54 protein-coding genes (2 of these 54 cut by a window edge) are annotated in these 55,131 nt (G+C 65.9%); 28 read left to right on the top strand and 26 right to left on the bottom strand.

The window, feature by feature from the left end:
• A protein-coding gene (locus tag P2G62_RS02950) for an acetyl-CoA C-acyltransferase (RefSeq protein ID WP_275733376.1) crosses the window boundary here: on the bottom strand, positions 1–761 show its 5' portion. 418 nt of this gene lie to the left of the window's left edge; the window shows 761 of its 1,179 coding nt (coding positions 1–761); it begins with the start codon at positions 759–761; its stop codon lies off the left edge, out of view.
• Between the two features lie 93 nt (positions 762–854).
• On the opposite strand from P2G62_RS02950, the gene P2G62_RS02945 reads away from it, so the two are divergent.
• The gene (locus tag P2G62_RS02945; protein ID WP_275733375.1) at positions 855–1,202 is read left to right on the top strand and encodes an STAS domain-containing protein; all 348 of its coding nucleotides are present in this window, start codon (positions 855–857) and stop codon (positions 1,200–1,202) included.
• The gene (locus tag P2G62_RS02940; RefSeq protein WP_275733374.1) at positions 1,192–1,689 is read left to right on the top strand and encodes an ATP-binding protein; all 498 of its coding nucleotides are present in this window, start codon (positions 1,192–1,194) and stop codon (positions 1,687–1,689) included. The genes P2G62_RS02945 and P2G62_RS02940 overlap by 11 nt, the downstream gene beginning before the upstream one ends.
• 33 nt (positions 1,690–1,722) lie before the next feature.
• Here P2G62_RS02940 and hspQ read toward each other — a convergent pair whose 3' ends face one another.
• Positions 1,723–2,049: a heat shock protein HspQ gene (gene hspQ, locus P2G62_RS02935; protein WP_275733373.1), complete on the bottom strand. Its 327-nt coding sequence runs from the start codon at positions 2,047–2,049 to the stop codon at positions 1,723–1,725.
• Positions 2,050–2,235: 186 nt separating this feature from the next.
• On the opposite strand from hspQ, the gene P2G62_RS02930 reads away from it, so the two are divergent.
• Entirely contained in the window at positions 2,236–2,814 is a 579-nt protein-coding gene (locus P2G62_RS02930; protein WP_275733372.1) for a lytic transglycosylase, read from the top strand.
• Between the two features lie 3 nt (positions 2,815–2,817).
• Here the strand turns inward: P2G62_RS02930 and P2G62_RS02925 are convergent, their stop codons facing one another.
• The 4 genes from P2G62_RS02925 to P2G62_RS02910 form a co-directional block, all read right to left on the bottom strand.
• On the bottom strand, positions 2,818–3,423 hold the full coding sequence (locus P2G62_RS02925) for an outer membrane lipoprotein carrier protein LolA (RefSeq protein WP_275733371.1): 606 nt from the start codon (positions 3,421–3,423) through the stop codon (positions 2,818–2,820).
• Positions 3,424–3,510: 87 nt separating this feature from the next.
• Positions 3,511–6,654, bottom strand: a complete 3,144-nt coding sequence (locus P2G62_RS02920; RefSeq protein WP_275733370.1) for a DNA translocase FtsK 4TM domain-containing protein — start codon at positions 6,652–6,654, stop codon at positions 3,511–3,513.
• A gap of 13 nt (positions 6,655–6,667) precedes the next feature.
• Positions 6,668–7,846, bottom strand: coding sequence for an aminotransferase class I/II-fold pyridoxal phosphate-dependent enzyme (locus tag P2G62_RS02915; protein ID WP_275733369.1), 1,179 nt, complete (start codon positions 7,844–7,846; stop codon positions 6,668–6,670).
• A gap of 120 nt (positions 7,847–7,966) precedes the next feature.
• On the bottom strand, positions 7,967–9,283 hold the full coding sequence (locus tag P2G62_RS02910) for an amidase family protein (RefSeq protein WP_275733368.1): 1,317 nt from the start codon (positions 9,281–9,283) through the stop codon (positions 7,967–7,969).
• Positions 9,284–9,366: 83 nt separating this feature from the next.
• Between P2G62_RS02910 and P2G62_RS02905 the strand changes: the two genes are divergently transcribed.
• The gene (locus P2G62_RS02905; protein WP_275733367.1) at positions 9,367–10,593 is read left to right on the top strand and encodes an FAD-dependent monooxygenase; all 1,227 of its coding nucleotides are present in this window, start codon (positions 9,367–9,369) and stop codon (positions 10,591–10,593) included.
• On the opposite strand, the gene P2G62_RS02900 is transcribed toward P2G62_RS02905, so the two are convergent.
• The 5 genes from P2G62_RS02900 to P2G62_RS02880 form a co-directional block, all read right to left on the bottom strand.
• Positions 10,590–10,787: a Trm112 family protein gene (locus P2G62_RS02900; RefSeq protein WP_275733366.1), complete on the bottom strand. Its 198-nt coding sequence runs from the start codon at positions 10,785–10,787 to the stop codon at positions 10,590–10,592. The genes P2G62_RS02905 and P2G62_RS02900 overlap by 4 nt on opposite strands.
• Complete coding sequence (locus P2G62_RS02895; protein WP_275733365.1) at positions 10,784–11,425, bottom strand: LON peptidase substrate-binding domain-containing protein; 642 nt, start codon at positions 11,423–11,425, stop codon at positions 10,784–10,786. Before P2G62_RS02895 ends, P2G62_RS02900 begins: the two co-directional genes overlap by 4 nt.
• A 26-nt stretch (positions 11,426–11,451) precedes the next feature.
• Positions 11,452–12,363 carry a thioredoxin gene (trxA, locus tag P2G62_RS02890; protein ID WP_275733364.1) on the bottom strand — a complete coding sequence of 304 codons (912 nt, stop codon included), beginning with the start codon at positions 12,361–12,363 and terminating at the stop codon, positions 11,452–11,454.
• A gap of 75 nt (positions 12,364–12,438) precedes the next feature.
• Complete coding sequence (locus tag P2G62_RS02885; protein WP_275733363.1) at positions 12,439–13,227, bottom strand: exodeoxyribonuclease III; 789 nt, start codon at positions 13,225–13,227, stop codon at positions 12,439–12,441.
• A 171-nt stretch (positions 13,228–13,398) separates the two neighbouring features.
• Positions 13,399–14,835: an aldehyde dehydrogenase family protein gene (locus tag P2G62_RS02880; protein ID WP_275733362.1), complete on the bottom strand. Its 1,437-nt coding sequence runs from the start codon at positions 14,833–14,835 to the stop codon at positions 13,399–13,401.
• Positions 14,836–14,989: 154 nt separating this feature from the next.
• On the opposite strand from P2G62_RS02880, the gene P2G62_RS02875 reads away from it, so the two are divergent.
• On the top strand, positions 14,990–15,643 hold the full coding sequence (locus tag P2G62_RS02875) for a peroxiredoxin (RefSeq protein ID WP_275733361.1): 654 nt from the start codon (positions 14,990–14,992) through the stop codon (positions 15,641–15,643).
• A 132-nt stretch (positions 15,644–15,775) separates the two neighbouring features.
• On the opposite strand, the gene pnp is transcribed toward P2G62_RS02875, so the two are convergent.
• Positions 15,776–17,923: a polyribonucleotide nucleotidyltransferase gene (gene pnp / locus P2G62_RS02870; protein WP_275733360.1), complete on the bottom strand. Its 2,148-nt coding sequence runs from the start codon at positions 17,921–17,923 to the stop codon at positions 15,776–15,778.
• A gap of 287 nt (positions 17,924–18,210) precedes the next feature.
• Here pnp and P2G62_RS02865 point away from each other — a divergent pair, with 287 nt between their 5' ends.
• Positions 18,211–19,473, top strand: a complete 1,263-nt coding sequence (locus tag P2G62_RS02865) for an MgtC/SapB family protein (RefSeq protein WP_275733359.1) — start codon at positions 18,211–18,213, stop codon at positions 19,471–19,473.
• Between the two features lie 79 nt (positions 19,474–19,552).
• Here P2G62_RS02865 and rpsO read toward each other — a convergent pair whose 3' ends face one another.
• The 6 genes from rpsO to rbfA form a co-directional block, all read right to left on the bottom strand.
• Positions 19,553–19,822 (bottom strand): 30S ribosomal protein S15, encoded by a 270-nt coding sequence (rpsO, locus tag P2G62_RS02860; protein ID WP_275733358.1) that lies wholly within the window; start codon positions 19,820–19,822, stop codon positions 19,553–19,555.
• Between the two features lie 179 nt (positions 19,823–20,001).
• Entirely contained in the window at positions 20,002–21,054 is a 1,053-nt protein-coding gene (locus P2G62_RS02855) for a calcium-binding protein (protein WP_275733357.1), read from the bottom strand.
• Between the two features lie 105 nt (positions 21,055–21,159).
• Positions 21,160–21,687: a DUF1643 domain-containing protein gene (locus P2G62_RS02850; protein ID WP_275733356.1), complete on the bottom strand. Its 528-nt coding sequence runs from the start codon at positions 21,685–21,687 to the stop codon at positions 21,160–21,162.
• A 133-nt stretch (positions 21,688–21,820) separates the two neighbouring features.
• A complete protein-coding gene (gene truB / locus P2G62_RS02845; protein WP_275733355.1) occupies positions 21,821–22,723 on the bottom strand; it encodes a tRNA pseudouridine(55) synthase TruB in 903 nt (300 codons plus the stop codon).
• Positions 22,724–22,772: 49 nt separating this feature from the next.
• Positions 22,773–23,507, bottom strand: a complete 735-nt coding sequence (locus P2G62_RS02840; RefSeq protein WP_275733354.1) for a phosphodiester glycosidase family protein — start codon at positions 23,505–23,507, stop codon at positions 22,773–22,775.
• The gene (rbfA, locus tag P2G62_RS02835; RefSeq protein ID WP_275733353.1) at positions 23,482–23,916 is read right to left on the bottom strand and encodes a 30S ribosome-binding factor RbfA; all 435 of its coding nucleotides are present in this window, start codon (positions 23,914–23,916) and stop codon (positions 23,482–23,484) included. The genes P2G62_RS02840 and rbfA overlap by 26 nt, the downstream gene beginning before the upstream one ends.
• Positions 23,917–24,013: 97 nt before the next feature.
• Here rbfA and dapB point away from each other — a divergent pair, with 97 nt between their 5' ends.
• Complete coding sequence (gene dapB, locus P2G62_RS02830) at positions 24,014–24,823, top strand: 4-hydroxy-tetrahydrodipicolinate reductase (protein ID WP_275733352.1); 810 nt, start codon at positions 24,014–24,016, stop codon at positions 24,821–24,823.
• 83 nt (positions 24,824–24,906) lie between these two features.
• Here the strand turns inward: dapB and P2G62_RS02825 are convergent, their stop codons facing one another.
• Positions 24,907–25,098, bottom strand: coding sequence for a DUF1674 domain-containing protein (locus P2G62_RS02825; RefSeq protein WP_275733351.1), 192 nt, complete (start codon positions 25,096–25,098; stop codon positions 24,907–24,909).
• A gap of 76 nt (positions 25,099–25,174) precedes the next feature.
• Between P2G62_RS02825 and P2G62_RS02820 the strand changes: the two genes are divergently transcribed.
• The 10 genes from P2G62_RS02820 to P2G62_RS02775 all read left to right on the top strand — a co-directional run bounded on the left by P2G62_RS02820 (position 25,175) and on the right by P2G62_RS02775 (position 37,308).
• Positions 25,175–26,446, top strand: coding sequence for a transcription antitermination factor NusB (locus tag P2G62_RS02820; protein WP_275733350.1), 1,272 nt, complete (start codon positions 25,175–25,177; stop codon positions 26,444–26,446).
• Between the two features lie 122 nt (positions 26,447–26,568).
• Positions 26,569–28,323, top strand: coding sequence for a heparinase II/III family protein (locus tag P2G62_RS02815; protein ID WP_275733648.1), 1,755 nt, complete (start codon positions 26,569–26,571; stop codon positions 28,321–28,323).
• 17 nt (positions 28,324–28,340) lie between these two features.
• Positions 28,341–29,927: a bifunctional phosphoribosylaminoimidazolecarboxamide formyltransferase/IMP cyclohydrolase gene (gene purH, locus P2G62_RS02810; RefSeq protein WP_275733349.1), complete on the top strand. Its 1,587-nt coding sequence runs from the start codon at positions 28,341–28,343 to the stop codon at positions 29,925–29,927.
• A 75-nt stretch (positions 29,928–30,002) separates the two neighbouring features.
• A complete protein-coding gene (gene lspA / locus P2G62_RS02805; protein ID WP_275733348.1) occupies positions 30,003–30,482 on the top strand; it encodes a signal peptidase II in 480 nt (159 codons plus the stop codon).
• 70 nt (positions 30,483–30,552) lie between these two features.
• Entirely contained in the window at positions 30,553–31,104 is a 552-nt protein-coding gene (locus P2G62_RS02800; protein WP_275733347.1) for a DUF3035 domain-containing protein, read from the top strand.
• Between the two features lie 72 nt (positions 31,105–31,176).
• The gene (locus P2G62_RS02795; protein ID WP_275733346.1) at positions 31,177–32,514 is read left to right on the top strand and encodes a pitrilysin family protein; all 1,338 of its coding nucleotides are present in this window, start codon (positions 31,177–31,179) and stop codon (positions 32,512–32,514) included.
• Positions 32,511–33,824: a pitrilysin family protein gene (locus tag P2G62_RS02790; protein ID WP_275733345.1), complete on the top strand. Its 1,314-nt coding sequence runs from the start codon at positions 32,511–32,513 to the stop codon at positions 33,822–33,824. The genes P2G62_RS02795 and P2G62_RS02790 overlap by 4 nt, the downstream gene beginning before the upstream one ends.
• Before the next feature lie 52 nt (positions 33,825–33,876).
• Positions 33,877–35,739: a DNA mismatch repair endonuclease MutL gene (gene mutL, locus P2G62_RS02785; RefSeq protein ID WP_275733344.1), complete on the top strand. Its 1,863-nt coding sequence runs from the start codon at positions 33,877–33,879 to the stop codon at positions 35,737–35,739.
• Positions 35,736–36,902 (top strand): DNA recombination protein RmuC, encoded by a 1,167-nt coding sequence (gene rmuC, locus P2G62_RS02780; protein WP_275733343.1) that lies wholly within the window; start codon positions 35,736–35,738, stop codon positions 36,900–36,902. The genes mutL and rmuC overlap by 4 nt, the downstream gene beginning before the upstream one ends.
• A 61-nt stretch (positions 36,903–36,963) precedes the next feature.
• The gene (locus tag P2G62_RS02775) at positions 36,964–37,308 is read left to right on the top strand and encodes a DUF3775 domain-containing protein (RefSeq protein WP_275733342.1); all 345 of its coding nucleotides are present in this window, start codon (positions 36,964–36,966) and stop codon (positions 37,306–37,308) included.
• 114 nt (positions 37,309–37,422) lie between these two features.
• On the opposite strand, the gene P2G62_RS02770 is transcribed toward P2G62_RS02775, so the two are convergent.
• Complete coding sequence (locus tag P2G62_RS02770; RefSeq protein ID WP_275733341.1) at positions 37,423–38,109, bottom strand: response regulator transcription factor; 687 nt, start codon at positions 38,107–38,109, stop codon at positions 37,423–37,425.
• A gap of 136 nt (positions 38,110–38,245) precedes the next feature.
• On the opposite strand from P2G62_RS02770, the gene ribA reads away from it, so the two are divergent.
• Positions 38,246–39,325 carry a GTP cyclohydrolase II gene (ribA, locus tag P2G62_RS02765; protein WP_275733340.1) on the top strand — a complete coding sequence of 360 codons (1,080 nt, stop codon included), beginning with the start codon at positions 38,246–38,248 and terminating at the stop codon, positions 39,323–39,325.
• Positions 39,325–39,879, top strand: a complete 555-nt coding sequence (locus P2G62_RS02760; protein ID WP_275733339.1) for a L,D-transpeptidase family protein — start codon at positions 39,325–39,327, stop codon at positions 39,877–39,879. The genes ribA and P2G62_RS02760 overlap by 1 nt, the downstream gene beginning before the upstream one ends.
• 10 nt (positions 39,880–39,889) lie before the next feature.
• Here the strand turns inward: P2G62_RS02760 and P2G62_RS02755 are convergent, their stop codons facing one another.
• Both P2G62_RS02755 and P2G62_RS02750 read right to left on the bottom strand, forming a co-directional pair.
• On the bottom strand, positions 39,890–40,549 hold the full coding sequence (locus P2G62_RS02755; RefSeq protein WP_275733338.1) for a YggS family pyridoxal phosphate-dependent enzyme: 660 nt from the start codon (positions 40,547–40,549) through the stop codon (positions 39,890–39,892).
• A gap of 110 nt (positions 40,550–40,659) precedes the next feature.
• Positions 40,660–41,544: a porin gene (locus P2G62_RS02750; protein ID WP_275733337.1), complete on the bottom strand. Its 885-nt coding sequence runs from the start codon at positions 41,542–41,544 to the stop codon at positions 40,660–40,662.
• 314 nt (positions 41,545–41,858) lie between these two features.
• On the opposite strand from P2G62_RS02750, the gene P2G62_RS02745 reads away from it, so the two are divergent.
• From P2G62_RS02745 to P2G62_RS02720, 6 genes are all read left to right on the top strand, one after another.
• On the top strand, positions 41,859–42,359 hold the full coding sequence (locus tag P2G62_RS02745) for a DUF3576 domain-containing protein (RefSeq protein WP_275733336.1): 501 nt from the start codon (positions 41,859–41,861) through the stop codon (positions 42,357–42,359).
• 160 nt (positions 42,360–42,519) lie between these two features.
• Positions 42,520–45,087, top strand: coding sequence for a leucine--tRNA ligase (gene leuS, locus P2G62_RS02740; protein ID WP_275733335.1), 2,568 nt, complete (start codon positions 42,520–42,522; stop codon positions 45,085–45,087).
• Positions 45,074–45,568 carry an LPS assembly lipoprotein LptE gene (gene lptE, locus P2G62_RS02735; protein WP_275733334.1) on the top strand — a complete coding sequence of 165 codons (495 nt, stop codon included), beginning with the start codon at positions 45,074–45,076 and terminating at the stop codon, positions 45,566–45,568. The genes leuS and lptE overlap by 14 nt, the downstream gene beginning before the upstream one ends.
• Positions 45,565–46,587 carry a DNA polymerase III subunit delta gene (locus tag P2G62_RS02730; protein ID WP_275733333.1) on the top strand — a complete coding sequence of 341 codons (1,023 nt, stop codon included), beginning with the start codon at positions 45,565–45,567 and terminating at the stop codon, positions 46,585–46,587. The genes lptE and P2G62_RS02730 overlap by 4 nt, the downstream gene beginning before the upstream one ends.
• Before the next feature lie 67 nt (positions 46,588–46,654).
• Positions 46,655–47,968, top strand: a complete 1,314-nt coding sequence (locus P2G62_RS02725; protein ID WP_275733332.1) for a mechanosensitive ion channel domain-containing protein — start codon at positions 46,655–46,657, stop codon at positions 47,966–47,968.
• On the top strand, positions 47,965–49,149 hold the full coding sequence (locus P2G62_RS02720) for a TIGR03862 family flavoprotein (RefSeq protein ID WP_275733331.1): 1,185 nt from the start codon (positions 47,965–47,967) through the stop codon (positions 49,147–49,149). The genes P2G62_RS02725 and P2G62_RS02720 overlap by 4 nt, the downstream gene beginning before the upstream one ends.
• On the opposite strand, the gene P2G62_RS02715 is transcribed toward P2G62_RS02720, so the two are convergent.
• Positions 49,128–49,715 (bottom strand): glutathione S-transferase family protein, encoded by a 588-nt coding sequence (locus P2G62_RS02715; protein ID WP_275733330.1) that lies wholly within the window; start codon positions 49,713–49,715, stop codon positions 49,128–49,130. The two genes, P2G62_RS02720 and P2G62_RS02715, sit on opposite strands and share 22 nt — an antisense overlap.
• Before the next feature lie 133 nt (positions 49,716–49,848).
• Between P2G62_RS02715 and P2G62_RS02710 the strand changes: the two genes are divergently transcribed.
• On the top strand, positions 49,849–51,084 hold the full coding sequence (locus P2G62_RS02710; RefSeq protein WP_275733329.1) for an MFS transporter: 1,236 nt from the start codon (positions 49,849–49,851) through the stop codon (positions 51,082–51,084).
• 16 nt (positions 51,085–51,100) lie between these two features.
• Here P2G62_RS02710 and P2G62_RS02705 read toward each other — a convergent pair whose 3' ends face one another.
• From P2G62_RS02705 to P2G62_RS02695, 3 genes are all read right to left on the bottom strand, one after another.
• The gene (locus tag P2G62_RS02705) at positions 51,101–51,760 is read right to left on the bottom strand and encodes a phosphatase PAP2 family protein (protein ID WP_275733327.1); all 660 of its coding nucleotides are present in this window, start codon (positions 51,758–51,760) and stop codon (positions 51,101–51,103) included.
• A 78-nt stretch (positions 51,761–51,838) separates the two neighbouring features.
• Positions 51,839–52,687 (bottom strand): SDR family oxidoreductase, encoded by an 849-nt coding sequence (locus P2G62_RS02700; protein WP_275733326.1) that lies wholly within the window; start codon positions 52,685–52,687, stop codon positions 51,839–51,841.
• Entirely contained in the window at positions 52,684–52,977 is a 294-nt protein-coding gene (locus tag P2G62_RS02695) for a SelT/SelW/SelH family protein (RefSeq protein WP_275733647.1), read from the bottom strand. Before P2G62_RS02695 ends, P2G62_RS02700 begins: the two co-directional genes overlap by 4 nt.
• 75 nt (positions 52,978–53,052) lie before the next feature.
• On the opposite strand from P2G62_RS02695, the gene P2G62_RS02690 reads away from it, so the two are divergent.
• Together P2G62_RS02690 and P2G62_RS02685 are read left to right on the top strand one after the other, a co-directional pair.
• Positions 53,053–54,855, top strand: a complete 1,803-nt coding sequence (locus P2G62_RS02690) for an adenine deaminase (protein WP_275733325.1) — start codon at positions 53,053–53,055, stop codon at positions 54,853–54,855.
• Positions 54,852–55,131: the start of an AMP nucleosidase gene (locus tag P2G62_RS02685; protein ID WP_275733324.1), read on the top strand. 1,196 nt of this gene lie beyond the right edge of the window; only the first 280 of its 1,476 coding nucleotides appear in the window; the start codon lies at positions 54,852–54,854; its stop codon lies off the right edge, out of view. Before P2G62_RS02690 ends, P2G62_RS02685 begins: the two co-directional genes overlap by 4 nt.

Genomic DNA, 55,131 nt, shown 5'->3' with positions numbered 1-55,131 from the left:
GCCGCCCCGTCCGAGATCGACGAGGAATTCGCCGCCGTCACCGTGCCCCCCGCGCGGAAGGCGGGTTTCAGGGTCGGGATCTTTTCGGGGCGGGCCAGACCCGGCTGTTCGTCCTGTGCGACCTCGGTCGCACCGCTGCGCGTGGCCACGCTGACCGGGCAGATTTCGGCATCGAACCCGCCCGAGGATTGCGCCGCCAGCGCGCGTTCCAGCGAGGCCAGCGCATAGGCATCCTGCGCCTCACGCGTAAACCCGAAGGCCGTGGCACAATCCTCGGCGAAAGTGCCCATCAGACGGCCCTTGTCATAGGCGTCCTCCAGCCCGTCGAGGAACATGTGGTCAAGCGCCTGCGCATGGCCCAGCCGCGCGCCCGAGCGCATTTTCGGCAGCAGATAGGGCGCGTTGGTCATGCTCTCCATGCCGCCTGCCACCATCAGCCCCGTGCCCCCGGCGGCGATTTGATCATAGCCCACCATCGCCGCCTTCATCCCGGACCCGCACATCTTGTTCAGCGTCGTTGCGGGCACGGACTGCGGCAGACCGGCGGCAAACCCCGCCTGGCGCGCCGGAGCCTGCCCCTGCCCCGCCGGCAGAACGCAGCCCATCAACAGTTCTTCGACACGGTCGGGCGCGACACCCGCGCGCGACAGCGCCGCAGCAATCGCGGCCCCGCCCAGTTCACCCGCAGTCACCGGGGCAAAGGCCCCCTGCATGCCACCCATCGGCGTGCGCGCCGCCCCCACGATCACAACGTCAGCCATTCTTTCCTCCCTCAGAAATCTTACCCACGGATACCGAATGGTAAGCATTGCCGTCTAGCCTGCGGTCAGACGAACTGACGCCGGAGGGCCAGAATGAACCTTTATGCCGAATCTGTCGAAGGCGTTCTTCTTGTGCGCGTGGACGAGGAACGGCTGGATGCCGCCATCGCGATTCGCTTCAAGGACCGGATGCGCGAGGTGACAGCCCAACCCGCGACCCGCGTCGTGCTGGACATGTCGCAGGTGGAATTTCTGGACAGTTCCGGCCTGGGGGCGGTGGTCGCGGTGATGAAGGCGCTCGCACCGCGGCGCAAGCTGGAACTGGCCGGGCTGACCCCGAATGTGGCCAAGGTCTTTCACCTGACACGGATGGATTCGGTATTTCGGATTCACGCCGCCATCAGCGATGTGACCGAAGAGGGGATTCGCAATGCTGGCTGACCGCGCCGCGCGCCCGGCTGCGCGACAGGCCGGCGCCCCGGACCGGCCAGAGGCCCGGATCTTCCATCACAGTTTCGCGGCCGACGCCCTGTCGGTCCGCGCCGCCCTGCGCGCGGCCCTGGCGCGCTTCATGCGGCAGATGACGCGCGACGAGGCCGGCACGCTGGAACTGGTTCTGGCCGAGGTGCTGAACAACATCGTCGAACATGGTTATGGCGACAACGGCCATGGCACGATCACCCTGTCGATGGTGCGTGACCGCCGCGGGCTGAGTTGCTCTGTCAGCGATGACGGCGTTGAACTGCCTGCCGATTGCCTGCTGCATGCGGACACCGTGCAGGACCTGCGCCCGCAACCTGACCATCTGCCCGAAGGCGGGTTTGGCTGGTTTCTGATCCGCGATCTGGCCGAAGATCTGGGCTATCACCGCAGCAACGGTCGCAACCTGCTTGCTTTCCGGTTGCCATTGAAACCGCTTGAGCCCTGACCAGAGAGGCGGCACCTACACCGCGCGCAACGATCAGTTCAACTGGAACTGCAACGGATAACGGCCGTCTTCGAAATCACCGAACAGGTCCTGCAGATCCGGGTGCTCGACCGGCTCGCCGGAGTAGTCCGCAACAAGATTCTGCTCGGACACATAAGCCACATAATAGCTGTTATCGTTTTCGGCCAGCAGGTGATAGAAAGGCTGATCCTTCGAAGGGCGGCTTTCTTCGGGGATCGCGTCATACCATTCCTGGGTATTCGAGAACATCGCATCGACATCGAAAACCACGCCCCGAAACGGATGCTTCCGGTGGCGGACGACTTGGCCCAGGGAGTATTTCGCGCGGGTAGTATGCATGGCAGCCCTCATACTGGCTAACTACTGCTTAAGCACTGCCGATGTCCACAATTCAGCCACATTTTCACGGAAACAGTCTGTGGACTCTGTCCCGACAGTTCTGCGCCGCCCTGCGGCTTTGTGATTTCCTCCGAGGCGAAATTTGCGTAAAATACCGCAAAACAAAGCCGGACGGGCAGAGCAGTAATGAACAAATTCTTGAAACTGGCCATCGTGCTGATGGTCGCGGCCTGCGGTGGCGGCAACTCGCAAGCGCCGCGCAACCTTGACAACGCCTGCGCCCTGGCGCGTGAAAAGCCGCAATACTATTCGGCGATGAAACGCACCCAACAGCGCTGGGGCATTCCGGTGCATGTGCAGATGGCGACGATTCATCAGGAATCGAAGTTCATCGGCGACGCGCGCACCCCGTTCCGCTTCGCACTGGGCGTGATCCCGCTGGGGCGGCAAAGCTCGGCCTATGGCTACAGCCAGGCGCTCGATGCAACCTGGGATGACTACCGCGAGGCAACCGGCCGGCGCGGCGCCAAGCGCGACCGGATTCAGGACGCGACCGATTTCATGGGCTGGTATATGGCGGGCTCCAGCGAGAAACTGGGCATTTCCAAATCTGACGCGCGCAACCAGTATCTGGCCTATCACGAGGGCCGCACAGGTTTCGCCAATGGCAGCCACAATTCGCAGACATGGCTTCTGGCGGTGGCCGACAAGGTCGACGCCCGCGCACAGCTTTATCGCGCGCAGCTGTCCAGCTGCCGTCGCTGAGGGCTAGTCCGCAGGCTTGCGCCGGGAGATTTCCGAGGGGATCGAGAACATCGACGACCCCAGATCGACGCCTTTCGTCAGATCACCGAGAATCACGGTGGTCTGCGACCCGCTGTCATCGGTAATCACCCATTGCCGCAACTCGGTCGGCGCGGCGGTGAAAACCAGCTTGATCGAACCATATTCGGGATGCTCGGGGTCCTGCGCAATGACGCTGGTCGTCTTGGCATCCGCCGTGTGGCCGACAACCATCTTCGCCCGGCTCAGGTCGACATTCGCAGCCAGAATCAGGTTCAGCGGCGTCTTCGAAAGCGGATATTGCTCGGGGCCCGAGTTCGATTTCGGGTCGAAAATCGCCACTTGACCGCCGCCCGCCATCACCAGCGTCTTGTCGGAACTGTATTCGAACCGCGCCCGGCCGGGGCGTTTGATGAAAACCGTGCCGGTCGAAATCGAACCGTCGGCATTGACCTGCGTGAACTCGGCCTGCGCAGTCTGCAGGCTGTTGAGATACCGCGAAATTTCGCCCAGCGAGATTTTCTCGGCAAAAGCCGGGACCGCAAGAGCGAGCGACAGAACGGGCGCGAGGGCGAAGCGAAGCATTTTCATGGTTCCAATCTAATCTTTCGCGCTCAAAGCGAAAGCCCCGCCGGGGTCACATCCGACGGGGCTTTCATCACGGTTTCGCGCGAAACCTTACTGTTCGGGCACCAGAATTTCGCGTTTGCCAACATGGTTGGCTGCCGAAACGATGCCCTGATCTTCCATCTGCTCGACCAGACGCGCAGCCTTGTTGTAGCCGATCCCCAGTTTGCGCTGGATATACGAGGTCGAGCATTTGCGATCCTTGATCACGATCGCGACCGCCGTGTCGTAAAGCGCATTCTCGGCATCGTCGCCGCCGCCCAGACCCAGCACCGCGTCGATATCGCTTTCGCGGTCTTCGTCCACGCCCTCGACCACGCCCGACATGTAGGACGGCGGCCCGAAGGATTTCAGATGGTTCACGATTTCCTCGACCTCTTCGTCGCTGACGAAGGGGCCATGGATGCGGGTGATGCGGCTGCCGGTGCCCATATAGAGCATGTCGCCCATGCCGAGCAGTTGTTCGGCGCCCATTTCCCCCAGGATCGTGCGGCTGTCGATCTTGGACGTGACCTGGAACGAGATCCGGGTCGGGAAGTTGGCCTTGATCGTGCCGGTGATGACATCGACCGAGGGCCGCTGCGTCGCCATGATCAGGTGGATACCCGAGGCCCGCGCCATCTGTGCCAGACGCTGGATGCAGGCTTCGATTTCCTTGCCGGCGACCATCATCAGGTCGGCCATCTCGTCGACGATCACCACGATATAGGGGATCGGCGCGGGCTGGAATTCATCGGTTTCAAAGATCGGCTCGCCGGTTTCCTCGTCGAACCCGGTCTGCACGGTGCGTTTGAACATCTCGCCCTTGGCCATCGCCTCGCGCACGCGGCCGTTGTAGCCCTCGATGTTGCGCACGCCCATCTTGGACATCTTGCGATAGCGTTCTTCCATCTCGCCCACGACCCATTTCAGCGCGACGACCGCCTTTTTCGGGTCGGTCACCACCGGGGACAGCAGGTGCGGGATGCCGTCATAGACGCTGAGTTCCAGCATCTTCGGGTCGATCATGATCAGCCGGCATTCCTCGGGCGAAAGTTTATACAGCAGCGACAGGATCATCGTGTTGATCGCCACCGACTTGCCCGAGCCCGTGGTCCCCGCGATCAGCAGGTGGGGCATCTTGGCCAGGTTGGCGATGATCGGCTCGCCGCCGATATCCTTGCCCAACGCCAGCGGCAGACGCATGTTGCTGTCGCCGAAATCGCGCGCCGAAAGGATCTCGCGCAGGACCACCTTTTCACGATGCGCATTGGGCAGTTCGATCCCGATGACGGACCGGCCCGGCACGGTAGACACCCGCGCCGACAGCGCCGACATAGACCGCGCGATATCGTCGGCCAGGCCGATCACGCGGCTGGCCTTCAGGCCCGGCGCCGGTTCCAGTTCATACATCGTGACCACCGGCCCTGGACGGACCGAAACGATCTCGCCCTTCACGCCGTAGTCATCCAGCACGTTTTCCAGCATCCGCGCGTTTTCTTCCAGTGCCTCGTCCGACAGGCTGTGACGCTGGATCGTGCCGGGGTTGGTCAGCAGGCTCAGCGGCGGCGCCTCATAGGCCGGATGTTCGGGCGCCTCGAACCGCAGCGCGGGCTGCGCCTCGGCCATCGCCTGTTTCGACGGCGCCACGGGTTTCTTGGCGGGCATGACCACGCGGCGCTCGGGCGTCGGCGCGGTCGGGATCACCTGCCGGTTCAGTTCGGCACGCGGATTGGCGATCAGGGGCGCGGGCATCGGCGGGATTTCATCGTCCAGCGCCGCAAAGGCGTTGGTGTCGAAATCATCCTCGGACGCCCATTCCTCTTGCGCCCAGTCCTGCTCGGTCCGGGGATCGGTAAGATCTTCACCATAAGCGGGGTCGGCGGCATAGCCATAGGCAACCGCATCATCCTCGGGTGCGAAGGCCTGCGCCGACTCGGGCGCCGGTGCAGGCGCGCGCAGCGTCGGCTGCGGGGTCTGCACCATGCCGGGCATGTAGCGCGGTTTGGCCTGCAGCGGCGGTTCGGTGCGCAGCATGGGCGCGGCGGCGGACTTCGTGCCGCGCGCCAGACGCGAGGCGACAGCGGCCAGAACCGACGCGGGGGCCGTGACAACGGGTTCCTCGGCGCGCGGTGCGGCGCGCAACGGAGCGGCCATAACCGGAGCGGCCATAACCGGGGCGGCAACGGTAGGCTCGGCATGAAGCGGCGCACTCGCGCGGGTTTTCACCGCCTGCGCGATGCGCGCCTTGATCCGGTCTTCGGACGGGGTCTGCGCCTCGCCATGGCTCCAGTCATAGCTGGTTTCGAACAGTTCGGGTTCCAGTTCCTCGGGCGCGCGCATGGCCTCGGCGTCCATAGGACGGCGAATGCGCGACAAGAGCGAGGGGCGCTCTGCCGTCATCGGCTGCGCGTAGGGGTCGGCATAGCGCGGCGCGTAATCGGCCTGCGCCGCGGCGGCCTGCTGCGCCTCCCAGGTCGCCAGATCGGCGGCCCGCTCGGCGGCCAGGGCACGGCGTTGGCGCGCACGTTCGGCGGCATCCTGCGCGGCGCGGACCGAAGCCACGGCGCCCTTGCCCAGCAGCGTCATCAGCATGGCATAGACCGCGACCGAGCCCAGCATGAGGAAGCGGAAAATCGCGCGCAACTCGCTGCGTTCGAACCCCAGAACGAAGGCAGCCATCGCCAGCGCCAAGGCGGCGAACACCACCGACATCAGTTTGAGCCCGACCGAGCCCGAGACCGGCGACATGCCCAGGATCGACCCTGCGATCATATCGCCGAAATGGCCGCCCAGACCGAAGGCCTGTCCCCATTCCGCCCCCGGCACCAGCAGCGCGGCATAGACCGACGCCAGCGCCACCGCGATCGGCAGGAACATCGCCCGCGCCATCGCGCGTTCTTCGCCGCGATGCGTGATGAAGCGCACACCCCAGGCCAGCAGCCCGGCCGGCAGCAGCCACGCCCCGTGCCCCACGATGACAAACAGCGGCGAGGCCAGCCCCGCGCCGATCCGGCCAAGCCAGTTCTGCACCGGCTCATCCGAGACGGCCATCCAGCTCGGGTCTTCGGGGGAATAGCTGCCCAGCATCATCACCGCCAGAACGCCCAGAAACACCAGCGCCCCGCCCAGCAATTCCTTGCCGCGACGCTCCAGAATGGCCTGCGTGTTCTGGTCCAGAAGCGGGTCGCGCTGCCTCACCTGATAGGATGCCATCTTACCACCGTCCTCATTTATAGAGACAGTCGCGGAGCAAGATCAGCCCGCGCTGCGTTTCTTCTTTTGGGGCGACCAGGGCCACCCGGATATATCCCTTGCCGGGGTTTTCCCCGTTCACATCGCGCGACAGATAGGCGCCGGGCAGAACCCGCACCCCGGTTTCGCGCCACAGTTTCAGCGCCGCCGCCTCGCCATCCTCGACCGGAAGCCACAGGAAAAAGCCAGCATCGGGCAGGCGGAAACTGTTCACACCTGCGAAAACTTCTTCGGCAATCGCGTATTTCTCGGCGTAAAGGCGGCGGTTCTCGACCACATGCGCCTCGTCGGCCCAGGCCCGTTCGGACACGCGCTGGATCGGCAGCGGCAGCGGCGCCCCCGCATAGGCGCGCAACTGGCGAATCCGGCGGACGCATTCGCGCCCGCCCGCACAGAACCCGGACCGCAACCCCGGCAGGTTGGAGCGTTTGGACAACGAATGGAACACCACCACACGTTCGGGGTCGTGGCCTTCGTCATTGGCCACTTCCAGCGCGCCGGGCGGCGGCGCGGTGCGCCACAGTTCGGAATAGCATTCGTCGGCAAAGATGATGAAATCGTGCTTCTCGGCCAGCGTCAGCAGCGCCGACAGATAGCCGCGCGAGGCCACCGCCCCCTGCGGATTGGCGGGCGAGCACAGATAGGCAATCGCGGCGCGATCCAGAACTTCGGGCGGCAGGCTCGCATAATCGGGCAGAAATCCGGTCTCTTCGGCCGCGGGCACGAAAACGGCCTCGGCGCCCACCGTCGCGGCGGCCACGGCATAGACCTGATAGAACGGGTTCGGGATCAGGATAACCGGCTTTTGCCCGTTCTTCGCCTCGGGGCACAGCGCGATCGCGGCGTTGAACAGCCCTTCGCGGGTGCCGTTCAGCGCCATGATCCGGTCGGGCGCCACATCGGCGCGGTAGCGCATCTTCAGCCAGGCCGAAATCGCCGCCAGCAGCTCGGGCGTGCCGTCATTGGCCGGGTATTTGCCGAATTCGGCCAAGCTTTGCGCCAGAACCGGCCCGACGAAATCGGGCATCGCATGGCGCGGCTCGCCAATGGTCATGGCAATGGCCTCGCCGCCCGGAGCGTGCGAATCCAGAAGCCCCCGCAACCGCGGGAACGCATATTCGGGCAGGTTCGAGAACCGCTCGGGAAATGCCATAACTTGCCTCATGTCTCGGGATCATTGCGCCCCGTTTGACAGACAGGTTACCCAAGCGCGACGCGCACGTCCAGAAAAAGCGATGAATCCCCGGCGCTTGCCCACAGGAATTGTGGCATTTCAGTCAAGCGCCGTCTCCGCCGCCTGTCCCAGCCGCAACAGACACTCCTCGGCACCCGGCGCGGCCATCAGGCTGATCCCGGTCATCGGCAGGCCGGTGGGCAGGGTCAGCACGCACAACCCGAAGATGTTGCCGATCCGGGTATTGCGCAGCGCCAACAGGTTTTCGGCGGCGAAATAGGCCGGGTCAGACAGCAGCCGCGCGGCATCGGGCGGCAGGATCGGCGCGGTCGGCACCAGCACCGCATCATAGCCCGCGACCGCCGCCAGATACTGCGCCCGATACTGATCGAGCGCGGCCCAGGCGGCGACATAATCGGCAGCCAGAACCCCGGCCCCGGTGCGGAAGCGTTCCAGAATGACCGGATACATCTTGTCCGGCGCTGCCTCGATCACGTCTTTCCACAGGCCATAGGCCTCGGGCGCGAACAGGACCCCCGACAGATCCATCGCGGGGGCGATCATGGGCAGGCTGCGGCGTTCGATCCGCGCACCCGCGCGGGCAAGCCGGTCCACCGCGGCCTCGAACCCCTGCACGGGTTCCGCGCGGGCGCCGTCAAGGGGCAGGCCCTCCAGCACCAGCAATCGCATGCCAGCCAGGGTGCTCTCGCGCAGATCGGGGGCCTTGCCCCCTTCGATCGCAGCCAGCACCAGGGCACAATCCTCGACCGTGCGCGCCAGCGGGCCGATCGTGTCGAACTTGGCGCACAGCGGCACGACACCCTTGGTCGAGACCCGACCATGCGTGGTCTTCAGGCCCACCAGATCGTTCCAGGCCGACGGGATGCGCACCGAACCGCCGGTGTCCGATCCCACCGCCGCCGCCGCCAGCCCCAGTGCCACCGAAACCGCCGCGCCCGAACTTGACCCGCCCGGCGCAAGCTTCGGGTCGATGGCGTTGGGCGGCGTCGCCGTCATCGGGTTCACACCCAGCCCGGAAAACGCGAGTTCGGTCATATGCGTCTTGCCCAGACAGACGGTGCCCGCCAGCGTCGCCTGCGCCAGAACGGCGGCATCCGTCGCCGGCACCCGCCCCGCCAGCAATTGCGACCCGGCCTCGGTCGCGGTGCCCGCACTGTCGAACAGATCCTTCCAGCTGAGCGCCACACCATCCAACGGCCCGCGCAGAACCCCCGCCCGCGCCCGGCCACGCGCCGCCATTGCCTCGGCCCGGGCACGTTCGGGCGTCAGGCGCGCATAGACATCCGGGATCGCCGCGGCGGCCTCCAGATAGGCCTCGACCTGATCGACCGGATCGAGCTTGCCCGCCGCAATCGCCCGCCCCTGTTCTGCCGCACTTGCCGAACGTCCCACCATCGCGCACTCCTTTTTCATCCCGGCGCGAGGCTAGCGACAAGGCCGCGCATGGACAATCCCGCACGGCACGGCATAGTAGCGCCATGAAACACGATTCCGATGTCTTGATCGCGGGCGGCGGGCTGAATGGCCCGGCCTTGGCACTGGCTCTGGCGCAAGCGGGATTGCGGGTGACGGTGATTGACGCCGCCCCCGCGCGGGCCCGGGCCGATGACGCCTTCGACGGGCGCGCCTATGCGCTGGCGATCGCCTCGCAAAAGTTGCTGGCGGCAATCGGCGTCTGGCCTGCGGTGGCCGAACACGCCCAGCCGATGATGGAGGTCAAGGCCTCGGACGGCGAGGCAGGCGAAGGCGGCGCGCCGTTCTTTTTGCATTTCGACAGCCGCGAGCTGGATCAGTCGCCGGTCGGCTACATGCTTGAAGATCGCTATCTGTATCGCGCTTTTCTGGACGCGATGCAGGCCGCGCCCGGCATCACACTGATTCAGGCGACCTCGGTCATCGCGCAACAGGTCGTGCCCGGCGGCATCAGTGTCACCCTGTCCGACGGTCGCGCGTTGAGCGCGCGCCTGCTGGTCGGGGCCGACGGGCGCCGCTCGGGCGTGGCGGAACGTGCGGGCATCGGGCGCGAGGGCTGGGGCTATGGCCAGACCGCGCTGGTCGCGGCCATTGACCACGAGTTGCCCCATAACGGCATTGCGCATCAGTTCTTCATGCCCTCCGGCCCGCTGGCGATCCTGCCGCTGCCCGGCAATCGCAGCTCGATTGTCTGGAGCGAGACCGACGACAACGCCCGTACCATCGCGGCGCTGTCGGACGAGGATTTTCTGGCCATCTTGCGCCCGCGTTTCGGCGATTTTCTGGGCAAGATCAGCCTGGCGGGCCCGCGCTTCAGCTATCCGCTGAACCTGACGCTGGCACGCGCCTATGCGGCGCCGCGCGTGGCGCTGATCGGCGATGCCGCGCATGGCGTGCATCCGATTGCGGGGCAAGGGTTGAACCTCGGGCTGCGCGATGTGGGCGCCCTGGCCGAAATCGTGGTCGAGGCGATGCGGCGGGGCGAAGACATCGGCGCGCTGGATGTTCTGGAACGCTATCAGGGCTGGCGGCGGTTCGATTCCACCGCGCTCGCGCTCGGGATGGATTCTGTCAACAAGCTGTTTTCGAACAGAAATCCGATTCTTCGGGCGGGGCGTGATTTGGGCATGGGGCTGGTCAATGCAATCCCCGCGCTGCGGCGGGGTTTTATGCGGCAAGCCGCGGGCCTGTCCGGCCCCCTGCCCCGGCTGTTGCAGGGTCGTCCGCTTTAATCCAGCGGACGCGCCTCGTCGGCCAGCAGGATCGGAATGCCGCCACGGATCGGATAGGCCAGTTTCGCCGCCTTCGACACCAGTTCCTGCCGCTCGGCATCATAGGTCAGCACCGCCTGCGTCAGCGGACAAACGAGCGCCTCCAGCATCCGGCGGTCGAAAAGCGGCTTGTCCTGAGGCAGATCGTCACTCATTGCAGCTTGTCCTCTCCGCCCCGGCAGCGCAGCGCAAATTCCATCAGGGTCACCAGCGTCTCGCGCCGACTGACCAGATCGGGCGCCTCCAGCAGCGCCTGCTTGTCCTCGGGGTCCAACGGCAAAAGCATCGCCAGCGAGTTGATTAGCAACTCGTCCTCGGCGTCTTTCAGCGTGTCCCAATCGGTGTCGAGCCCCTGCGCCTCGAAATAACGGCACAGCAGATCCATGAACGGCACACGTTCGAAACCCGGGTCATGTTCGGCACGCCCCAGATCGCGCGCGAAATCGGTCCAGGACACCTGCGCACGGATATAGGGGGTGAACCCGCCAATCTCGCGCAGCAGCCGGAATCGCGAGATCCCCGACAGGGTAATCATGTAGCGCCCGTCCTCGGTCTCGGAAAAGCCGGTCAGCCGCCCGGCACAGCCGATGCTGTTCATGCGCGGCGCGCCATCGCGGCTTTTGCAGGGCTGGATCATCCCGATCAGCCGGTGCGGCGTCTTCAGGCAATCCTCGACCATCTGCAGATAGCGCGGCTCGAAGATATGCAGCGGCAAACGCCCCCGGGGCAACAGCAGCGCCCCGGGCAGCGGAAACAGCGGAATGGTTTCAGGCAGGTCGGCGGCTTTGATCATGCCCAACACCTAGCGCGCCCGGACGATCAGGCAAATATCATCGACGACAGTCGGCGGCGGCCCTTTGCCGCAATCGGATCGTTCGGCTTGAGCGCGTCGAAAATCGTGAACAGTTGCGTTTTCGCGGCGCCGTCGTTCCATTCGCGATCACGCCGGAAAAGTTCGAGCAGCTGTTCGACCGCCTCTTCGACCTGCCCCGCCGCATGCAGCGCCTGCGCATAATCGAAGCGCGCCTGATGATCAGCCGGGTCGGCCTCGACCGCGGCTTTCAGCGTATCGAGCGGCCCCGCCTTCTGTGCCTGCTTGGCCAGCGCAAGCTGGGCCCGCGCGGCCTCGACCGGGGCGGAAGTGGCGATCTTTGCGGGCACACCTGCAAGGAAGGTTTCCGCCTGATCCAGATCGTTCAGCGCCAGATGCGCACGGATCAAGCCACCATAGGCCTCGGCGCTGTCCGGGTCTTCGCCCAGGATCGCGGCGAAGGTTTCGGCCGCATCAACCGCGGCACCTTCGCTCAGCATTTCCTCGGCCGCGGCAATCGCATCGGCCAAACCACCGTCGCCCGCCATCGCGGCCAGTTTCTCGACGAATTTCTTCAGTTCAGAGGCCGGCAAAGCCCCCTGAAAGCCGTCAACCGCCTGCCCCTGCCAGAAGGCATAGACCGTCGGGATCGATTGCACCCGCATCTGCCCCGCGATCATCTGGTTTTCATCGACGTTGACCTTGGCCATGACGACCTTGCCCTTCGCCTCGGTCACCGCGGCTTCCAGCGCCGGGCCAAGCTGGCGACACGGGCCGCACCACGGCGCCCAGAAATCGACGATCACCGGAACGGTCATCGACTTGTCGACCACCTCGGCCATGAAGTTGGCCTCGGTCACGTCAAAGACCAGATCGGCAGCCGTCGGGGATGCGGCGGGTTTTGCGTCGTTACCAAACATGTCTCGCTCCTTTCGGATTGGGTTGCCCCCTATATGCGCGCGAGCAGCCGCCGCGCCAAGGGGCGGTGCGGGGGCTTACAGATCAAATGTCGCGAAAACCGGTGCGTGGTCCGAAGGTTGCTCCCACCCCCGCGCGGCGCGCAACACGCGGCTGCCATGCGCCGCGTTGGAAATATCGGGCGTGGCCCAGATGTGATCGAGCCTGCGGCCCTTGTCGGCAGCGTCCCAGTCCTTGGCACGATAGGACCACCACGAATACAGCAGACCCTGCGGAATGTCCTGCCGGGTGATGTCGACCCAGTTCCCGGCATCCTGGGTCTGCGCCAGATGCTCGACCTCGATCGGAGTGTGGCTGACGATTTTCAGCAGGCTCTTGTGGTTCCACACATCGTCTTCGCGCGGCGCGATGTTCAGATCGCCCACCAGGATCGCCTTTTCGGGGCGGTCAGCAAAGAAATCGTCGCGCATATGGGTCAGGAAATCGAGCTTCTGACCGAATTTCTCGTTCACCGTGCGGTCGGGGATGTCGCCGCCCGCAGGGACATAGAAGTTGTGGATCGTGACGCCGTTTTCCAGCCGCCCGGCGACGTGGCGTGCGTGCCCCAGACCCGCGTAATCGCCCGCCGCGACCTCGGTGATCGGCAGTTTCGACAGGATCGCCACGCCGTTATAGCCCTTCTGCCCGCGCGCAACCATGTGGCGGTACCCCAGGGCGTGAAACTGCTCGAGCGGGATCTTCTCGACCGGGCTTTTGCATTCCTGCAGGCACAGAACATCGGGGGCTTCTTCGGTCATCAGCTTGCACACTAGCGCTTCGCGCAGGCGGACCGAATTGATGTTCCAGGTGGCGAGGGTGAAACTCATGCGCGCTCTCCGTGTCAGGCGGCGCGATACTGGCCCGGGTGGCGCGCAAGGGCAACCCGATTGCTGCGACGGGCGCGCCGGGGGTTTTGCACCCCCGGACCCCCGCAGAGTATTTGAACCAAGAAGAAGGGGATTTCTTCTTGGCCCAAATACTCAAAATCCCGGCCGGATTTACTCGGCCCAGCCGGAGATGGATTTGACATCGCAGAATTCCTCGATGCCCCAATGCCCGCCTTCGCGTGCCCGACCCGAGGCGCCGACGCCACCGAAAGGCGCGCCCGCCCCGCGGCTCTGGCCGTTCATCTCGACCATGCCCGAACGCAGCGCACGGGCCAGGCGGTTGCGCCGCGCGCCATCGCCCGATTGCACATAGTTGGTCAGCCCGTAGGGCGTGGCGTTGGCGATGCGCAGCGCCTCTTCTTCCGTGTCGAAGGGCATGATCGCCAGGACAGGCCCGAAGATTTCCTCGTTCATCACAGTCATGTCCGGGGTGCAATCGGCAAAGATCGTGGGGCGCACGAAGAAACCGCGATTGAGGTCTTCGGGGCGGCCGGGGCCGCCGGCCAAGAGCCGCGCGCCTTCGGCGATGCCGGTTTCGATCAGGCCCTGGATTTTCTCATACTGGCTTTTGTTCACCACCGGGCCGATATGCTTGCCCGGCAGGCTGGCCGGGCCGACCTTGGTTGCCTCGGCGGTTTCGCGGGCAATCTCGATGGCGCGCTCGTAGGCGCTGCGTTCGACCAGCATCCGGGTCGGCGCGTTGCACGACTGGCCCGAATTCTGGAAGCAATGGCGCACGCCGCGGGCCACAGCCTTGTCGTCGGCATCGGCGAAGATCAGGTTCGCGCCCTTGCCGCCGAGTTCGAGACAGACACGTTTGAGCGTCTCGGCCGCGGCTTTCGAAATCGCCTTGCCCGCGCGGGTCGAGCCCGTGAAGGAGATCATCTCGATATCGGGGTGGGTCGAAAGCTGCGTGCCCACGCCCACGCCATCGCCGTTCACCAGGTTGAAGACACCCGCGGGCACGCCGGCGTCATGCAGGTATTCGGCAAACAGAAGCGAGCTGAGCGGGGCCTCTTCGGAAGGTTTGAGCACCATCGTGCAGCCCGCCAGAAGCGCGGGAATGACCTTGAGCGTGACCTGGTTCATCGGCCAGTTCCACGGCGTGATCAGGCCCACGACGCCCACCGGCTCCATCGCGATCATCGCGCCGGGGGTGCCGTCGCCCAGCGGGCGGATCCACTGGAAATCCTGCGCGGCCTTGATGAAATTGGCGATGTGCCAGCTGCCCGCGCCGACCTGGCTTTCGCGGGCCAGATCAATCGGCGCGCCCATTTCCAGGCTCATCGCCTGGGCCATTTCCTCGGCCCGGGCCTGGTAGATCTCATAAATCTTCTCGACCAGCGCCAGACGTTCGGCGGGGGGCGTGGCGGCCCAGCCGGGCAGCGCGGCCTTGGCGGCGGCGACGGCGGCTTCGGTATCGGCAACATCCCCCAGCGAGATGACCGCGCAGGGCTCTTCGGTCGAGGGGTCGATCACGGCGCAGTCGCGCGGGGCCGCCGGGGCCACCCATTGGCCGTTGATGTAAAAGTCACGTTTCTCGATCATGCGGAATCCTCCTGTTGCCCGGAGGGTGGCACCGCAGCCTGGCAAGGGCAAGGTGGCGCTTTGCGAAACTGCTGCGCAAATCGACCGCCTGCCCTAGCGGCGCGCGTCCGGAGGGCCTATGTTCCGGCCACAGACATTTCTACAGGAGGGACCCATGGGCCTGCGCATCAACGATATTGCCCCCGATTTCACCGCCGACTCGACCGCCGGCAAGCTGACCCTGCACGAGTGGATCGGCGACAGCTATGCGATCCTGTTTTCGCACCCGAAAGATTTCACCCCGGTCTGCACGACCGAGTTCGGTGCCGTGGCGCAGCTCGCCCCCGAATTCGCCAAGCGCAACACCAAGGTGATGGGCGTTTCGGTCGACTCGGTCGAGGAACACATGAAATGGAAAGCCGATATCGAGGCCGTCGCAGGTGCGCCCGCCGATTTCCCGATCATCGACGACACCTCGCTGAACGTCGCCAAGCTGTATGACATGCTGCCCGCCGAGGCCTATCTGCCCGATGGCCGCACCCCCGCCGACAGCGCCACCGTGCGCACCGTCTTCATCATCGGCCCCGACAAGAAAGTGCGCCTGACGATGACCTACCCGATGTCGGTCGGCCGCAACTTCGCCGAGATCCTGCGCGCGCTGGATGCCGTGCGCGCGACCGACGGCGTGCCCTTCGCCACCCCGGCCAACTGGGTGCCCGGGCAGGACGTGATCGTGGCGATGTCGGTCTCGACCGAAGATGCAAAGGCCCGTTTCGGCGATGTCGACGTGAAGCTGCCCTATCTGCGCACCGTCAAGGCGCCGAAATAATCGCGGCACGCTGCACCGATCCGAAGGGCGCCCACGGGCGCCCTTTTGTTTTGCATCTGTCCTTTGACGCGACAGCGAAACGCAAAAGCCCCGGTGTTTCCACCGGGGCTTTCGTCTGTCCAAAGCGCGCGATCACTCGTCGGCTTTTTCTTCTTTCTTCTCGGGGGCGATTTCCTCGCCGGTCTCCTGGTCGACCATCTTCATGCCAAGGCGCACCTTGCCGCGATCGTCGAAGCCCAGAAGCTTGACCTTCACTTCCTGCCCTTCTTTCAGCAGTTCGTTCGGGTGGTTCAGGCGCTTGTTCGCGATTTGCGACACATGGACCAGACCGTCACGCTTGCCGAAGAAGTTCACGAAGGCGCCGAAATCGACCAGCTTCACGACTTTGCCGGTGTAGATCTTGCCTTCTTCCGGCTCTGCCACGATCGAATAGATCATGTCATAGGCCTTCTTGATGGCGTCGCCATTGGCCGAGGCGATCTTGATCACGCCGTCATCGTTGATGTCGACCTTCGCGCCCGACACTTCGACGATTTCACGGATGACCTTGCCGCCCGAGCCGATCACTTCGCGGATCTTGTCGGTCGGGATCTGCATCGTCTCGATCCGCGGCGCATGGGCCGAGAATTCCTGACGGCCGGCCGACAGCGCCTTGTTCATCTCGCCCAGAATGTGCATCCGGCCGTCCTTGGCTTGCGCCAGGGCCTGCTCCATGATCGCGGGCGTGATGCCGGCAACCTTGATGTCCATCTGCAGCGAGGTGATGCCCGCTTCGGTCCCGGCAACCTTGAAGTCCATGTCGCCGAGGTGGTCTTCGTCACCCAGAATGTCGGTCAGAACGGCGTATTTGCCGTCTTCTTCCAGGATCAGACCCATCGCGACACCGGCAACCGGTGCTTTCAGCGGAACGCCCGCATCCATCATCGACAGCGAGCCGCCGCAGACCGAAGCCATCGAGGACGAGCCGTTCGATTCGGTGATCTCGGACACGACGCGGATCGTGTAGGGGAAGTCGGTCGCCGCGGGCAGAACCGCCTGCAGCGCGCGCCATGCCAGTTTGCCGTGACCGATTTCACGACGGCCGGGCGAACCCACGCGGCCCACTTCGCCGACCGAGTAGGGCGGGAAGTTGTAGTGCAGCAGGAAGTTCGAGCGCGAGTTGCCATGCAGCGCATCGATGATCTGTTCGTCATCGCCGGTGCCCAGCGTGGTCACGACCAGCGCCTGGGTTTCGCCGCGGGTGAACAGCGACGAACCGTGGGTGCGCGGCAGGATGCCGACTTCCGACACGATCGGACGCACCGTCTTGGTGTCGCGACCGTCGATGCGGGCGCCACCGTTGATGATGTCACCGCGCAGGATGCTCGACTGCAGCTTCTTGATCGCCGAACCGAGGTTCGCATCGGCCAGGTCTTCATCCGTCAGCGCGGCCTTGATCGCCTCTTCGGCCGCCGCAAGGGCGTTGGAACGCTCTTGCTTGTCCTTGATGGCGAAGGCGGCGCGCGTTTGCGCCTCGCCCGCCGCTTTCACGCGCTCATACAGATCGGCATAATCCGGCGGGGAGAAGTCGAAGGGCTCCTTGGCACAGTCTTCGGCGAAGTCGATGATCATGTCGATCACCGGCTGCATCGCGTCGTGACCGAATTTCACAGCGCCCAGCATTTCGGCTTCCGACAGCTCGTAAGCTTCGGATTCGACCATCATCACGGCGTCCTTGGTGCCCGCAACGACCAGATCCAGACGCTGCTCGGGGTTCTCGCGCAGTTTCTGCATGTCGTCGACATCGGGGTTCAGAACGTATTCGCCGTTCGCAAAGCCCACGCGCGCAGCCCCGATCGGCCCCATGAAGGGCACGCCCGAAATCGTCAGCGCCGCCGAGGCCGCGATCATCGCGACGATATCGGGTTCGTTGACCAGATCGTGCGACAGCACGGTGCACATCACCAGAACTTCGTTCTTGAAGCCCGGCACAAACAGCGGACGGCACGGACGGTCGATCAGACGCGAGGTCAGCGTCTCTTTTTCCGACGGGCGCGCCTCGCGCTTGAAGAAGCCGCCCGGCACTTTACCGGCGGCATAGTATTTTTCCTGATAGTGGACGGTGAGCGGGAAGAAATCCTGCCCCGGCTTCGCCTGTTTGGCGAAGGTCACGTTGGCCATGACCGAGGTCTCGCCCAGCGTGGCGATGACCGAACCGTCGGCCTGACGGGCAACCTTGCCCGTTTCCAGGGTCAGCGTCTCGTCGCCCCACTGGATAGATTTTTTCGTAACGTTGAACATTCAGCGTATCCTGTCTGGGAGCACGCCCGGCCCTCCGGGTCTCCCGATTGCGTGGCGGCCCCATTGCCGCCGCCCCTATCCTTTGCATGTGCCCGGGGCCTGGCCTCACGTCGCAGATTGCTGGCCCTTACAGGAAAACAGCCGTTTTGGGAAGCAGGGAGTTGCGCCGCATAAATGGCCCCACCGGCAGAAAAGCGCGCGCGTTTCCGGCTTGGCCCGACTGCCGGGGCGGCGTAATCCTGTTCTGGCGGGCCCTTTGCCCGCGGTCTTGCGCGTGGTTGCCCCTGATGGAAGAGCTAGAGATCTTTCGACGTCTTGGCCTTGCCCTGGCCATCGGGCTGCTTCTGGGGCTTGAACGGGGCTGGCATGCCCGCGACGAAGCCGAGGGCACCCGGATCGCAGGGCTGCGCACCTTTGCCCTGACCGGCCTGCTGGGCGGGATCTGCGGCGTGCTGACCCAGGTCGCCGGTCCGGTCTTTCTGGGCTTTGCCTTTCTCGCGCTGACCCTGCTCGTCGCGCTGTCCTACTGGATGCAAAGCCGCGCCCATGACGATCTGGGCCTGACCACGGAGATCGCGCTTCTGCTGACTTTCGCGCTCGGGGCGGCGGCGCTGCTGGGGGACATGGCGGCGGCCGCCGCCGCTGCCGTGGTGGCGACCGCGCTGCTGGCGCGCAAGCGGGTGCTGCATGGCTGGGTCGCCCAGATCCAGCGCTTCGAACTCGCCGCTCTGGTGCAGCTGGCGGTGATTTCCGTGGTCATCCTGCCACTTCTGCCGCGCCGGGGGTTCGGCCCCGGTCAGATCCTCAACCCCTATGAATTGTGGTGGGCCGTCGTGCTGGTGGCGGGCCTGTCCTTCCTGGGCTATGGCGCGATGCGGGTGACCGGCACGCGGGTTGGCGCGGCCATCGCGGGCCTGTTCGGCGGGCTCGCCTCTTCGACCTCAACCACGCTGGCCCTGTCGCGGATGGTGCGCGCTGACCAGAGCCTTGGCCCTTCGCTGGCGGTCGGGGTGGTGATTGCGGGCTCTGTCACCTTTTTGCGGGTGCTCGTCGTCGGTTCGGTTTTCTCGCGCGATCTGCTGGCCGCACTTGCGCTGCCGCTGGCGACCATGGCCGCGACGGGGTTTGCCGGGGCGGGCCTTCTGTCCCTGTCTGCCCGCAAAAGACACAAGACCACCTCCGATCTGAGCGGCCTGACCAACCCGCTCGCGCTTGGCACGGCGCTGTCCTTCGGCGTGGTGCTGATCGTGGTGCTGCTGGGCACCCATTACCTGCAACGCTGGTTCGGCGCAGGCGGTGTCTATGCCGCGGCGGCACTATCGGGGCTGACCGATGTCGACGCGCTGACGATCTCGGTCGCGCGGCTCAGCCACGGCGATCTGGCGCTGCACACCGCGGCCACGGCCATTGTGCTTGCCCTCGCGGTCAACACCGCCGTCAAGGGCGGCATCGCGCTTGCCATCGGCAGGGCGGGGTTCGGCCTGCGGGTTCTGGTCGTCTATGCGGCGGTGCTGGGCGCGGGCGCTGTGGCGCTGTGGCTCGGGCCCTGATCCGCCCGCAACCGCCCCGGCGCAAAGCAAAACGCCCGCCTCTTGCGAGACGGGCGTCTGTTTCCGAAACCGGAAAGGATCAGCGGCGCAGGCCGAGACGCTCGATCAGCGACTGGTAACGGGCCACATCCTTGGCTTTCAGGTAGTCCAGCAGCTTGCGGCGCTGAGCAACCATCATCAACAGACCACGACGCGAGTGGTTGTCTTTCTTGTGTTCTTTGAAGTGCTCGGTCAGCGTCGCGATACGCGAGCTGAGGATCGCAACCTGAACTTCCGGCGAACCGGTATCGCCTTCTTTGGTGGCGAAATCTTTGATCAGGCGGTTTTTCTCTTCAACGGTAATCGACATCGGGGTCTCCTTGCAGGTTAGAGGAATGGCGCAGGCCGGGATGTCGTCCAGCAAGGCCCATGGAGTCACTGCCACAGACGCGGCAGATGCGCGCCTATAGGGGAAATCGGCACAAAAGAAAAGCCTGAATCACACGCCCTGCGGCAAGGCGCAAACCGGGCGCGTCCAACGCCGACATCTTACATGTAGGCAAATTCCGCCGGGGTCACCAGGACGATGTCTTCGACCGTCAGATCCCCGGCGTCCATCACCTCGGCCAGACGCACGCCGTTCAGAACGACCCAGGCGGCCCCGGCCGTGCCGTCCGAAGGCTCGATGCTCAGCTGAGGCGCGGTCGCGGCATCCGGGTCATAGACCACGGCGATCTGGTCGCTTTGCAGGTCGAAATCCTCGATGGTGGCCGGATCGGCAGGGTCGATCCATTCCCCCAGAGCGAACAGGTCACCCCCTTCACCACCCGACGCCCAGTCCCCCGTGCCGATCATCAAGGTGTCCGCCCCTTCGCCGCCATTGAGAAAATCCATCCCGTCCCGATCCGTGTCTCCGCTTTGTGCATCCGGCACAACCCCGACAAGCAGGTCGTCACCCGCACCGCCGAACAGTTCATCCTGTCCCAGCCCACCGTCAAGCGTATCGTCGTCGGCGCCGCCTTCCAGGCTGTCGTTGCCGGCGCCACCTGCCAACAGATCGCGGTCCGCACCACCCGACAGCACATCCGCGCCACCCCCCCCGTCCAGCGTATCCGCGCCGAAAGAACCCGACAGATGGTCGTCGCCCGCCCCGCCGATCAGGGAATCGTCGCCATCCTCGCCACTCAGACTGTCGCCGCCCGCGCCGCCCTGCAGCAGATCCGCCCCCTCGCCACCGTAAAGCGTATCATCGCCTTCGCCGCCGTCCAGCGTATCCGCCCCCGCATAGCCGTTGATCTGATCGTCGCCGCCCGCGCCCGCGACCAGATCGTCCCCCACATCGCCCCACAGCATATCGTCGCCGTCGGTCGCGTCACCCGACGGCGCCCGGTCTACGGCTTCGACCCCGGGGGCCGAGGTCACGGTGCCAGTATCGCCCGCATCGGGATCATCAAGCAGATCGCCCGTGCCGCTCTCGCCCTCGGCATCGGCATCGGCATCGGTGCCGGTTTCTGTATCCTCATCGTCCGGGCTGTCCCCCGGCAGCAATCCCATCGAGGCACCCGCCAGCAAAAGGCCCAACAATCCTGACAGAAAGAACATCGCAACATCCCCGCGCACCGTGTGCAACATTAGCGGGAAAGTCCTGCCAAACCAAAAACAAAGCCCGGCCATTCCAACGGATTCGGCGGTTTTCTTGAGCTATGGTTAACGCGCCGGACGCCAGAGTTCGGGCTGCTGTTCATAGGCGATATAAAGCGGATGCTTCGGCGCGCCGGCCTTGGTCAGCCCCAGATGGTGCAAATCCCGCCCCGAGCCGCGCAGCAGATCCTCGACCGCACGCCCCCGGTCCAGATGCGCACCATGCGCCCCCCAGGCACAGACGATCCGATCCGCTGCACCCCCGGCCCAGGACAGGCTTTCCAGAATCGCCGCATCGTTTTCCGGCCCGACCGGATCGGCCTGCGCGCGCATCACCTTGGGATCGGTGGCACGCCAGGCAAAGATATTGGTGACCCGAAACCCGCCGAACCCCAGCGTCCGCGCCCGGCGTTCGCAGCGCTCGACGGTCGGATCGTTCTGCACCTCGGTCGCGGTCGAGGGATTGAGCATGATGAACAGCGCCCGCGGCCCAGCCGGGTTCCAGACCCGCGTCAACAGGTAACGATAGCTCTCGCAGTCGGAATAGACCGCAATCGAGGCGGCATCGCCTTTCAGGTGGGTGCGTGTGATCATGCCCCCTTTTCGCGCAGCCCCCGGTGCAGCGCAAGCCACCCGCGACGGATGCCTCCGGCGGGAGTATTTGGGCCAAGAAGAAGCCGGCATTTCTTCTTGGCCCAAATACTCGAATCCCCGCCGCGAAACCGCGTTACAGATTGAAGACGCGGCTCGGGTGCAACTCGCCCGATCTGTAGATGCCCACCGCCACCGGCTGCCCCTGATAGCTGGCCCAGACCTCGTCGCCGAATTCGACGCCCGACGCGATGACCATGCCCGGGTTGCCGTTTTTCAGCCGAACGGCGCCCTCGGGTGTGGCGCGCACCTCGTCCAGATCGGCCAGCCCCAGTTCCAGCGGCAACAGTTTCGCGTCCAGCTCGGGGCTGCGCGCCAGCGCGTCGATCTGGTCGAGGCTCAGCCCGTCGGATGCTTCGAACGGCCCCGACCATTCGCGCCGCAGCCACAGCACGTGGCCCAGGCACCCCAGCGCCGCCCCCAGATCGCGCGCGATCGAACGCACATAGCCGCCCTTGCCGCAGACCATTTCCAATTCGATCGTGTCGGCATCGGGGCGGCCCAGCAGCGTCAGGCTTTCCACCCACAGCGGGCGCGCGGCCAGCTCCATTTCCTCGCCCGCGCGCGCCAGCGTATAGGCGCGCTCGCCGTCGACCTTGACGGCAGAAAACTGCGGCGGCACCTGTTCGATGTCACCCGTGAAGGCGGGCAGCGCGGCTTGGATCTCGGCATCCGAGGGCCGCAGATCCGAGGTCGCGATCACCTCGCCCTCGGCATCGTCGGTATTGGTCGCCGCCCCCAGCCGCACCTGGAAACGATAGCATTTCAGCGCGTCGGTAATATAGGGCACGGTTTTCGTGGCCTCGCCCAGCGCGATCGCCAGCACCCCCGTCGCCGCCGGATCGAGCGTGCCCGCATGCCCGGCCTTTTTCGCATCCAGCGCCCAGCGCACTTTGCCGACCACGGCCGTCGAGGTCACGCCCGCGGGCTTGTCCACCACGATCCAGCCGGAAATATCGCGTCCCTTTTTGCGTGCCATGGCGCCCTCCTGAGTGAAGGACGGGGGTTAGCGCGAAGCGGCGCGTCGGTCAATCGTGGGTCACGACGCCAATGATCGGCCCCATCGGCACCCCCAGATCGGCGCGGCCCAGATCCGGCGCAATCAGGCGCGAGATCGACCCATCCAGAAACAGCGCATCGGGCGTGCCCAGCGCATCCCGGAACAGCCGGGCAAATTGGTGGAAGGTGACCGGCACGTTGGAAATCGCAAAATAGGCAGTCTGACCATCCGGGGCCACCCCCACACCGTTACGGATGTTCAGGCTGTCGCTGTCGGGCAGGAACCGCGGATGCAGCGCGCCTTCGATCACCAGCATCGGCCCGGACTGGGTGGCAAAGCGGCACGCGGGCGGCGTTTCGACATAGCGGTGCGATTCGATCACCGCAAAGGCCTTGCCCACGCAGAACACGCCATTGGGCAGCATCCCGAAATTGCCGGGCCCTTCGGAGGTGACAATACCGTGCCGTTCCTGCCCGTTTTCGACGAACAGCCCCACCGGGGCCCGGTCGGCATGATACATCCCGGCATTCATCGCAAAAGCCAGATGCTCGCCCGGCGCCAGCGTGGCCTGCAACCGCTCGGGCGTTCCGATCAGCGCCCCCGAGGCATCGTTCAGCCACAGCCGCAGATCGTCGCCCGCCTGCGCCTCACATACCGTGAAAGAGGTGTCCTCAAAACTCAGATCGCGACACGGCCCAGCCAGGGCGGGCCCGGCCAGCAGCATGAAAAGCGCCGCCTTACTCCAGATCGTCTTCGTCATCATGGCCCCGCGCGATATCGCGTTGCACCGTCTCATCCGAAAACATCCGCCGGGTCTCATCCAGACGGTCGAAGGTCTCGTCCAGCCGGAAGCGCAGCGCGGGCGTGTATTTCAGCGTCAGGGCCTTCGACACCAGATGGCGCAACTCGCCCTGATGACGGCGCAGCGCCAGCAGCATCTCCTGCGCGTCCTGCCCGCCCAGCGTGCCCCCCAGCGGCGCGACATAGGCCGTCGCCACCTTCAGGTCGGGCGAGGTGCGCACCTCGCCCACGGTAATCGAGATCCGGTTCAGATCGGGGTCGTGGACATCGCCACGCATGAGCACATCCGAAAGGGTGCGCCGGATCAGCTCACCCACGCGGAGCTGACGTTGCGAAGGGCCATCGCCCGAGGAAAAACGGTTCTTTGCCATGCGCTGCACATAATCCTTTGCGCGCGCGCCCGCAACGGGGCTTTGCCAAGCGGCGTCCCGCGCGCTATGCACGAGCCCGTCACAAAGGAGAGAAGTCATGAACGATCTGCCGGGTATTGTCATCACCGGGGTGTCGGGCCGGATGGGCCGGATGCTCGCGGCCACCGTGGCAGGGTCGGACAAGGCGCGGCTGGTGGGCGCGGTGGAACGTCAGGGTCACGACTGGATCGGGCGCGATCTGGGCACCTGCCTCGGAGGCCCGGAGACGGGCGTGATCGTCACCGACGATGCGCTGGCTGCATTCTCCAAGGCGCAGGCGGTGATCGACTTCACCGCACCCGCCGCGACCGTTGAATTCGCGGCCCTGGCCGCACAGGCCCGCGCGGTGCATGTGATCGGCACCACCGGAATGGAACCCACGCATCTGGCCGCGCTGAAAGCCGCCGCGCGCCATGCGGTGATCGTCCGCGCCGGCAACATGAGCCTTGGCGTCAACCTGTTGACGCAGCTGACGAAAAAGGTGGCGGCGGCGCTGGATGTCGAGTGGGACATCGAGATTGTCGAAGCCCATCACAACAAGAAGGTCGATGCCCCTTCGGGCACCGCCCTGATGCTGGGGCAGGCCGCCGCCGAGGGCCGCGGCATCGCGCTGGAAGACAACACCGAATCCGGGCGCCACGGCATTACCGGCGCGCGCAAACCCGGTGCCATCGGCTTTTCGGCGATCCGGGGCGGCGATATCGTGGGCGAGCATGACGTGATCTTCGCCACGGCGGGCGAACGCATCGTGCTGCGCCATATCGCCACCGACCGCGCGATCTTTGCCCGCGGCGCGCTCAAGGCGGCACTCTGGGGGCAAAGCCAGAAACCCGGCGAATACGACATGCTCGACGTGCTGGGGCTCTGAACCCGGCGGCTTCTTTCTGGCGAAAATATCCTGGGGGTCCGGGGGTGAAACCCCCCGGCACTGGCCACAGATGCGACCCCGCCTCAGAAGTCGATGGCGATTCCCTTCTTCTCCCAATCGCCATAGCGCACGGGTTCGGGCCCATCGCGCCCGCCCAGTTCGGTGGGCAGATCCAGGGCCCTGGCGGCGCGGCGGCGCTCCTCGGCCTCGGCCAGCGCGCGCTGCGCGGCGGGGGGCAGATCGGCGGGGATTTCGGTCTCGGGCTGTTCGGACATGCGGGATTCCTTGTCTCGATGCTGGGCATGATATAGGCCCCAAGCCAATCTGGAACAAGACGAAGGGCCGCAGGCCATGAGCAAACCCGACCCTGCCCGGCGTGCCGCCCTCGGCCTGATCGTGGGCGTCACCGAAGATCGCATGACGCTGGCCGATCAGATCGCCACCGACGCCCTGCTGGGACTGGAGCCGGGCGAGAAAGCCCGCGCGCAGCGCCTGGCGCTGGCCACGCTGCGCCATCTGGCGCAGGCCGACGCGATGCTGAAACCGCATCTGCGCCGCCGCCCGCCCACCGATATCGTGGCGCTGCTGCGGCTGGCGACGGTCGAACTTTGCGCCCTGTCCCAAGCGCCGCATGGCGTGGTCGATGCGGCGGTAACGCTGGCGCGTTCGGGCGGGCGGCGGACCGACAGTTTCGCGGGGCTGGTCAACGCGGTGCTGCGCAAGGTCGCAACCGAAACCGACCGCTGGGCCACGCTGCCCGCGCCGGCACTGCCCGGCTGGCTGCGCGGCCGGCTGATGTCGGCCTATGGCAAGCAGGCCGTGCAGGCGATGGAGGCCGCGCATCTGGCGGGCGCCCCGCTGGATCTGACCGCCAGAGGCGACGTGACAGCCCTTGCCGAGCCATTGGAAGGCGAGGTTCTGCCGACCGGCAGCCTGCGTCTGGCGGCGCGCGGCCAGGTCTCGGATCTGCCGGGCTTCGCGGCGGGCGACTGGTGGGTGCAGGATGCGGCGGCGGCGCTGGCCGCGCGCACGCTCGCCCCCCGCCCGGGCGAGCGGGTGCTGGACCTGTGCGCCGCGCCCGGCGGCAAGACGCTGCAATTGGCCGCCGCCGGGGCCGATGTTACCGCCCTGGATATTTCCGAACCGCGGATGGCGCGTGTGCGCGAGAATCTGGCGCGCTGCCAGCTGACCGCGACGCTGGTCGTCGCCGATGCGCTGCACTGGCAACCCGCCGCACCCTATGACGCGATCCTGCTGGATGCGCCCTGTTCGGCCACCGGCACGATCCGCCGTCACCCCGACCTGCCCTTCGTCAAGGATGCCAGCCAGATCAAAGAGTTGTTCGGGCTGCAAACCGCGCTTCTGGATCGTGCGCTCGGCTGGCTGCGCCCGGGCGGACGGCTGGTGTTCTGCACCTGCTCGCTCTTGCCCGACGAAGGCGAGGCGCAGATCCGCGCCGCGCTGGAACGCCACCCCGAGCTGTGCGTGACACCGCCCGATCTGCCCGGCATCGCGCCCGAGTGGATCGGCCCCGAAGGCGGGTTGAGGCTGCGCCCCGATTACTGGCCCGAACGCGGCGGCATGGACGGGTTCTACATCGCCTGCCTGCAGCGCCCGGCCTGATCCCCCTTCCCCGCCCATGCGGGAATTGAGCGGTGACAGAACCCGGGGCGCGGATTATGGTGCGCGCAATTCAGGCGGCTGCGGCACCCCCGCGCCGCGACAGGATCGGGGCAACCGGCGGCATGGCAGAGCAACACCCCACGGGGCAAAGGCAGGCCCGGCTGAGCAGCGCGCTCAACCGGATCGCGGCGCTGCGCGCGGCGCGGGCCAAACCCGCCACCGGCTTCGTCAGCCAGCCCGAACCCCGCACCATCGGCTCTTACGCGCGCGGCAAGCAGTTGATCGCGGGCAATTTCCTGCTGGCGGGGTTTCTGATCGAGGGGCCCGGCCTCTCGATCTGGGATCTGCCGATGCCCGACCCGAGTTTCGAAGAGGCGCTGCACGGTTGCGGCTGGCTTGACGATCTGGCCGCGGTGGGCGACCGCCCGGCACGCGAACGGGCGCAGGGCTGGGTCTTCGACTGGATCGACCGCTTCGGCGCCGGGCGGGGGCCCGGCTGGACCCCCGATCTGACGGGTCGGCGCCTGATCCGCTGGATCAACCACGCGATCTTGCTGCTCAACGGACAGGAACGCGCCCGCGCCGACGGGTTCTTCCGTTCGCTTGGACAGCAGACGATCTATCTGTCGCGGCGCTGGAAATCGGCCTCGCCCGGCCTGCCGCGGTTCGAGGCACTGACCGGGTTGATCTATGCCGGGCTTGCGCTGACCGGGATGGAACGCCTTGCCGGACCCGCAGCGCAGGCCCTGGCCGCCGAATGCGCGGCCCAGATCGACGCCGAGGGCGGCATTCCAACCCGCAACCCCGAAGAATTGCTCGAGGTCTTCACCCTGCTGATCTGGGCCGCCGCCGCGCTTGGGGCCGCGGGCCGCTCCCCCGCCGCCGCGCATCTGGAGGCGATCGAGCGAATCGCCCCCACGCTGCGCGCGCTGCGCCACAGCGACGGCGGGCTGGCACGGTTTCACGGCGGCGGGCGCGGTCTGGAAGGGCGGCTCGATCAGGCGCTGGCGGCCTCGGGCGTGCGGGCGGGCCACCCTGAAACGCTGGCGATGGGATTTGCCCGGCTGCATGGCGGGCGCAGCAGTATCATCGTGGATGCCAGCGCACCGCCCAAGGGCCCGGCCTCGGCCAATGCGCACGCCTCGACGCTGGCGTTCGAGCTGACCTCGGGGCGCAGGCCTTTGGTGGTCAATTGCGGATCGGGCGCGATGTTCGGGCGCGACTGGCACCGCGCCGGGCGCGCCACCGCCAGCCATTCGACGCTGGCGATCGAGGGGTTCTCCTCGTCCCGGTTGGGCCCCGAACGGATGCTCGGGCGCAGCCCGCGCGCCTGTTTCGACGAAACCCCGACCGAGGTCTGGGCCCGCGCCGAAGGCGACCCCGCGCATCACATGATGTTCGGCCATAACGGTTACGTCCCCACCCATGGCATGACCCATATCCGCACGCTGGAGCTGAGCCCCGACGGGCGCAGCCTGCGCGGCGAGGATACCCTGGGCGCGATGACCGGGCCCGACCGCAAACGCTTCGACACGATCTTCGAGCGCGAGGGGCTGCGCGGCATCCCCTTCCAGATCCGCTTCCATCTGCACCCCGAAGCCGACGCCACACTCGACATGGGCGGCGCGGCGGTTTCGGTGGCGCTGAAATCGGGCGAGATCTGGGTGTTTCGCCACGATGGCGTCGCGGATCTGAGCCTCGAACCCTCGGTCTACCTTGAAAAGGGCCGTTTGCGCCCCCGTGCCAGCCTGCAAATCGTGCTGACGGCCCGCGTTCTGGATTATGCATGCCAGATTGGCTGGACCTTCGCGAAAGCACAGGATACCCCCGCTGCCATCCGCGATACCCGTAGCAACGGGCCTGATTCCGACATCTGACCAAAGGACTGCCAGCCGTGACCAGAAACGTCCCCCTGCAACGCGCCCTGATTTCCGTTTCCGACAAGACCGGGCTGATCGACTTTGCCCGCGCCCTGGCCTCGCGGGGGGTGGAACTGCTGTCCACCGGCGGCACCGCCAAGGCACTGCGCGAAGCCGGGTTGAGCGTGCGCGACGTGGCCGAGGTTACCGGCTTCCCGGAAATGATGGACGGCCGCGTGAAGACGCTGCACCCGGCGGTGCATGGCGGCCTGCTGGCGCTGCGCGACAATGACGAACATCTGGTGGCGATGGCCGCTCATGGGATCGAGCCGATCGACCTGCTGGTGGTCAACCTCTACCCGTTCGAGGCGACCGTGGCGAAAGGCGCCGATTACGCGGATTGCATCGAGAATATCGACATCGGCGGCCCGGCGATGATCCGCGCGGCCTCGAAGAACCACGCCTTCGTGGCGACCGTGGTCGATGTGCAGGATTACGACGCCCTGCTGAAGGAACTGGACGAAAACGATGGCGCCACCAGCTATCCGTTCCGCCAGCGCATGGCGCAGATCGCCTATGCCCGCACCGCCGCCTATGACGCCGCTGTCAGCACGTGGATGGCCGCCGCCATCGGCGAGGAAACCCCGCGCCGCCGCGCCTTCGCGGGCGAACTGGCGCAGACCCTGCGCTACGGCGAAAACCCGCATCAGTCGGCGGCCTTCTATCTGGACGGCACCAACCGTCCGGGCGTCGCCACCGCGAAACAGCATCAGGGCAAGGAACTGTCCTACAACAACATCAACGACACCGACGCGGCGTTCGAACTGGTGGCGGAATTCGCGGGCAAGGGCCCGGCCTGCGCGATCATCAAGCACGCCAACCCCTGCGGCGTGGCGACCGGCGCCACCCTGACCGAGGCCTACACCCGCGCCTTCGATTGCGACCGGACCTCGGCCTTCGGCGGGATCATCGCGCTCAATGACGTGCTGGATGGCCCCACCGCCGAGGAAATCTGCAAGATCTTCACCGAAGTCGTGATCGCCCCCGACGCGACCGACGAGGCCAAGGCGATCTTCGCCGCCAAGAAGAACCTGCGCCTGCTGACCACCGGCGCGCTGCCCGACGTGCGCGCACCGATCACCACCTTCCGGCAGGTCGCGGGCGGGTTCCTCGTGCAGGGCAAGGACAATGGCGCAATCGAGTTGGCCGATCTGAAGGTCGTGACCGAACGCCAGCCCACCGAAACCGAGCTGAAGGACCTGCTGTTCGCTTGGAAAGTCGCCAAGCACGTCAAGTCGAACGCGATCATCTACGTGCGTGACGGCGCCACCGTGGGCGTCGGCGCGGGCCAGATGAGCCGCGTCGACAGCACTCGGATCGCCGCCCGCAAGGCGCAGGACATGGCCGAGGCGATGGGCCTGCCCGCACCGCTGACGCAAGGCTCGGTTGTGGCCTCGGATGCGTTCTTCCCCTTCGCCGATGGTCTGATCACCGCGGCCGAGGCCGGCGCCACCGCGATCATCCAGCCCGGCGGCTCGATGCGCGACCAAGAGGTCATCGACGCGGCCAACGAACGCGGCCTTGCGATGGTCTTCACCGGGATGCGCCATTTCCGGCACTAAGTTCTTTCTGGAAAAAATATCCCCGCCGGAGGCCCCGCGCCTCCGACGGGGCGCCGGATTACGACAGGAGCGATCATGCGGCTGGCAGGCAGAATGGCGGCGGGGGTGCTGATCCTCGATCAGGTCTCGAAATACATCGTCGTGCATCTGATGGGGCTCGACCGGCTGGGCGCAATCGACGTGCTGCCGCCCTGGCTGAATTTCCGCATGGCATGGAATCAGGGCGTCAACTTCGGCCTGTTCTCGGGCGAGGCGAACTGGACCCGTTGGGTGCTGATCGCCCTGGCGCTGGCGATCTCGGGCTGGGTCTGGCACTGGGTCTCGCGCGAGGACCATTCGACGCGGGTCAAACTGGCGGCCGGGCTCCTGGTGGGCGGTGCGCTCGGGAATGTGATCGACCGGCTGGCCTATGGCGCGGTGGCCGATTTCCTGAACATGTCGCTGCCCGGATGGCACAATCCCTATTCCTTCAACGTCGCGGACATCGCGATTTTCGCCGGGGCGGCGGGGCTGGTGCTGTTCACCGGCAGCGGCGACACGAAACGTCACGAGTGAAGCGCCTTTCGCGCGTGACGTGGCCCAAGCGATGCGCTAAGAGGGGATCGAACGGATGAGGGAGTGGCCCATGCAGGCAGCAATCAGCAAGCTCGGGATCGCATTTGCGGCCGTTTTGCTGCTGTCGGCCTGTGGCGGGGACGACAAGGACCCGATCCTGATGAACCTGCGGGCGTCGGGCTCGGGGCCGGACGAATTCGCGATCCTGCCGACCAAACCGTTGCAGATGCCCGAGGATCTGGCAGCCTTGCCCGAACCCACCCCGGGCGGAACCAACCTGACCGACCCGACCCCCGACGAGGATGTCGCGGCGGCCTTGGGTGGCAATGCGGCACGGCTGAAAACCAATGGCATTCCGGCGGGCGATGGTGCGCTGGTCAATTACGCGGCGCGCTTTGGCCGCGACGGGACGATCCGCACGCAGCTGGCCGCCGAAGATCTGGACTATCGTCGCAAGAACGACGGCCGTCTGCTGGAGCGGGTGTTCAACGTGAACGTCTATTACAAGGCCTATGCGCCGATGTCGCTCGATCAGGAAGCCGAGCTGGAACGCTGGCGCAAGCAGGGGCTGCGCACCCCGGCCGCCCCGCCGAGCGCCGAGGCGCAACTTCTGTCGAAGTGATCAACTCCGCGTCAGCCGGGTTGTAGCGCGCGCGTCATCGCGTAAATTGAGGCAAAAACAACGAGGTGCCTCATGGTGCGAGCTTCATTGGCAGCGGCTTTTCTGTGGTTTGCGGCAGCCCCGCTCTGGGCAAGCCCGGTCAGCCATTTCACGCTTGAAAACGGCCTTGAAGCCGTGGTGATCGAAGATCACCGCGCCCCGGTCGTGGTGCATATGGTGTGGTACAAGGTCGGTTCGGCCGACGAGTTGCGCAGCAAATCCGGCATCGCGCATTACTTCGAACACCTGATGTTCAAGGGCACCGACACGATGGCGGCGGGCGAATTGTCCAAGACCGTCGCGGCCAATGGCGGGTCGGACAACGCCTTCACCAGCTATGATTACACCGCCTATTACCAGCGCATCGCCGCCGACCGGCTGGAACTGGTGATGAAGATGGAAGCCGACCGGATGCGGCACCTGAAGATCTCGCCCGACGACTGGAAGACCGAACGTGACGTGATTCTGGAAGAGCGCGCCCAACGCACCGACAGCGACCCGGGCGCGTTGTTTGGCGAACAGAAGAACGCCGCGCAGTTCCTGAACCATCCCTACGGCACACCGATCATCGGCTGGCGCCAGGAGATGGAGGCGCTGACCCGCGACGATGCGCTGGCGTGGTATCCGAAATATTACGCGCCCAACAATGCCGTGCTGGTGGTGGCGGGCGATGTGACCCCCGATCAGGTCCGCACGCTGGCAGAAACCTATTATGGTGTTCTGGCCCCGACGCCCGACCTGCCCGAACGCCAGCGCCCGCAGGAACCGCCACAACTGGCCGAGCGGCGGCTTGTCTTTCCTGACGCGCGCGTGGCCCAGCCCTATCTGTCGCGCAGCTATCTGGCCCCCGAACGCGACCCCGGCGATCAGAAACAGGCCGCGGCCCTGACCGTTCTGGCCGAAGTTCTGGGCGGCAATTCCGCCACCTCGGTTCTGGGGCGCAAGCTGATTTTCGGCGATGGCAGCGCGATCTATGCCTCGGCCTATTACGACGGCATGGCGATTGACGACACGACCTTCAATCTGGCGGTGATGCCGGTGGCCGATGTGACCCTGCCCGAAGCCGAAGCCGCGCTGGACCGTGCGCTGGCGGATTTCCTGAAGGAAGGTATCGACCCGGCCCAGTTCGAACGCATCCGCACGCGCATCCGCGCCTCGGAAATCTATGCGCAGGACAATACCGAAGGTCTGGCCCGACGCTATGGCGAGGCGCTGGCCTCGGGGTTCTCGATCGAGGACGTGCAAAGCTGGCCCGATGTCCTGATGTCGGTGACCGAAGAGGACGTGATGGCCGCCGCCCGCGCCGTGTTCGACAAGCGCCACGCCGTCACCGGCTATCTGACCCGCCCCGAACTGGAGGCCGCCCAATGATCCGCGTTGCCCTGGCCGCCGTGATGGCGCTGATCTGCGCCCTGCCCGCCCGCGCCATCGAAATCACCGAAGTCACCTCGCCCGGCGGCATCACCGCCTGGCTGGTCGAGGCGCATGACATCCCGTTCACCGCGCTGGAAATCCACTTCCGCGGCGGCGCGAGCCTGGATGCGCCGGGCAAGCGCGGCGCGATCAACCTGATGACCGCCACGCTTGAGGAAGGCGCGGGCACGATGGACAGCCAGGGATTCGCCGAGGCGACCGAGGCACTGGCGGCGCAATTCAGTTTCGACGTGGGTGACGACTCGCTGAACATCTCGGCCCGGATGCTGACCGAAAACCGCGACAAGGCGGTGGATCTGCTGCGTGAAGCGTTGATCAACCCGCATTTCGATCAGGCCTCGTTGGACCGGGTGCGCGGTCAGGTGCAGTCGATCATCGCCTCTGACGCCCAGGACCCGAATGCGATTGCCGGACAGAAATTCCGCGCACTGGCCTTTGGCGATCATCCCTATGGCAGCTCGCTCAACGGCACCGCGGACAGCGTGAAGGCGCTGACCCGCGAGGACATGTTCGACGCCAAGGCCCGGGTGATGGCCCGCGACCGGCTGGTGGTTTCTGCCGTGGGCGACATCACCGCCGAAGAGCTGGGCGCCCTGCTTGATCGTCTGCTGGGCGATCTGCCCGCAACCGGCGCCCCGATGCCGCCGCGCGCCGAGTTGCACCTGACCGGCGGCACCACTGTGGTCGATTACGACACGCCGCAATCGGTGGTGATCTTTGGCCAGCCCGGGCTGGCGATGGACGACCCGGATTTCTTTGCCGCCTATGTGCTGAACCAGATCCTGGGCGAAGGCGGTTTCTCGTCGCGGCTGATGGCAGAGGTGCGCGAAAAACGGGGGCTGACCTACGGCATCTACACCTATCTGGTGACCCGCGATCTGGCCGAAACCTGGCAGGGCAGCTTTGCCTCGGCCAATGAAAAGGTGGCCGAGGCGATCGAGGTGACCCGCGCCGAATGGGCGCGTGCCGCCAAGGGCGAGGTGACCGACACCGAACTGTCCGAGGCCAAGACCTATCTGACCGGCGCCTATCCGCTGCGCTTCGATGGCAACGATCAGATCGCCGCGATTCTGGCGGGGATGCAGCTCAATCACATGCCGATCGACTACATCAACACCCGCAACGCGCAGGTCGAGGCCGTCACCAAGGAAGATGTCGCCCGGGTGGCCAAGCGCCTGCTGGACGCCGATGCGCTGCGCTTCGTGGTGGTGGGTCGGCCCGTGGGCGTCAAGGGCGACGCGCTCTGAGATCGCGCCGAATCTGTTTAGCTTGGGTCTTAGCTGTGCTATCCCTTGTGGAATGAATGCAACGCCCCCCCAAATAGGCGCCTCGCGCCCTGTCATCCGGCAATTGGACGATGCCGCCGCGAACCGGATCGCGGCGGGCGAGGTGGTGGAACGCCCCGCCTCTGCGGTCAAGGAACTGGTGGAAAACGCGCTGGACGCAGGCGCCAGCCGGGTCGAGATCGCCTATGCCGACGGTGGCAAGACGCTGATCCGCATCACCGACAACGGTTGCGGCATGACGGCCGAGGATCTGCCGCTGGCGCTCAGCCGCCATGCGACCTCCAAGATCGACGGCTCGGATCTGCTGAATATCCACACCTTCGGCTTTCGCGGCGAGGCATTGCCCAGCCTGGGCGCGGTGGGGCGGCTGACGATCACCTCGCGCGCCGAGGGCTATGATGCGGCGCAGATCGCCGTGTCGGGCGGAGCCATCGGCCCGGTAAAACCCGCTGCGCTGAACCGCGGCACAGTGGTCGAGCTGCGCGATCTGTTCTGCGCCACGCCCGCCCGGCTGAAATTCCTGCGCACCGATCGGGCCGAGGCACAGGCGATTGCCGATGTGGTCAAACGGCTGGCGATGGCGGAACCCTATGTCAGCTTTCGCCTGACCGATCTGTCCGGTCAGGGTGAACGCGAGATCTTCCGCGCCGATGCGGCGCAGGGCGAGCTGTTCGACGCGCTCTCTGCCCGGCTGGAGCAGGTTCTGGGCCGGGCCTTCACCGAAAATGCCGTGCCGATTGAGGCCGAACGCGAAGAGATCCGCCTGACCGGCTATGCCGCGCTGCCGACCTATTCGCGCGGTGCGGCGGTGGAACAGTTCCTGTTCGTCAACGGTCGCCCGGTGCGCGACAAGATGCTGATCGGGGCGCTGCGCGCCGCCTATATGGATTTTCTGTCGCGTGACCGACACCCGGCGGCAGTGCTGTTCCTGTCCTGCGACCCGGAACGCGTCGATGTGAACGTCCACCCCGCCAAGGCCGAAGTGCGGTTTCGCGAATCTGGTATCGCGCGCGGGCTGATCGTGACCGGGCTGCGGCACGCCCTGGCGCAGGCCGGGCATCGCGCGTCGAGCACGGTTGCGCAGGCCACGCTGGGGGCGATGCGCCCCGAATCCACCGGCCCGGCCGACGCCCCGCGCGTCTATCAGATGGACCGCCCGTCCTATGGCGCGATCCGCCACGCCTATGCAGCGCAAGCCCCCGCCTTCGACGAATCCCCGCTCGCCTTCGAGGCGCCGCTGCACAGCGCCCGCGTGGCCGATGCCCCCACGCCTGCGGCGGACACCCCGCTGACCCGCGCGCCGCTGGGGGCTGCGCGTGCGCAGGTGCATGAAAACTACATCATCGCCCAGACCGAAACCGGCATCGTGATCGTCGATCAGCACGCCGCGCATGAACGTCTGGTCTATGAACGGCTCAAACGTCAGATGGCGGAAAAGGGCGTTGCCGCACAGGCGCTGCTGATCCCCGAGATCGTCGAATTGTCCGCGCAGGACGCGGCCCGCCTGCTGGAGATCGCGCCCGATCTGGAAACGCTGGGGCTGGGCATCGAACCCTTCGGCGGAACGGCCATTGCCGTGCGCGAAACCCCTGCAATTTTGGGCGAGATCAACGCAGGCGCCCTGTTGCGCGACATTCTGGACGAGCTGGCCGATCTGGGCGACAGCCAGCGCCTGCAGGCCAAGATCGAGGCGGTGCTGTCGCGCATGGCCTGCCACGGATCAATCCGGTCGGGCCGGCAGATGCGCCCCGAGGAAATGAACGCGCTTCTGCGCGAGATGGAGGCCACGCCCCATTCGGGCCAATGCAACCACGGCCGCCCGACCTATGTCGAGCTGAAGCTGAGCGACATCGAAAGGCTGTTCGGGCGCACATGATCCAGATTGGCGATACGGTTTTTGCGCTGAACGACCCGCTGGTTCTGGCGGGGCTTGGCGCGGCGGTGGCATTCGTGCTGCTGTTTGCGATGGTGCTGATGGTCCTGCGCGCGGCGGGGCGTTCGGCCCGCGCGCTCGATCCGCTGTCGGCGCATATGCTGCAACTGGGCCAGCGCGTTCAGGCCCTGTCGGATGGTCAGCAGCAACTCAGCGGCGGGCTGCATCACGTCAGCGAAGCGCAGGCCGTCAGCCAGACCCGGATGCTGGCGCTGATGGAACAGCGCCTGACCGAGGTCAGCCGCGGCATGACAGAAAGTCTGCACGGCACCGCCACCCGCACCGCGCGGTCTTTGGGCGATCTGCAGCAGCGGCTGGAGGCGATCGACAAGGCGCAGGCCAATATCGAAAAGCTGTCCGGCAATGTGCTGGGCCTGCAGGACATCCTGTCCAACAAGCAGACCCGCGGCGCCTTTGGCGAGATTCAGCTGCATGACATCGTGCAAAAGGCCCTGCCCTCGGACGCCTATACGATGCAGGCGACACTCTCGAACGGGAAACGCGCCGATTGTCTGGTGCATCTGCCCAATCCCCCCGGGCCGATCGTGATCGACAGCAAATTCCCGCTCGAGGCCTATGAGGCCCTGCGCCGGGCGGAAAACCAGAGCCAGCTGATCGAGGCGCAGCGGATGATGCGGATTGCCCTGCGCGCGCATATCAAGGCGATTTCCGAACGCTACATTCTGGAAGGCGAAACCGCCGATGGCGCGCTGCTGTTCCTGCCCTCCGAGGCGGTCTATGCCGAACTGCACGCGAATTTCCCCGAACTCGTGCGCGAGGGATTTGCGGCGAAGGTCTGGATCGTTTCGCCCACAACCTGCATGGCGACGCTCAACACGATGCGTGCCGTGCTGAAAGACGCGCGCATGCGTGAACAAGCCGGTGCGATCCGGCGCGAACTGGCCGCGCTTTATGCCGATGTGGACCGTCTGGGCACCCGCGTTGGCAACCTGGACCGGCATTTCACGCAGGCCGCCAAGGATATCGAAGACATCAAGATCTCGGCCGAGAAAGCAGGCAAACGTGCCCGCAGGCTCGATAATTTCGATTTCGAGGAACTGGCGCCGGACACGGCCACGCCCCCCGTCGCCCGGATCGAACCCTAGGCGATTACGCTTGCACCGCGCCGCGACTGGCGCGAGACTGGGCGCGAGAACGGAGGACAGAATGCTTACGATCAGCCCGGCCAAGGTCGCCCATGTCATCATCCGCGCGCGCAAGTTCGACGCCGATGTGCCCGGCTCGGGGCAGGGTCGCGAGTTGCGTGCCTTCATCGCCAATTTGAACGAGGACGAACAAGCCGCCCTGACCGCGGTGATGTGGATCGGTCGCGAAACCTTCGATGCCAGTGAGCTGGACGAGGCCACCGAAACCGCCCGCGCCGAGGCCACCGTGCCGACCGAAGATTACCTGATGGGTATTCCGATGCTGGCCGATTACCTGGAAGACGGGCTGAACGCGCTTGGCATCTCGCTCGAAGAGGCCGAGGAAGACATCTATCCCTCGGTCTGATCCCTGAATCCTTCATGCAAAAGGCGCCGCGGTCTTTCCCGGCGCTTTTTTGATTTCATCTTGCCCGCAATACCTCACGGGGGTCCGGGGGTCTGAAACCCCCGGCGTCCGGCCTCAGGCCACCAGCCGATAGCCGCCGGATTCGGTCACCAGCAGACGCGCGTTCGACGGATCGGGCTCGATCTTCTGGCGCAGCCGGTAGATATGGGTTTCCAGCGTATGCGTGGTCACCCCGGCGTTATAGCCCCAGACCTCGTGCAGCAGCACATCGCGCGGCACCACGCCATCGGTCGCCCGATACAGAAACTTCAGGATGTTGGTTTCCTTCTCGGTCAGCCGGATCTTCTTGTCCTTGGCATCGACCAGCAGCTTCATCGCCGGTTTGAACGTATACGGCCCCAGCTGGAACACGGCGTCCTCGCTTTGTTCATGGGTGCGCAGCTGCGCGCGCAGCCGGGCCAGCAGAACCGGGAACTTGAACGGTTTGGTGATATAGTCGTTCGCCCCCGAATCAAGGCCCAGAATCGTGTCGGCATCGGTGTCATGCCCGGTCAGCATCACTATCGGGCATTTGACGCCCTGCTTGCGCAGCTTCTTGCACAGCTCTCGCCCGTCGGTATCGGGCAGGCCGACATCCAGCAACACCAGATCGTAAAGCGCGGCTTTCGCCTTCTCGACCCCTTCGGCACCCGAGCCAGCCTCGAACACGTCGAATTCCTCGGTCGCCAGCAACTGTTCGGCCAGCGCCTCGCGCAGATCGGTATCGTCGTCCACCAGAAGAATTTTTTTCAGCCCTGCCATCGGTGCCTCCTTTGTTGTGGATCGAAGCTGGCCTTCGATTACGGTTCCGGCAAGGGGTGTGAAATCTTTCTCACGCGGAGGTGACGCAGCGCCGGGATATGTTTCAATTTGTGTCAGGCATCGCTATCTGTGGGCCATGGACAACGCATTCTCCCTTGGCCCCACCGCCACCGAACGCCTGAACCGTGCCCGCGCCGATCTGCGCATCGGCCTGCCCGTGGTGCTGCAGGGTGGCTGTCTGGCGGTGGCGGTCGAAACGCTCAGCCCCGCGCGGCTGGATGCGCTGCGCGCTTTGGGGCCGCTCACGCTCGCGCTGACCGCGCGCCGGGCCGAGACGCTGAAAGCCCGGGTCTATGACGGCGATCTGGCGCGCATCGCGGTGCCTGCCGAGGCCGATCTGGCCTGGCTGCGCGCGCTGGCCGACCCGGCGGACGATCTGCGCATGCCGATGAAGGGCCCGCTGCTGTCGGTGCGCGACGGCGATGCCGGATTTGCCCGCGCCGCCCTGGCGCTGGCGAAATCGGCGCAGTTGCTGCCTGCGGCACTGCTTGCCCCCCTGCCCGCCCCGCTGCCTGACGGGCTGACCACGCTGAACGCCGCCGAGGCACTGGCCGCCATCGCCGCCGAAACCGCCCTGGCCCCCGTCGCCGCAGCCCGCGTGCCGATGCGCGCCGCCGAACAGGGCCGGTTGCACATCTTCCGCCCCGATGACGGCGGCGAGGAACATTACGCCATCGAAATCGGGTCGCCCGCGCGCGACAAACCCGTTCTGGCGCGGCTGCATTCGGCCTGTTTTACCGGCGATGTGCTGGGCAGTCTGAAATGCGATTGCGGCCCGCAGCTGGACGCCGCGCTGAGCCAGATGGGCCACGAAGGCGCGGGGATCCTGCTTTATCTCAACCAGGAAGGCCGCGGCATCGGCCTGGCCAACAAGATGCGCGCCTACAGCCTGCAAGATCAGGGCTTCGACACGGTCGAGGCCAATCACCGCCTGGGGTTCGAGGATGACGAACGCGATTTCCGCATCGGCGCGGCGCTGCTGCGCAAGCTGGGCTTCTCGCAGGTGCGCCTGCTGACCAACAACCCGGCCAAGGTCGCCATGCTTGAAGCGAACGGCATCAGGGTCACCGAACGCGTGCCGCTGAAGGTCGGGCTCAGCCGCCACAACGCGGCGTATCTGGCCACCAAGGCCGCGAAATCGGGGCATATCCTGTGATGCGGCTGACGCCTGCGGGGTTGCGGTTTCGCGGGCGCTGCTTGCCCGTGCAGATCGGGCGCGGCGGGCTTACCCGCACGAAACGCGAAGGCGACGGCGCCACGCCCGTTGGCCGCCTGCATGTCGTCGAAATGCTGTATCGTGCCGATCGTCTGGCCGCCCCGGCGCCCTGGGCGCGCCCGATCGGGCCGCGCGATCTGTGGTGCGATGCCCCGGATCATCCGGCCTATAACCAGCGGGTCGCGGCACCCTTCGGGGCCAGCCATGAATCCCTGCGTCGTGCCGATCCGCTGTATGACATCGTTCTGGTGACCGACTGGAACTATCCGCAGGCCAGTCCCGGCAAGGGTTCGGCGATCTTCCTGCATCAGCGGCGCCGCGCGGGCTTTCCCACTGCGGGGTGCCTCGCGTTCCGGCGCGATCACCTGATCTGGCTGGCGCAGCATATCGCCCCGGGCGAGCCGCTGCTGATCCCCGATCTGGCCTGCTTTCACCTTGCGAAAAATACCGCGGGGTCCGGGGCCGCGCCCCGGCCACCGCGCGACAAGGCCTAGAAGCTGGGGCCTAGCGCGCGGAATAGTCCCGCGCGCCGAAGATGGCCGATCCGACGCGCACATGGGTGGCCCCCGCCGCAATCGCCGCTTCGAAATCACCCGACATCCCCATCGACAACCCGTCCAGCCCGTTGCGCGCCGCCATCCCGGCCAGCATCGCGAAATGCGACTCGGGCGGTTCGGCATCGGGGGGAATGCACATCAACCCGCGCACTGGCAGATCCAGCGCGCGCACATCCTTGACGAAGCCATCCAGATCGCCGGGCAAGACCCCGGCCTTCTGCGGCTCTGACCCGGTGTTGACCTGGATGAACAGCTCGGGCGAGGCGCCGCGCGCCTGTGCCAGATTGGCCAGCTTCGTTGCCAGCGACGGACGGTCCATCGTGTGAATCGCCTCGAACAACTCGACCGCCAGTTTGGCCTTGTTGGTCTGCAACGGCCCGATCATATGCACCGCGACACCGGGAAATTCCGTGCGCCAGGCGGGCCATTTCCCGGCCGCCTCCTGCACATAATTCTCGCCGAACAGCCGGTGACCTTCGCGCAGAACGGCCTCGACCCGTTCGGCCGGCTGCACCTTGGACACGGCAATCAGACAGACCGATCCCGGCGCGCGCCCCGCCGCCGCTTCGGCCGCTGCAATCCGCTGCTTGATCTGGCTCAGTCCCATCGCACCCTCCGGTTTTGCGGCCAAGACACCATGGGGCGGGACAAAAGGGAAGGCCCCAAAAGAAAAGAGCGGGCCGAAGCCCGCTCTTCCCAAATCCGGATCCGTCAGGATCAGAACCTGAAGGTCACACCGAAGTCAGCAGCGGTGTCGCCTTCGACCGAACCGATACCACCGGCCAGGACAGCGCCGCCGCCCAGGTCGTATTTCGCGCCGATACCGTACGAGGTGTCAGCAGCCTCGTCAGCGTCAGCAACAGCGGCTTCGAAGGTCCACGGGCCGGTTTTGTAGGCGCCGTAGATACCATACGATTCGTTCCACTGGTCGCCGTCAGCGTAGTAGACTTCGCCGCTGAACGCGCCGAACGAAGCGGTCAGCAGGACCGAGGTCGAGTCGTAGCCGCTTTCTTCGTCGTGGTCGAACGCGATCGCGCCGCCGAAGGTGCCAGCGTCGTAGCCCAGGGCCAGACCGTAGTCTTCCGAGATGGTGTCGATCGAAGCGGTCATCGAAACGGCGCCAACGGTGTAGTCCCAACGCAGGTCGTTCACCGAGTCTTCGTCGTGGCCGTACATCGAGATCTCAGCGGTGTCGTCAACACCGATGCCGTCGAAACCGATGTCGGTCAGGCCGTAGTCGTCCGAAGCAACCCAGTTCGACTCACCAACTTTGATGGTGCCGAACGCGCCCGAAACGAACACGTTCGCGTCGTAGTTCTGGTCCAAACTACGCTTACCATCTTTCGTCATCCAATCGCCGCCACCGTAGTTCGAATCCAGCTGGATTTGGGCGCCGAAGGTCAGGCCGGTGTCGGTTTCCATCGTGCCGGTGACGTTCATGTCGATTTCGTACCAGCCGGCAGCTTCTTTGTCGTCAGCGTAGCCGAGGCCGGCTTCGTTGTATTTCAGACCGAAGTTGGCCGAGCCGTCGATTTTCACTTCAGCGGCAGCGAAGCCAGCCGACAGGACCAGAGCGGTGGTCGCAAGAAGAACTTTTTTCATGGTTTTCCCTCATTGTCTTTTAAGGCAGACCCCAACTCAGGGAAATCCGAATTGGGTATGGGTGCTATTTCACCCCTGCCGCCCTACAATGCAATGAAAACGAAGGCGCCCCCGGCATTGACCCCTCGCGTGGTGCAGTCTTGCCACAGTGCCCGGAACGCCCCGTTACGCGCGCCCGCGCGCAGGACGCGCAATCTTCATGCATCCGGGAAAACCCGGCTTTTGGAAAAACCTTGTCGCCCTTGGGGCCATGGGCTAGAGACAGACAAAGCCAAATGGCATTGCCTGACTTGAAGCCGGACGGGGGCGAACCGATGACGATCCGAGTTCTTATGCGCGCCAGCGCGATCTGCGGCCTGACGCTTGCCCTGTCGGCGTGCGGCGGGACCTCCAGCGGCAAGCTGTGGCCGTTCGGCAGCAAGAAGGACACCCCGCCCCAGCAGGCCGTGAAAGCCGCCGAGGAGCCCAAGGAAGAAACGATCTGGGATCTGTTCGACAACAAGGCCGATTCCAACGTGACCGTCGAGGTGAACAAATACCTCTGGCAGGCCTCGCTCGAAGTGCTCAGCTTCCTGCCGATCCAGTCGGTCGACCCGTTCTCGGGGGTGATCGTCACCGGCTACGGCACCCCGCCCGGCGGTGGCCGCGCCTACCGCGCCACGGTGCTGGTGCAAGACCCCGCGCTTGACGCGCGGTCGCTCAAGCTCTCGCTCGAAAGCCGCGGCGGCCAGGTTTCGGCCGAAACGGTGCGCGCGGTGGAAGATGCGATCCTGACCCGCGCCCGCCAGCTGCGCATCCGCGATTCGAAGCTCTGAGTTCATCTCTCTGGTCCAAATATCCCCGCCGGAGGCGCCCTTGGGTTATCCGGGGCGCTGCGCGATGGATATTTGAACCAGAAAGAAAGGCAGCTCACTGGACCTCTCTGCCCCTGCCGGTGTAGCAAGCGCAGGCAGAATTCCGCATGAGGGCCTTGTGATGTCGCGCTACGCACCCGCCGAAACCGAGATGAAATGGCAAACCGCCTGGGACGAGGCGGGGGTTTTCACCGCGCGGCGCGATCCGGCCAAGCCGAAATACTATGTGCTGGAAATGTTTCCCTACCCCTCGGGGCGCATCCACATGGGCCATGTGCGCAACTACACGATGGGTGACGTGGTCGCGCGCTACAAGATGAGCTGCGGCTTTTCGGTGCTGCATCCGATGGGCTGGGACGCCTTCGGCATGCCCGCCGAGAACGCCGCGATGGAACGCGGCGGGCACCCGAAAGACTGGACCTATGGCAATATCGCCGACATGCGCGGGCAGATGAAACCGCTCGGCCTGTCGATCGACTGGTCGCGCGAATTCGCCACCTGCGACCCGGAATATTACGGCCAGCAGCAGGCGATGTTCATCGACATGCTGCATGACGGGCTGGTCTATCGCAAGAATGCGGTGGTGAACTGGGACCCGGTCGACATGACCGTTCTGGCCAACGAGCAGGTGATCGACGGGCGCGGCTGGCGTTCGGGCGCGCTGGTCGAGCGCAAGGAACTGACGCAGTGGTTCTTCCGCATTTCCGATTACGCGGGCGAGTTGCTGGAGGCTCTGGACGGGCTCGATCACTGGCCCGAAAAGGTGCGGCTGATGCAAGCAAACTGGATCGGCCAGTCGCGCGGGCTGCAATTTGCCTTCTCGACGCTGGGTGCGCCCGAGGGATTCGACCGGATCGAGGTCTATACCACGCGGCCCGACACGCTGATGGGGGCGAGCTTTGCCGCGATCAGCCCCGATCACCCGCTGGCCAAGCATCTGGAGCGCCACAACCCCGAGATCGCCGAATTCGTCGCTGAATGCCGCCGCATCGGCACCACTGAAGAAGCGCTGGAAAAGGCCGAGAAGCGCGGTATGGACACCGGCATCCGGGTCCGTCACCCGCTGGACGAGGCGCTGGAACTGCCGGTCTACATCGCCAATTTCATCCTGATGGATTACGGCACCGGCGCGATCTTCGGCTGCCCCGCGCATGATGCGCGCGACTTCGAATTCGCCACGAAATACGGATTGCCGATCCATTCGGTGTTCCGCCCACTGGCCGATGACACCGCGCTGGCCGATCTGGTTCCGACCGAGGAATACGTTCCGCTGAAATCCGAGCGCGTGCGCTATATCCGCGGCTTCGCGGGGGACGAGGTGCAGACCGGCGAAGAGGGCGTAGCCGCCGCCATCGCCTATTGCGAGGCCAATGGCATCGGCCGTGGCGTCACCAATTACCGCCTGCGTGACTGGGGTCTGTCGCGGCAACGCTATTGGGGCTGCCCGATTCCGGTGGTGCATTGCGCCGATTGCGGCGTGGTGCCCGAGAAGAAGGAAAACCTGCCGGTCCGCCTGCCCGATGATGTGACCTTCGATCAGCCCGGCAACCCGCTGGACCGGCACCCGACCTGGCGCGACTGCGCCTGCCCGAACTGCGGCAAACCTGCGCGGCGCGAAACCGACACGATGGATACGTTCGTCGATTCGTCGTGGTATTACGCGCGCTTCACCGCACCGCATGCCGCCACCCCGACCGTGCCCGAAGAGGCCGATTACTGGATGAACGTCGACCAGTATATCGGCGGCATCGAGCATGCGATTCTGCACCTGCTCTATTCGCGGTTCTTCGCCCGGGCGATGCATAAGACCGGCCATCTGCCCGCCAAGGCGATTGAACCCTTCAACGCGCTGTTCACGCAGGGCATGGTCACGCACGAAATCTACATGACCCGCGATTCGGCGGGCCGCCCAGTCTATCACCTGCCCGAGGACGTGGTGGATGGCAAACTGGCCGATGGCACCAAGGTCGAGATCATCCCTTCGGCCAAGATGTCGAAATCGAAAAAGAACGTCGTCGACCCGATGAACATCATCCGCGATTTCGGCGCCGATACCGCGCGCTGGTTCGTGATGTCCGACAGCCCGCCCGAGCGGGACGTGGAATGGACCGCCTCGGGCGCCGAGGCCGCCAATAAATATCTGGCGCGGGTCTGGCGGATCGCCAGCGAGATCGCCGAAGGTGCCGGCGGGGCGGGCGGGGCGGGCGGGGCCGAGGATCTGGCGCTGCTGAAGGCCACCCACAAGGCGATCGACGAGATCACCCGCTCGATCGACGGCTTCGCCTTCAACAAGGCGGTCGCGGCGCTTTATGCGCTGGCCAACACGATGTCGAAATCCGAGGCGTCGAACCCGGTCAAGCGGCAGGCGATGGCCCTGATGGCGCAGCTGATGGCCCCGATGGTGCCGCATCTGGCCGAGGACATCTGGGCCGCCTTGGGCGGCGAGGGTTTCGTCGTCACCGCGCCCTGGCCCAAGGCCGACCCGGCGCTGCTGGCCGAAGACGAGGTCACCTTGCCGATCCAGATCAACGGCAAGAAGCGCGGCGAGATCACCGTGCCCAAGCACATGCCGAAAGACGAGGTTGAAAAGCGCGTGCTGGCGGACGAACATGTCCTCAAGGCGCTGGCAGGCGGCCAGCCCAAGAAACTGATCGTCGTGCCGGGGCGGATCGTCAATGTGGTCATCTGACCGGAGAACCCTGTTGAAACTGGCGGGCGCCGCGGCGCTCGCCGGCTGTGGCTTCACCCCGGCCTATGGGCCGCAGGGCGGGGCGGCGGCCTTGCTGGGCGGCGTCAGCCCCGATTCGCCCCAGACCCGGGACGATTTCGCGCTGGTGCGGCGCCTGTCCGAACGGCTCGGACCCGCCCAGGCCGCGCGCTATCGGCTGGCCTACAAGATCCAGACCGATGTGCTGGATCAGGCGATCACCCCGGACAATGCCACCACCCGCTATTCGCTGACCGGGCTGGCCGATTACACGCTGCATGATGCGGGCAGCGACGCGGTGCTGCTGACCGGGCGGGTCACCTCGTTCACCTCGTGGTCGGCGACCGGGTCCATCGTTGCGACCCAAAGCGCCGAACGTGACGCCCATGAACGGCTGATGCGGATGCTGGCCGATCAGATCGTGACCAGGCTGCTGGCTCAGGCCGGCTCGCTGCCGAAATGAAGCTCGCCGGGGTTCAGGCCGCCCGCTATTTCGCCAAGCCCGAGCCCGAGCGCATGGGCCTGCTGATCTTCGGTGCCGATGCGATGCGCGTGGCGCTGCGCCGGCAAGAGGTGATCGCCGCGCTGATCGGCCCCGAGGGCGAGGCCGAAATGCGGCTGACCCGTATCCCCGCCGCCGATCTGCGCAAGGATGGCGCCGCGCTGATGGATGCGGTCAAAGCGGTGGGGTTTTTCCCCGGCCCGCGCGTGGCTTTCGTCGAGGACGCAACCGACACGCTGGCGCCGACGATCAAGGCCGCCGTCGATGACTGGCGCCCGGGCGATGCGCAGATCATCGTCACCGCCGGGTCGCTGACGGCGAAATCCGCCCTGCGCAAGATTTTCGAACCGCATTCCAACGCCTATGCGATCGGCATCTACGACGATCCGCCATCGCGCGAAGAAATCGAGGACACGCTGAAAAAGGCCGGGCTGCACCAGATCGGCGCCGAGGCGATGACCGATCTGATGGCCCTGGCCAAGGCGCTCGATCCCGGCGACTTTCGTCAGACCGTCGAGAAGATCGCGCTTTACAAATTCAACGACCCGACGCCGCTGGCCCCCGCCGATGTGGTGGCCTGCACGCCCGCCACGATCGAGGCCGAAGTCGACGACGTTCTGAACATCGTGGCCGAGGGCCGCGCGGGCGAATTGGGCCCGATGATGCGCCGGATCGAGGGGCAGGGCGTGCAGCCTGTCGCGCTGGCCATCGCCGCGCTGCGCCATTTCCGCGGGCTGCATTTCGCGGCATCGGACCCGGGCGGCCCCGGCGCCGGGTTGCAGCGGATGCGCCCGCCTGTGTTCGGGCCGCGCCGCGACCGGATGCAGCGGCAGGCGCAGGCCTGGGGCATGTTCCGGCTGGAAGATGCGCTGAAATTGCTGATCGAAACCGACCTGACGCTGCGTTCAGCCTCGCGCGCGCCACAGATGGCGGTGATGGAACGCGCGCTGATCCGGCTGGCGATGATGGCGCGGCGCTAGGCCTGCTTGCCCCACGCAGCAAGTTATGCGAGGGCTGTGGCCGCCCCAACCCCCGACCGGAGGATGCATGCGCAACCTGCCTGCGCCTATCGCCCATCTGCTGGATCTGGCACAGCCCTGGCTGACCACTGCCGAAGACTGGCTGACAAGCCCGGCTGCCTGGTCGCAATTTGCGCTGCTGGTGGCGTCCTGGCTGCTGGCACGGCTGGTGGCAGGGCGCCTTGCACCCCGGCTGACCGAGTTGATCGCGCCGAAGCCCGAGGCCCGGGGCGTGATGGCCACTGTCCGGCTCTGGGCGTTGCGCCTGTTGCCGTTGCTGCTGCCGCTGCTGGCCTATGGCTTCACCGCCCTGGGCGAGGCTTTCACCCGGCAGGTCTTTGGCTCGGGCGCGGTGATTGCCTTCGGTAAACGGGTGTTCCTGTTCCTCGCGGCGCGCGCGCTGGTGCGCGATATCCTGCGCGAGCCTTTCCTGCGCCTTCTGGGGCGGTATGTTCTGGTGCCGGTGATGGCGCTTTATGCGCTGGGACTTCTGGCACCGATCAGCGCCTGGCTTGACGGGCTGACCGTCGAACTTGGCAACATCCATTTTTCGGTGATGGCCCTGCTGCGCGGGCTGATCGCGGGCAGCCTGCTGTTCTGGCTGGGCGCATGGTCGAACCGGCAAAGCACCGAGTATATCAAGGCGCAGGACGCGCTGCGCCCGGCGACCCGGGAACTGGCCGTGAAGGCGACCGAAATCGTGATCTTCGGCGCGGCCTTCCTGTTGCTGATGTCGATCATGGGCATCGACCTGACCGCCGTCGCCGTGCTGGGCGGTGCGCTTGGTGTCGGCGTGGGCCTTGGGCTGCAGCAGATCGCGGCAAACTTCATCTCGGGCATCATCCTGCTGGTCGAAGGCCAGACCACCGTCGGCGATTATGTGGAACTCGACGGCGGCGAAAAGGGCACGATCGTCAAGATGACCGCGCGCGCCTGCATTCTGGAAACCTTCGATGGCAAATGGATCGTGGTGCCGAACGAGCATTTCATCACCTCGCGGGTGGTGAACTATTCCGATCAGGGCTCGGCCAACCGCTACGAGGCGGCGTTTTCGGTCAGCTATGACACCGATCTGACCCATGTGCCTGCCGTGGTGAACAGCGCCGTGGCCGCCCTGCCCTTCGTGCTGGGCCACCCCGAAGGCCCCGATGTCGAACTGGCGGGCTTTGGCGAAAGCGGTGTGGATTTCGTGGTCGAATACTGGGTGAACGGCATCGACGACGGCAAAAACAAATATGCCAGTCAGGTGCGCTTCGCCATCTGGGGCGCGCTGAAAGAGGCCGGCATCCAGATGCCCTACCCGCATCGTGTGGTCGAGATCAAAGGCCGGATACCGGAATGAGCGCGCCCGCCCTGGTCATCGGCGGCGGTCCGGCGGGAATGATGGCCGCCGAGGAAATCGCCCGCGCAGGCCACCGCGTGGTGCTGGCCGAGGCCAAGCCGACGCTGGCGCGCAAGTTCCTGATGGCGGGCAAATCGGGGCTCAACCTGACCCGTGTCGTGCCGGATTTCACCGAAGCCTACCGCAATGACTGGATCGCCGCGATGGTGGTCGAATTCGGCCCCGATCAGGTGCAGGATTTCGCGCGCGGGCTGGGGATTGACCTGTTCACCGGATCGACCGGGCGGGTGTTTCCGGTGGAAATGAAAGCCTCGCCGATGCTGCGCGTCTGGACCCGGCGGCTGACCGATCTGGGCGTCGAGATACGCACCCGCTGGCGCTGGACGGGGTTCGAGGGCGCGGCGCTGGCCTTCGACACACCTGCGGGCCGGGTGCTGGAAACCCCGCGCGTGACGGTTCTTGCACTGGGGGGCGCAAGCTGGCCGCGGCTGGGGTCAGATGCCGCCTGGGTGCCGTGGCTGGCCGCGCGCGGGGTGGGCATCGCGCCGTTCAAACCGGCGAACATGGGGCTGCGGCTGGACTGGTCAACGCATATGGCCCCGCATCTGGGTCAGCCGGTCAAGGGCGCCGCGCTGCACGCCGGAGGACAGGTTTCGCGCGGCGAATTCGTGCTGTCGGCGCGCGGGATCGAGGGGGGCGGCGTTTATGCCATCGCCGCCGCCGTGCGCGACGGGGCAACCCTGACGCTGGATCTGGCCCCCGATCAAAGCGCGGCCGAGCTGACCGCGAAACTGGCCACGCCGCGTGGCAAGCAAAGCCTGTCGAACCATCTGCGCCGGGTGTTGCGCCTCGATCCGGTGAAGCTGGCGCTGCTGAACGAATGGGGCCGCCCGCTGCCCGCCACGCCCGACGCCCTGGCCGCGCGGATCAAGGCACTGCCGGTGCCGCATCTGGGCCCGCGCCCGCTGGCCGAGGCGATTTCAAGTGCCGGCGGCATCACCCGTGACAGCCTGACCGAGGCGCTGGAACTGCGCGCGCTGCCGGGCCTTTTCGCCGCCGGCGAAATGCTGGATTGGGAGGCGCCGACGGGCGGCTACCTGCTGACCGCCTGTTTCGCCACCGGGCGCCACGCGGGCCGCGCCGCCGCCCGCGCATTGGATCACAGCGCCATCGCGCGCTGATAGGCCGGGCGGGCGCGCATCCGCTCCAGATACTCGCTCAGCCGATGCTCGACGATCGGGAATTTCGCGCTCAGCGCCCAGGTCAGGCAATGCGTCAAGATCAGGTCGGGCACGGTCATCGCATCGCCCATCACGAAATCGCCCTCGCCCATCCGGGTTATCAGCGTGTGCTGCGAGCGTTCGAATTCCCAGCGCAGCGTATTCTTGATGCCGGACAGGCGCAGTTCCTCGGGCAGGATGAAGCTGTGCCGCGCCGCCATCCACAGCGCCGCGTCGAATTCATCCAGCAGAAACTGCGTCAGGCTGTCTTGCCGCGCCCGTTCCAACGTGCCCGCCGGATGGGTCAGCGCGCCGTGCTTGTCCGCCAGAAACTGGATGATCGCGGTCGAATCGGTCACCGGCGTGCCATCGACGATCAGCACCGGCACCTTGCCCGCCGGGTTGAACGCCACCACCCCTTCGGAGCGCGGCGCAGCCTTCACATGCTCATAGCTCTGCCCCAGCTCTTCGAGCATCCACAACACCCGCAGCGCGCGCGATCCGACTGTTCCGATGACCGTATACATGATGCCTCCCCTTTGCGGGCATTGGGCCATGCGCGCAGGCCGGGTGCAAGCACCATTGTTTCGGGCACAATCAGGGGATTGACGGCGCCGTGGCCACGCGCTGATCTGGGTCTTCGTGCGAAGGGAGATCGCCATGAGCAACAGCCGCCTCATCACCCCCGTCCTGATCGGGGGCGCCATCATTCTGATGCTCAGCTTTTCGGTGCGGGCCTCTTTCGGCGTGTTCCAGATCCCGATCGCCAGCGAATTCGGCTGGCCGCGCACGGAATTCAGCCTGGCCATCGCGATCCAGAACCTGGCCTGGGGCATCGGCCAGCCGATCTTCGGCGCCCTGGCCGAACGCTTCGGCGACCGCCGCGCCATCATCCTGGGCGCGGTTCTTTATGCGGCAGGTCTGGTGTTGTCGGCCTTTGCGGTCACGCCCCTGCAGCACCAGTTCCTGGAAATCCTTGTGGGGTTTGGCATCGCGGGCACCGGCTTTGGCGTGATTCTGGCGGTGGTCGGGCGCGCCACCAGTGACGAGCATCGCTCGCTTGCGCTGGGGATCGCCACTGCCGCCGGGTCGGCCGGACAGGTGTTCGGCGCACCGGTGGCGGCGGCCCTGCTGAATGCCTTCCCCTGGCAAACGGTGTTCATCATCTTCGCGGTGGTCATCATGGCCAGCCTGCTGGCCCTGCCGATGCTGCGCGCGCCGGTGCGGGCCACCCGCGCGGAGCTTGCCGAAAGCATGGGCACAGTTCTGATGCGGGCCTTCAAGGACCCGTCCTATACCCTGATTTTCCTTGGATTTTTCAGCTGCGGCTATCAGCTGGGTTTCATCACCGCGCATTTCCCCGCAATGGTGACCGAGATGTGCGGCGCGGTGGCCCCCGGCTCGATGCTGGCCGCGCTTGGCATCGACACGACCAAGGCCCTGGGCGCCGCGGCGATCTCGGCCATCGGTCTGGCCAATATCGCGGGCACGATCTACGCGGGCTGGGCGGGCAAGCGCTGGAGCAAGAAATACCTGCTGGCCGGGATCTATCTGGCGCGCACGGTGGTGGCGGGGGCCTTCATCCTGCTGCCGATGACGCCTGCCTCGGTGCTGATCTTCTCGCTGCTGATGGGGGCGCTGTGGCTGGCCACCGTGCCGCTGACCTCGGGGCTGGTCGCGCATATCTACGGGCTGCGCTACATGGGCACGCTGTATGGGTTTGTCTTCCTCAGCCACCAGATCGGCGCGTTCCTGGGGGTCTGGCTGGGCGGCAAGCTCTACGACATCTACGGCGATTACACGCTGGTGTGGTGGGTCGGCGTGGGCGTGGGGGCCTTCTCGGCCATCGTGCATCTGCCGGTGCGCGAGCGTCCGATGCAGGTGGCCGCGGCCTGACAGACGACCCAAAGGCTCAGCCGCGCAGGCGCGCCTGCGCACGGGCTGCCAGATCGGTCAGATGCGGCCACAAATGCTGGCCACCCACCAGCAGCGCAAAGCCCACCAGCCGCAGCGCGCCGACGATCCGCCGCCCGAGCCGGGTGAAAAAGCCCGCCACGACCCTGCGTGCCGCCGTGTCGCCGCGCAGGGCATAGTTGCAGATCAGCCCCCAGATCGTGCCCGCCAGCACCTGCCAGATGGTATGCGCCCCCACCTCGATGCGGCTGGCGCCCGTGAAGCCGCCCGCCACGATCACCACCATCCGCGCAATCGGATTGGACACCAGACAGCTGGACACCAGACTGCCCACCCCGAACACCGCCGTCGCCGTGTGGCCCGACGGAAACCCGCGCCCGCCGCCGCGCGGGCGCTGGTTGATCTCGGCATCGCCCAGCGTGTTCTTGGTGCCGTGAATGCCGGTGAACAGCACGACATAGCGCCCCAGATATTCCAGCCCCGAGCCATTGGCGATCTCGCATCCCCATGCCATGAGCGGCAGCGCGATCTGCAGATTGTCGCCGTATTTCTCGACCTTGGGAGTCGACAACAGCACCACCAACCCGATCATGCCGATCACGATCAGCCCGCGCAGGCGTGCAAGATGCGGGGCAAGGCTGCGACGAAGCGAAAGCATGGAGGGGTCCGGGATGGGGATAGCGGCTGCGGCGTCGGTAACAACTCGGGCCCGGGCGCGCAACGAAAACCTGCCGGTCTAGCCCGTCTCGTCGGCCAGCAGCGCGGCCAACCCCGCGCGGTAATCGGGATGGATCAGCCGCACGCCCAGTTCGTCCTTGATCCGGTCATTCCGCACGCGCTTGCTTTCGGCATAGAAGCTGCGCGCCATCGGGGACATTGCGGCGCCATCATAGGGCACGGCGGGCGGCTCTGGCAGGCCCAGAAGCTGCGCGGCATGGCTCAGCACGTCTTGCGGCGGCGCGGGGTCGTCATCGCAGACGTTATAGACCCGCCCCGGATCGGGCCGCGCGATGGACGCCGCCAGAACCTGCGCGATGTCGTCCACATGAATGCGCGAGAAGACCTGACCGGGCTTGATGATCCGCCGTGCCGACCCGTCGCGCACCTTTTCGAACGGGCCGCGCCCGGGGCCGTAGATCCCGGCGAGGCGGAAGATATGCGGGGCAAGACCCGGCACCGCCTGCCAGTCCGCCTCGGCCGCAACACGGGCCTGACCGCGCGCGGTGGCCGGGGTCAGCGCGGTGTCTTCGTCGACCCATCCGCCCTGATGATCGCCGTAAACCCCGACCGTGGACAGATAGCCCACCCACTGCAAATGCGGGGCGGCAGCGGCGATCTGCGCGCCATGGGCACGCAGCACCGGATCGCCCGTGGCATCGGGTGCAACCGAGGTCAGCAGATGCGTGGCCCGATCCAGCGGCAGATCGCCCCCCGGCCAGAGGATCGCTTCGACCCCCTGCGCACGCAGGGCCGCGGCTTTCTCGGCGCTGCGCGTTGTGGCAATGATGTGCCAGCCCTGCGGCAGCAAAACCCGTGCCAGCGCCTGCGCCGAATAACCGTGGCCGATGGACAGCAGGGTTTTCATGGCGCGCTCCGGTCTATGTGGCCAAGGTCGCGGTCCGGCTCGATCAGATCGCGCACCCGGCGTTTCAACTCCTTCGCGTCGGGAAAGCCGCCGTCACGCTTGCGCTCCCAGATCGGGGCGCCGTTCACGCAGACCTCGAACACCCCGCCATGGCCGGGGATCAGCGTGACCCCGCCCAGATCCTCGGCGAAGGTTTGCAGCAGTTCCTGCGCCATCCAGCCTGCGCGCAGCAGCCAGTTGCAGCCGGTGCAATAGGTGATCGTGACGATGGGTTTTTCAGCCTGTTCCATGCCCCAGATGTAGCGCGCCCCGGCTGACATCACAACGTCACTTGCAAGCATCGTGCAGCGGTGGCACGCTTGGCCATGGAACAAAAAAACACCGTGAAATCATGGCCAGAGGCCGCGCCGCGTTTGATTGCCGTCGCCTCGGGCCGGGCGCCCGCCGATCTGGTGATCCGGGGCGGGCAATGGGTCAACGTGCACACGCGCGAGGTGCTGACCGGCCATGACATCGCCATCGCCGAGGGCCGCTTTGCCGCGATTGCGCCGGATCTGAGCGCGTCCATCGGCCCCGACACCCGTGTGATCGAGGCCAATGGCCGCTACATGATCCCGGGCCTGTGCGACGCGCATATGCATATCGAAAGCGGCATGCTGACCCCCGCGGAATTTGCCGCCGCCGTCATTCCGCATGGCACCACGACGATGTTCACCGACCCGCATGAAATCGCCAATGTGCTGGGCCTGCGCGGCGTGAAGATGATGCATGACGAGGCGCTGCTGCAGCCGGTCAACATCTTCACCCAGATGCCCAGCTGCGCCCCCTCTGCCCCGGGGCTGGAGACAACCGGCTTTGAAATCAACCCCGAAGACGTGGCCGCGGCGATGGCTTGGCCCGGGATCATCGGGCTGGGCGAGATGATGAACTTTCCCGGTGTCATCAACGCCGACCCGAAAATGCTGGCGGAAATCGCGGCCACGCAGACCGCGGGCAAGACCGTGGGCGGCCATTACGCCAGCCCCGATCTGGGCGCGCCGTTCCGCGCCTATGCGGCGGGCGGCCCGGCGGATGACCATGAGGGCACCTGCGAGGCCGATGCGATCGCCCGCGTGCGGCAGGGGATGCGGTCGATGATGCGGCTGGGCAGCGCCTGGTATGACGTGGAAACGCAGATCACCGCGGTCACGCAAAAGGGGCTCGATCCGCGCAATTTCATCCTGTGCACCGACGATTGCCATTCCGGCACGCTGGTGCATGACGGACACATGAACCGGGTCTATCGCCATGCCGTCGCCTGCGGTGCCGATCCGCTGGTGGCGCTCCAGATGTGCACGCTCAACACCGCCACCCATTTCGGGCTGGAGCGTGAGCTGGGCAGCATCACCCCGGGTCGGCGCGCGGACCTGATCCTGACTTCGGATCTGGTGACCCTGCCGGTCGAACATGTGATCGCGCGCGGGCAGACCGTGGCGATGGAGGGCAAGCTGATGGTTACCTGCCCACATTACGACTGGCCCGCCGACGCGCGCGCCACGGTCAATCTGGGCAAGCACCTGACCGCTGCGGATTTTGCCATTCACGCGCCCGACGGCGCCAATACCGTGACCGCCCGGGTCATCGGCGTCGTCGAGAACCAGGCGCCGACCAAGGCACTGACCGCCGAAATGCCGGTGGTCGATGGCCGGGTTCTGGCCGACCCGGCCCGCGATCTGGCACAGATTGCACTGGTCGAACGGCATCGCGGCACCGGCGGCGTGGTCAACGGGTTCGTGTCCGGCTTTGGCTACCAGGGCCGCATGGCGATGGGCTCGACCGTGGCGCATGACAGCCACCACATGATCGTCGTGGGCACCGACCCCGAGATGATGGCGGCCTGCGCCAATCGGCTGGGCGAGATGGGCGGCGGTATCTCGGTCTGGAAGGACGGCGTGGAAATCGCCGCCGTGCCGCTGCCGATTGCGGGGTTGATGTCGGACGACCCCGCCGCAACCGTGGCCGACCGCGCCGGTGCAATGGTGCAGGCGATGGCCGAGTGCGGCTGCACGCTGAACAACGCCTATATGCAGCACAGCCTGCTGGCGCTGGTGGTGATCCCGGAAATCCGCATCTCTGATCTGGGGTTGGTGGATGTGACGCGGTTTGAACTGACGGAGCTTTTTGAATGATCGAACCGTTGACCACGCTGACCCCGCATGCCCATGAACCCGAGCTGTTCACCGATGCCGCCGAAGCCGTGGCGCATCTGGAAAAGCTCTATGCCGAGGCCACGGATTTCCTGCTCGACAAGTTCAACGAGACGTTGGAATCGGGGCGTGCGGCGGCGCGGTTCCGCGCCTTCTACCCCGAGCTGCGCATTTCGGTGACCTCGCATCTGAAGGCCGACAACCGGCTCAGCTTTGGCCATGTCGCGCTGCCGGGCACCTATGCGGCGACGATCACCC

The organism is Paenirhodobacter sp. CAU 1674 (assembly GCF_029222945.1).
Lineage (GTDB): Bacteria > Pseudomonadota > Alphaproteobacteria > Rhodobacterales > Rhodobacteraceae > Rhodobacter.
The sequence above is the reverse complement of the archived record's forward strand: the minus strand, read 5'-3'. Positions and strand labels throughout refer to the sequence as shown.

Bases quoted from the DNA above. Each gene is read 5' to 3' on its own strand.
- P2G62_RS02725 (WP_275733332.1), top strand. From the start codon at position 46,655: ATGCGCAACCTGCCTGCGCCTATCGCCCATCTGCTGGATCTGGCACAG.
- P2G62_RS02770 (WP_275733341.1), bottom strand. From the start codon at position 38,109: ATGGCAGGGCTGAAAAAAATTCTTCTGGTGGACGACGATACCGATCTG.
- rbfA (WP_275733353.1), bottom strand. From the start codon at position 23,916: ATGGCAAAGAACCGTTTTTCCTCGGGCGATGGCCCTTCGCAACGTCAG.
- P2G62_RS02690 (WP_275733325.1), top strand. From the start codon at position 53,053: ATGGAACAAAAAAACACCGTGAAATCATGGCCAGAGGCCGCGCCGCGT.
- rpsO (WP_275733358.1), bottom strand. From the start codon at position 19,822: ATGTCGATTACCGTTGAAGAGAAAAACCGCCTGATCAAAGATTTCGCC.
- P2G62_RS02720 (WP_275733331.1), top strand. From the start codon at position 47,965: ATGAGCGCGCCCGCCCTGGTCATCGGCGGCGGTCCGGCGGGAATGATG.
- P2G62_RS02820 (WP_275733350.1), top strand. From the start codon at position 25,175: ATGAGCAAACCCGACCCTGCCCGGCGTGCCGCCCTCGGCCTGATCGTG.
- truB (WP_275733355.1), bottom strand. From the start codon at position 22,723: ATGGCACGCAAAAAGGGACGCGATATTTCCGGCTGGATCGTGGTGGAC.
- P2G62_RS02930 (WP_275733372.1), top strand. From the start codon at position 2,236: ATGAACAAATTCTTGAAACTGGCCATCGTGCTGATGGTCGCGGCCTGC.
- P2G62_RS02715 (WP_275733330.1), bottom strand. From the start codon at position 49,715: ATGTATACGGTCATCGGAACAGTCGGATCGCGCGCGCTGCGGGTGTTG.
- P2G62_RS02945 (WP_275733375.1), top strand. From the start codon at position 855: ATGAACCTTTATGCCGAATCTGTCGAAGGCGTTCTTCTTGTGCGCGTG.
- P2G62_RS02705 (WP_275733327.1), bottom strand. From the start codon at position 51,760: ATGCTTTCGCTTCGTCGCAGCCTTGCCCCGCATCTTGCACGCCTGCGC.
- dapB (WP_275733352.1), top strand. From the start codon at position 24,014: ATGAACGATCTGCCGGGTATTGTCATCACCGGGGTGTCGGGCCGGATG.
- P2G62_RS02800 (WP_275733347.1), top strand. From the start codon at position 30,553: ATGCAGGCAGCAATCAGCAAGCTCGGGATCGCATTTGCGGCCGTTTTG.
- P2G62_RS02915 (WP_275733369.1), bottom strand. From the start codon at position 7,846: ATGGCATTTCCCGAGCGGTTCTCGAACCTGCCCGAATATGCGTTCCCG.
- trxA (WP_275733364.1), bottom strand. From the start codon at position 12,363: ATGTTTGGTAACGACGCAAAACCCGCCGCATCCCCGACGGCTGCCGAT.
- P2G62_RS02940 (WP_275733374.1), top strand. From the start codon at position 1,192: ATGCTGGCTGACCGCGCCGCGCGCCCGGCTGCGCGACAGGCCGGCGCC.
- P2G62_RS02825 (WP_275733351.1), bottom strand. From the start codon at position 25,098: ATGTCCGAACAGCCCGAGACCGAAATCCCCGCCGATCTGCCCCCCGCC.
- P2G62_RS02760 (WP_275733339.1), top strand. From the start codon at position 39,325: ATGCGGCTGACGCCTGCGGGGTTGCGGTTTCGCGGGCGCTGCTTGCCC.
- P2G62_RS02855 (WP_275733357.1), bottom strand. From the start codon at position 21,054: ATGTTCTTTCTGTCAGGATTGTTGGGCCTTTTGCTGGCGGGTGCCTCG.
- mutL (WP_275733344.1), top strand. From the start codon at position 33,877: ATGAATGCAACGCCCCCCCAAATAGGCGCCTCGCGCCCTGTCATCCGG.
- P2G62_RS02900 (WP_275733366.1), bottom strand. From the start codon at position 10,787: ATGAGTGACGATCTGCCTCAGGACAAGCCGCTTTTCGACCGCCGGATG.
- P2G62_RS02755 (WP_275733338.1), bottom strand. From the start codon at position 40,549: ATGGGACTGAGCCAGATCAAGCAGCGGATTGCAGCGGCCGAAGCGGCG.
- P2G62_RS02815 (WP_275733648.1), top strand. From the start codon at position 26,569: ATGGCAGAGCAACACCCCACGGGGCAAAGGCAGGCCCGGCTGAGCAGC.
- leuS (WP_275733335.1), top strand. From the start codon at position 42,520: ATGTCGCGCTACGCACCCGCCGAAACCGAGATGAAATGGCAAACCGCC.
- P2G62_RS02925 (WP_275733371.1), bottom strand. From the start codon at position 3,423: ATGAAAATGCTTCGCTTCGCCCTCGCGCCCGTTCTGTCGCTCGCTCTT.
- P2G62_RS02710 (WP_275733329.1), top strand. From the start codon at position 49,849: ATGAGCAACAGCCGCCTCATCACCCCCGTCCTGATCGGGGGCGCCATC.
- hspQ (WP_275733373.1), bottom strand. From the start codon at position 2,049: ATGCATACTACCCGCGCGAAATACTCCCTGGGCCAAGTCGTCCGCCAC.
- ribA (WP_275733340.1), top strand. From the start codon at position 38,246: ATGGACAACGCATTCTCCCTTGGCCCCACCGCCACCGAACGCCTGAAC.
- P2G62_RS02920 (WP_275733370.1), bottom strand. From the start codon at position 6,654: ATGGCATCCTATCAGGTGAGGCAGCGCGACCCGCTTCTGGACCAGAAC.
- P2G62_RS02695 (WP_275733647.1), bottom strand. From the start codon at position 52,977: ATGGAACAGGCTGAAAAACCCATCGTCACGATCACCTATTGCACCGGC.
- pnp (WP_275733360.1), bottom strand. From the start codon at position 17,923: ATGTTCAACGTTACGAAAAAATCTATCCAGTGGGGCGACGAGACGCTG.
- P2G62_RS02775 (WP_275733342.1), top strand. From the start codon at position 36,964: ATGCTTACGATCAGCCCGGCCAAGGTCGCCCATGTCATCATCCGCGCG.
- P2G62_RS02745 (WP_275733336.1), top strand. From the start codon at position 41,859: ATGACGATCCGAGTTCTTATGCGCGCCAGCGCGATCTGCGGCCTGACG.
- P2G62_RS02880 (WP_275733362.1), bottom strand. From the start codon at position 14,835: ATGATCGAGAAACGTGACTTTTACATCAACGGCCAATGGGTGGCCCCG.
- P2G62_RS02850 (WP_275733356.1), bottom strand. From the start codon at position 21,687: ATGATCACACGCACCCACCTGAAAGGCGATGCCGCCTCGATTGCGGTC.
- P2G62_RS02910 (WP_275733368.1), bottom strand. From the start codon at position 9,283: ATGGTGGGACGTTCGGCAAGTGCGGCAGAACAGGGGCGGGCGATTGCG.
- P2G62_RS02875 (WP_275733361.1), top strand. From the start codon at position 14,990: ATGGGCCTGCGCATCAACGATATTGCCCCCGATTTCACCGCCGACTCG.
- P2G62_RS02730 (WP_275733333.1), top strand. From the start codon at position 45,565: ATGAAGCTCGCCGGGGTTCAGGCCGCCCGCTATTTCGCCAAGCCCGAG.
- P2G62_RS02700 (WP_275733326.1), bottom strand. From the start codon at position 52,687: ATGAAAACCCTGCTGTCCATCGGCCACGGTTATTCGGCGCAGGCGCTG.
- rmuC (WP_275733343.1), top strand. From the start codon at position 35,736: ATGATCCAGATTGGCGATACGGTTTTTGCGCTGAACGACCCGCTGGTT.
- P2G62_RS02790 (WP_275733345.1), top strand. From the start codon at position 32,511: ATGATCCGCGTTGCCCTGGCCGCCGTGATGGCGCTGATCTGCGCCCTG.
- P2G62_RS02885 (WP_275733363.1), bottom strand. From the start codon at position 13,227: ATGAGTTTCACCCTCGCCACCTGGAACATCAATTCGGTCCGCCTGCGC.
- P2G62_RS02750 (WP_275733337.1), bottom strand. From the start codon at position 41,544: ATGAAAAAAGTTCTTCTTGCGACCACCGCTCTGGTCCTGTCGGCTGGC.
- lptE (WP_275733334.1), top strand. From the start codon at position 45,074: ATGTGGTCATCTGACCGGAGAACCCTGTTGAAACTGGCGGGCGCCGCG.
- P2G62_RS02895 (WP_275733365.1), bottom strand. From the start codon at position 11,425: ATGATCAAAGCCGCCGACCTGCCTGAAACCATTCCGCTGTTTCCGCTG.
- P2G62_RS02795 (WP_275733346.1), top strand. From the start codon at position 31,177: ATGGTGCGAGCTTCATTGGCAGCGGCTTTTCTGTGGTTTGCGGCAGCC.
- P2G62_RS02865 (WP_275733359.1), top strand. From the start codon at position 18,211: ATGGAAGAGCTAGAGATCTTTCGACGTCTTGGCCTTGCCCTGGCCATC.
- lspA (WP_275733348.1), top strand. From the start codon at position 30,003: ATGCGGCTGGCAGGCAGAATGGCGGCGGGGGTGCTGATCCTCGATCAG.
- P2G62_RS02840 (WP_275733354.1), bottom strand. From the start codon at position 23,507: ATGATGACGAAGACGATCTGGAGTAAGGCGGCGCTTTTCATGCTGCTG.
- P2G62_RS02905 (WP_275733367.1), top strand. From the start codon at position 9,367: ATGAAACACGATTCCGATGTCTTGATCGCGGGCGGCGGGCTGAATGGC.